Here is a 57,671-nt window from a genome sequence, read left to right as displayed (position 1 = left end):
GCTTCGCCTATCTGGAGGGGCAGGTCCGGCTCGCCGACGACGCGGGCCGGCGCTACATGATCGAGGCCGTCGCGCCGCACGACGGTAGCCGCCCGCCCGACGACGCGGCCCTCCTCGACGGACTCGCGCACGACCCCGCCGCCGTGGAGGCGGAGGACCTGGCCTACGGCGAGTTCGCCCATCGTGTGGACACCGACGAGGAGGTGCTGCGGGAGACGGGGGAGTGGCTGCATCCGCACCCCTGGCTGAATCTCCTTCTCCCGCACGACGGCGCCGAGTCCGTCGTCCGCGCCGTCGTCGCCGACCCGGGCTTCCGCGACCTGCGCGACCGAGGCCTCGTCCTGCTGTACCCGCTGCTGTCCAGCCGGCTGCGGGCGCCCCTGTTCAGCCGTCCGTCCGGTGAAGTCCTGTATCTGTTCGCCCTGTTGCGCACCGCTCCGCCCGGCCGCCCCGAGACGGTCGCGGCGATGGTGGCCGCCAACCGCGCCGCGTACCGGCTCGCCCGGTCCCGGGGCGCGGTCGCCTATCCCGTCAACGCGCTGCCCATGACGGACGCCGACTGGCGGGACCACTACGGCCGCCGCTGGGGCGCCTTCGCCGAGGCCAAACGGCGCCACGACCCGCATCTGGTGCTCGGCCGGGGACACGGGCTGCGGTTCTGAGGCCCGGGCCCGGCGGCTCTTGAGGTTTTCGGCTCCCGAAGGCTTGCCGTCCGCTTGCCTCACCACTTAAATCAAAACCTGAACTAAGCCCAGAGACCGGGTCGTTGGTCTCGTATTCCCCGGGAGCCGCCAGATGAGAAGCCGCACACGACCAGGACACCTGGGTGTCGCGCTGGCCGCCATGGCCGCGCTGATCACCCTGCCCCTCGCCCACACCCCGGCCGCAGCCGCAGCCGCCGCCCAGACCTGCGACACGGCCAACGCCGCCCAGGGCAGGCCCGCCACCGCGTCCTCCACGGAGAACGCCGGCACCCCTGCCTCCGCCGCCTTCGACGGCAACACCACCACCCGCTGGTCCAGCCAGTTCTCCGACCCCCAGTGGCTCCAGGTCGACCTCGGCGCGGTGAAGGACCTGTGCTCGATCGACCTGAACTGGGAGACCGCCTACGGCAGGGACTTCCAGCTGCAGTCCTCCACCGACGGACAGAACTGGACCACCCTCAGGACCGTCACCGGCGCGACCGGCGGCACGGCGTCCTACGGCGTCAGCGGCTCCGGCCGGTACGTCCGGATCTACGGCACCGCACGCGGCACCGGGTACGGGTACTCCCTGTGGGAGGCCGCCGTGCACACCACGGCCACCGGCGGCACCGGGCCCATCCAGGGCGGCGGTGACCTCGGCCCGAACGTCATCGTCGTCGACCCCTCCACCCCGAACCTCCAGCAGAAGTTCGACGACGTCTTCAAGCAGCAGGAATCGGCCCAGTTCGGCACCGGCCGCTACCAGTTCCTGCTCAAACCGGGCACCTACAACGGCATCAACGCCCAGATCGGCTTCTACACCTCCATCTCCGGCCTCGGCCTGAACCCCGACGACACGCAGATCAACGGGGACGTCACCGTCGACGCCGGCTGGTTCAACGGCAACGCCACGCAGAACTTCTGGCGCTCGGCGGAGAACCTCGCCGTCAAGCCCTCGGGCGGCACCGACCGCTGGGCCGTGGCGCAGGCCGCGCCCTTCCGCCGCATCCACGTCGAGGGCGGCCTCAACCTCGCCCCGAACGGCTACGGCTGGGCCTCCGGCGGCTACATCGCGGACTCGAAGATCGACGGCACGGTCGGCCCCTACTCCCAGCAGCAGTGGTACACCCGCGACAGCTCGGTCGGCGGCTGGACCAACGGCGTGTGGAACATGACGTTCTCCGGCGTCCAGGGCGCACCCGCGACCAACTTCGACAGCGGCCCGTACACCACCCTGGACACCACGCCGGTCTCCCGCGAGAAGCCGTTCCTGTACCTGGACGGCAGCGACTACAAGGTGTTCGTCCCCGGCAAGCGCACCAACGCCCGGGGCGTGTCCTGGCCGAACACCCCGGGCACCTCCCTCCCGCTCGACCGGTTCTACGTGGTCAAGCCCGGAGCGACCGCCGCCACCATCAACGCGGCCCTCGCCCAGGGCCTCAACCTCCTGTTCACCCCCGGCATCTACCACCTCGACCGGACGATCGAGGTGACCCGCCCCGACACCGTCGTCCTCGGCCTCGGCCTCGCCACCCTGGTCCCGGACAACGGCATCGACGCCATGCACGTCGCCGACGTGGACGGCGTCCGGCTCGCCGGGCTCCTCATCGACGCCGGACCGGTCAACTCCGACACGCTGCTGCGCATCGGCACGCCCGGCTCCACAGCCGACCACTCCGCCGACCCCACCACCGTGCAGGACGTGTTCTTCCGCATCGGCGGCGCCGGACCCGGCCTCGCCACCAACTCGCTCGTCGTGAACAGCAACAACACCGTCGTCGACCACACCTGGATCTGGCGCGCCGACCACGGCAGCGGCGTCGGCTGGGACACCAACCGCGCCGACTACGGTCTGAGGGTCAACGGCAACGACGTGCTCGCCACCGGCCTGTTCGTCGAACACTTCAACAAGTACGACGTCTACTGGAACGGCGAACGCGGCCGGACGATCTTCTTCCAGAACGAGAAGGCGTACGACGCCCCGAACGCCGCCGCCATCACCCACGACGGCATCGTCGGCTACGCGGCCTACAAGGTCGCCGACTCCGTCACCACCCACGAGGCCTGGGGGCTCGGCAGCTACTGCAACTACACCGCCGACCCGTCGATCGTCCAGACCCACGGCTTCCAGGTGCCGGTGACCAGCGGCGTCAAGATGCACGACCTGCTGGTGATCTCCCTCGGCGGCAACGGCCAGTACGCCCACGTCGTCAACAGCACCGGCGCGCCCACCTCGGGCACGAGCACCGTCCCGTCCAAGGTGACGTCGTTCCCGTGATCAGGCGCTGAACAGCGGCCCGCGGGGTTTCGACCGCGCGCCGGGTGCAACACGGAGGGTGCGGCCCGTGCGGACGGGGCCGCACCCTCCGCATGCCTGCGGGGACGGCACACGCAGCACCGGCGGAAGCCGGCGAACAAGCGGGAAGAAGAGGACACGCATGGATCACTCGCGCGCACCCGTACTCGAGGCCCTCCAGGAGTTCCGGCGCCGCGGCGACGTGGTGTTCGGACCGCCCGGTCACAAGCAGGGCCGCGGCGCCGACCCCCGGGTCGCCGACGTCCTCGGCATCGACGTCTTCCGCTCGGACGTGCTGACCCTCAACGGCCTGGACGACCGCCGGGAGTCCCAGGGGGTGCTGGAGCAGGCGCAGGAGCTGATGGCCGACGCGGTCGGCGCCGAGCACGCCTTCTTCTCGACCTGCGGCAGCTCCCTGTCCGTGAAGACCGCGATGCTCGCGGTCGCGGGCCCGGGGGAGAAGCTGCTGCTCTCCCGCAACGCGCACAAATCCGTCATCGCGGCGGTGATCATCAACGGGGTGGAGCCGATCTGGGTCCACCCGAAGTTCGACACCGAACGGCACATGGCCCATCCGCCGGAGCCCGACGACGTACGCGACCGGCTGCGCGAGCACCCCGACGCCAAGGGCATGCTGCTGATCACGCCCACCGACTGGGGCACCTGCGCCGACATCCGGGGCGTCGCCGAGGCCTGTCACGCCTACGACGTACCGCTCATCGTGGACGAGGCCTGGGGCGCCCATCTGCCCTTCCACCCGGCCCTGCCGACCTGGGGCATGGACGCCGGCGCCGACCTGGTCGTCACCAGCGTCCACAAGATGGGCGGTGCCATCGAGCAGAGCTCGGTCTTCCACCTCCAGCACGACCGGGTGGCCCCGGACGTGCTCAAGCAGCGCGAGGACCTGCTCGGCACCACCAGCGCCTCCTCCCTGGTGTACGGCGCCCTGGACGGCTGGCGGCGGCAGATGGCGGAGCAGGGCCACGAGCTGCTGGACAGGGCCTTCCACCGGGCCGAGCGCATCCGCGCCGAGCTGCGGGAACTGCCGGGGCTGCGGGTCATGGGCGGCGAGGTCGTCGAGGAGGGGCTGGCGGCCGAGTTCGACCCCCTGAAGATCGTCATCGACGTCCGGGACCTCGGCATCAGCGGCATGCAGGCGGCCGAGTGGCTGCGGACGCACCGGCACGTCGACGTGGGCGGCTCGGACAGCTGCCGGATCAGCGCCTCCATCACCCACGCGGACGACGACGAGACCGAGAAGGTCCTCCTCGACGCCCTGCGGTCCCTGGTGGAGAACGCCGGGTCGATCGAACGGCAGCCCCCGGTGCGGCTGCCCGAGCCCCGGGTGCTCGAACTGGAGCAGGCGGTCCTGCCGCGCGAGGCGTTCTTCGGGCCCGCCGAACAGGTGCCAGCCGAACGGGCCGTGGGCCGGATCTGCGCCGAGATGATCAGCCCCTATCCGCCCGGCGTGCCCGTCGTGGCACCGGGCGAGGTGATCACCGCGGAGGTGCTGGACTTCCTGCGCAGCGGAGTGGAGCACGGCTTCCTCATCTCCGACGCGGCGGACCCGACGCTGAAGACCCTGCGCGTCACCGCCCGCCCGTGACGGGACGCGACGAGTGACCGGGCCCGCCGCCGGGCTCCCGAACTGCGGGCGCCCGGCGCAGCGCCTAGGCTGACGGGTGTGGGCGGGCGTGCCTCGCCTGCCCGGGTCAAGAAGCCGGCCCGCCGACGAAGACACCCTCGGCAGGGGGCACTTGGCCCTGCGCGACGTCCCCGGGTCCGGACGGCACGTCCGGCGGGCCCTGCCGTCCCGGCAAGTCGATGGGAGACGGCCCGACTTCACCCCGACCGGGAATCCTCCTGATTCCCGGTTTCGGACGCCCCGGCCCGGGGACCTCGGAACGAGGGCCGCGTCGACCCCTTTCATCTGATCTGTTCGCACTTGTCGGCCGTATGCCCCGGGCGTGGCCACCGCGCGTCGGACGCCCCGCTTCGCCGGTGCCGGGCCCGCCCCCGTGACCAGCGATGGAAAGAGCAGCGATGAGCGAGAGCAATCCCCTCAAGCGAGCGGCGGACAAGGCGGTCGACTCCCTGCGTGGCGACGGCGCGGGTCCGGAGCAGGGCATCCCCGGCAAGCCCGGCCCCGAGGCGCCGTCGGCCGCCGAACCGACCGATCCCCATGAGCCGCTGCCGCCCAAGCCCGACCAGACCGGCCCGGAGACCGTCTCGCCCACCGGACAGCCCACCGGCGCCGACCAGGCGCGGATGGCGCAGAGCGGAAGCTATCTGACCAGCGCCCAGGGCACCCGGCTGTACGACACCGATCACTCGCTGAAGGCGGGACCGCGTGGCCCGGTGCTGCTGCAGGACCACCACCTGCGCGAAAAGGTCATGCACTTCGACCACGAACGCATCCCGGAGCGCGTGGTCCACGCCCGCGGCGCCGGCGCGCACGGGGTGTTCCGCAGCTACGGCACGGCCGCGAACGTGACCAAGGCGGCCTTCCTCGCCGAGGGCGTGGAGACGCCGGTGTTCGTCCGCTTCTCCACCGTGCTCGGCTCCCGGGGCTCCTCCGACACCGTCCGGGACACCCGCGGCTTCGCGACGAAGTTCTACACCAGCGAGGGCGTCTTCGACCTGGTCGGCAACAACATCCCGGTCTTCTTCATCCAGGACGCGATCAAGTTCCCGGACGTCGTGCACGCCGCCAAACCGCACCCGGACCGGGAGATCCCGCAGGCCCAGAGCGCCCACGACACCTTCTGGGACTTCGTCACCCTGCACACCGAGGCCACCCACCACACCCTGTGGAACATGTCCGACCGGGGCATCCCGCGCTCCTTCCGCACCATGGAGGGCTTCGGCGTCCACACCTTCCGGCTGGTCGACGCCGACGGCGGGACCACCCTGGTGAAGTTCCACTGGAAGCCGAAGCTGGGCGTGCACTCGCTGGTGTGGGAGGAGGCGCAGATCATCAACGGCGTCGACCCGGACTTCCACCGCCGGGACCTCGCCGACGCCATCGAGGCCGGCGCCTACCCCGAGTGGGAGTTCGGCATCCAGACCTTCCCCGACACCCCCGACCAGACGTTCGAGGGCATCGACCTGCTGGACCCGACGAACATCGTCCCCGAGGAACTGGCCCCCGTGCAGCCCATCGGACTGCTCACCCTCAACCGCAACCCGTCGAACTTCTTCGCCGAGACCGAGCAGGTCGCCTTCCACCCCGGCCACCTCGTCCCCGGCATCGACATCACCGACGACCCGCTGCTCGCCGGGCGCCTCTTCTCGTACCTGGACACCCAGATCACCCGGCTGGCCGGCCCCAACTTCGCGCAGATCCCCGTCAACCGGCCGCACGCGCCCGTCAACGACATGACGCGGGACGGCTTCCACCAGGACGCCGTGCACCGGGGCGTGGCCCCCTACCGCCCCAACTCCCTCGACGGCGGCTGCCCGTTCACGGCCGGCGCCGCCGACGGCGCGTACGTCGAGGCACCGGTACGGGTGCCGGAGGCGACGAAGGTCCGGGAGGCGCCAGCGTCGTTCGACGACCACTTCAGCCAGCCGCGCCGGTTCTGGCTCAGCATGAGCCCGGTGGAGCGCGAGCACATCATCGGCGCCTACACCTTCGAACTCGGCAAGTGCTACGAACAGGCCATCAAGGAACGGGGACTGCAGGTCCTGGCGAACATCGACCCGGAGCTGTGCGCGGGCGTCGCCGCCGGTCTCGGCCTGCCCGCCCCCGAACCCACCGTGCCCCTGGCCGACGTGCAGCCCAGCCCCGCCCTGTCCCAGGTGGGCCGTACCTGGCCCACCGACGGCCGGATCATCGGCATCGTCACCGGTCCCGACGGCGACCTCGACGGAGTGCGGGCGGCACGCCAGGAGGTGCTGGACGGCGGGATGGTCCCGCTCGTCGTGGCACCGACGGGCGGCACCCTGGGCTCCGGCTCGGACGCGCTCACCGTCCAGCGGACCTACGCCACGGCGCGGTCGGTCGAGTTCGACGCGCTGCTGGTGGCGGGCACCCCCGGGATCGGCGCCGACGCCTACGGCGCCCGGGACGCCAAGGCGGGACTGCCCGGCGACGGGAACGGCGCCCCCGACCCCCGGGTGGGGCTGCTGCTGGCGGAGGCGTACCGGCACGGGAAGGCCATCGGCGCCGCCAAGGGCGGACAGGACGCGCTGGAGGCGGCCGGCATCCCCCTCGACGCGCCCGGAGTGATCGCCGGCGACGGCGCCACCACGGTCCTTCAGCAGCTCACCCGGCTGCTCGGCTCCCACCGGGTCTGGGACCGCTTCCCCGCCACCGCCTGACGCGGGCGCCGGCAGGGGCCGATGGAGGGAATCTGCCGTACGCCGTTCGGTGCTGGTACCGGACGGCGTACGTGAAGAGGCGGACACCGCGCGGTACGGCTGTCATGAAAGACTCCCACCGTCAATCAGTGAGGCAGATCATGCGTCTTCGCAGTTTCGCCACAACGGCCGTGCTCGCGGGTGTCCTTGCCATGGGAGGCTCGGCGACCGCGTTCGCCGCCGACCCGAACCCGGTCGGTGCCGCCTACAACAGCCCCGGTGTCCTCTCCGGCAACGTCATTCAGGTACCGGTCAAGATTCCGGTGAACGCGTGCGGTGACTCCATCGACGTCCTCGGGCTGCTGAACCCGGCCACCGGCAACAGCTGCGTGAACTACTGACGACGCCCGTGCGCCGGCTCCCGCACCCGGATGCCGGCGCACGGCCGTGTCACCGGCCGTCCGGACGGCGGAACAGGGCGGTCCAGAGGAAGTCCTCCCCGAACAGCGGTGAGTCCGCCGGCTGCGGCCGCATGCCGCGCAGTTCGATCTCCTGAAGACCGGAGAAGATCCGGCGCAGCGACTCGGGGGTGTAGGCGAGGCCGCCGTGCAGGCCGGGCTCGCGGTAGAACGCCGCGTCGGGCAGTTCGGAGCCCATCCGGCCGGCGGCGAAGCAGGTCAGCGCGAAGTGCCCGCCCGGCGCCAGCACCCGCTCCAGCAGCGCCAGATGGCTGATGCGGCGGTGCGGCGGCAGATGATGGAAGCAGCCGGAGTCGTACACGAGGTCGTACGGGCCGCACAGCCCGGCCGTGCTCCCCGTGGTCAGGGCGAAGGCGTCACCGCAGTGGAACCGCACCGCACCCGGTGTGTCCCCGGCCTCCCCCGCGCGCTCCTCGGCCCAGGCGATGGCGGCCGGGGAGAGATCGACGGCGTCCACCTCGAAACCCCGCGCGGCCAGGTGCAGGGCGTTGCGGCCCGGCCCGCAGCCCAGATCGAGGGCCCGCCCCGGGCCGATCAGACCGCGGTCCAGATACGACACCAGGTTCTCGTCCGGCTTCCCCGCGAAGAACGGCACCGGTCTGTCCCGGTCCGCGTAGAAGCCGTCCCACCACTGCCCCGCGCCCGGTGTCCAGCGGTCGGCCTCCGGTGCGAACAGCCCGTCCAGGAGCCGCAGTACGTCCTCCACCGTGCGGATGTCCCGCTCCACCTCTGCCCCCTTCTCCCACTGCGCAGAACCTAGGGGCGGGAGCGGCGCAACGCCAGGCCGCGGGGCCGGGCCCGAGGCCACGGGTGGGCGGCGGAGAGGGCAACGAACGGGGCGCCGACTTCTCCCTCATCGGCCGGCCGGCAGGCCCTCCCGGTGCTCACAGCGCTCCGGCACGGGACCTTCCCGGCTCAAGCCGGAAGCACTTTTCCGTCCGGTTTCCCGGGCACGTCCGCAGGAGGCCGCGGCCGGCTCAGTCCCCGGCCGCGGCCGGTGCCTCCTGGCGGGCCTACGCCTGGTCCGGCTGCGTCGCCGGACGGCGGAGCGGGCGCAGCAGCAGGCGTCTCGCCGGGCGCTCCACCGCCTCGTACAGCAGCCAGGACAGGCCGAGCGCCACCGTGAACACGGTCGCGGTGACCGCGATCCCCGCCAGCGGCCCGAAGTGCGGCTTCGTCCCGAGCAGCGGCGCGGCGGACCGGATCACCAGCAGATGGACCATGTAGAAGGCGAACGACAGCTCCCCGAGCCGCACCAGCCGCCGGCGCCGCCACAGCGAGGGCAGACCGTTCAGGTCCGCCGTGGCCGCGGCCGGGATGAGCAGCGTGAACCCGGCGATGGTGCACATGGTCGCGGAGTAGCCGGGCGCGACCTGCGGGACGAGGAAGTAGCCGATGATCGCCAGGGCGAGCGAGGCCTCCAGACCCGGCCCCCGCCACCGGCCGAGCAGCACCAGCCGTGCGGTGACCGTGCCGAGGACGAACTCGGGCAGCCGCGCCGCCGGGAACGAGTACAGCGCGTACCTCCACCAGTGATGCGCGTCCGCGCGGGCCAGCACCAGGATCGCCGCCAGCGACAGCGCGCCGAGCACGAGCGCACCGCGCGCCCCGAGCCGGCGCAGCAGCAGGAACAGCAGCGGAAAGGCGGCGTAGAAGAACGCCTCGCAGGCGAGGGACCAGCTGACCGGGTTCAGCGTCTGCCACCAGGGGCGCCACCAGGAGTGCAGCAGCAGCGCGTTGGACAGCGCCTGCTTCGGCGTCGGCCTCGGCTGGTTCGCCAGCGTGTACGCCATCACCAGCGCGAGGACCAGGGTGACCAGGTGCACCGGGTAAATGCGCGCGATGCGCCGTCTCCAGAAGGCGAGCACGCGGTCACGGGGCCGCGCCGACCAGGTCAGGACGAAGCCGGACAGCACGAAGAAGAACGACACTCCGGTGGCGCCGGAGCCGAATCCCCAGGAGACGAGCCGGCCGCCGGTGCCTCCGAAGTAGCCGAAGTTGTTCACGTGGAGTCCGAACACCAGCAGCGCCGCCATCCACCGCAGTCCCGTCAGGGACGGCAGCGAGGGCCTGGCGGAGGCCGGTGAATCCCCGGCGGTCGTGTCGCCGGTGGGGGTGGGCGGCGTCCGGAACGTCCGGGGCGTCGCCGTGGTCATCGAATCACCTGCCGCAGAGGGTTGGCGTGGGGCATGAAGGGGTATCTTGCCCGTTCACCCCTGGTCCATCACGTCACATGGCAAACATCACACTCGCTGCCGAACGACAGACGTCTCCGTATGCCACGGAGGGCCGGACCGGGTGCACCCGTACGAGTGACGCCCCACACCCCTTGATCAGCCCGCGGCCGGCACCCGGCGTCCCGACGGGGCCGAGTGGGAACGGAAGCCGTCGCGCGAAAGGAGCGGGCCGCCGGCCCGAGTTCCGGCCGCCGAAGGTCAAGCCGCCTGGCCCGCAAGCGCCTTGACGAGCTGGTCCCGCGTCATCTTCGACCGGCCCGCCACACCTGCGGCGCTCGCCCGCTTCTGCAGCTCCGCCTTCGACAGGGACGCCAGGTCCTCGGACGCCTTGCGGCCCGCGGACTTCTTCTTGCCGGCGGGTTCCTTCTTGGCTGCGGGTTCCTTCTTGGCGGAAGCGGGCCGGGACTTGCCGGAGCTCGTCCGCTTCGTGCCGGCGGCGGCCCGGGTCCGGCCGGCGGCCCCTTTCCCGCCGCCGCCCTTGCGACCCTTGGACCGGCTCTGCTCCACGCTGCGGCTGAGCGCCTCCATGAGGTCGATGACGTTGGTCGCCTCCGGCGGCTCCGCTTCGCCGACGACCTCCTCGCCCTTCCGCTTCGCGGCGACGAGCTTCATGACGCGTTCCTCGTAGGTGTCGTGGTACTCGTCGGGGTTCCACTCGATGGTCAGCGCGTCGATCAGCTGCTCGGCCGTCCGCAGCTCCCTGCTGTCGCTGCCGGGGCGCCGCTCCGGCAGGTCCGGCACCACGGAGGCGGGATCGCGCACCTCGTCGGCCCAGTGCAGGGTGTGCAGCACGAGGACGCGCGGCTGGGCCCGCAGCGCGGTCAGGTACTCCTTGCCCCGCATGGTGAGCGTGGCGATCCCGGCCTTGTCCGCGCGGTCCAGCGCCGCCCGCATCAGCTCGTACACCTTCACGTACTCCTTGCCGCGCGGGCCGACGTAGTACGTGTGGTCGAAGTACACGGGCTCGACCTCGCGCAGGTCGACGAACCCGGCGAGGTCGATCACCTTCGACCGCCCCGGTGCGATCTCCTCCAGCTCCTCCGGCTCCACGACGACGTACTCGCCCTCGTCGATCTCGTAGCCCTTGACGATCCGGTCGCCGCCGACCTCCTTGCCGGTGCGCTCGTTGACCCGCTTGTTGCGGATCCGGTCCGAGGTGCCGCGCTGGAGCTGGTGGAAGTGCACGGTGTGGTCCTCGGTGGCGGTGTACAGCCCCACGGGCAGGGTGACCAGCCCGAAGGTCAGCACCCCGGTCCAGATCGGTCTCGCCATGGCTCCTCGCCTCCCGTCCCGAGGCCGGCTCCGGCGCGCGGGATCCCGGCATGCGCGGTGGCCGGCCGGCCGCTCCGGGGAGTGCGCCGGGCGTGGGACGCGGCCGCCAGTGCCAGTCTCCCGGCAGCGCGGTCCTCCGGCCAGCCGGACGTGCGCCGGGGGGCGACCGTTGATGCGGCGGGGGACGACCCTGACGCTCGGCGTTCGCCGCGTACGGGAGCGCCGGCGGCCACCAGGCGTGCCGCCGTCCTGTTCACGGAGCGGCTGTCACACGGTCGGCCGGGGTGTCCTCCGCGGCGACCGTGGGCCGCGAGGTGCGCGAGCGGGGGTGGATGGTCACGGCGTGGACGAGGGTCGCGACGGCGGCGCAGACGACCGTGAGTGAGGAGAGGGGGTTCTCCAGCGCCGTCCGGACGCCGCGGGAACTCCGCCGTCTTCGACACAACCGTGTTCCGCGGCGGGCAGGGAGTTTCTGTGCAGGGGTGGACCGGCAGTGCATGCCCGGCGACGGCGACGGCGACGGCGACGGCGACGGCGAGCGCGCCGTGCGGTCGGTCAGGAAGTCCGGGAGGACGGACTGCGCCTGCTCGCTTCCCTGGCGGCCGCCGGAGCCACCGGCCCGGCCCCGCAGTACCGCACGGCCCGACACCGCCGCGGCATCGCCACGGACGTCTCCGCAGAGCGGGCCGGGCACCGGCCCGGCCGTCGGCGCCAGGGGGACACCGCGCCGCGCGCCCCCGTCACCTGCCGCGCGACCCCGGGCCGGCGGCCAGCCGGTCCGCCTCGGCTGCCGTCGTATGGGCGCGGCGCCGGGCCTCCCGTACGGCACGGTCGGCCTGCCGGGCCTGGTCCCGGGCCGTTTGCTCGTCGGCGCGGGCCCGCCGCTGTTCCTCCTCGGCGTCATGCAGCTCCGCGCGCAGCGCACGCACGCGCTCGTCCGCCTCGGCCACCCGGTCGCGGGCCCGCTCCGCCTCCCGCCCGGCCGCCTCGGCCTCCTTCTCGCGGGCGCGCAGATCCCGCTCGGCGGCGCGGGCGGCTTCACGGGCCTCGTTGAGACGGCGCCGGTGCGCCAGCTCGTCGACGCGCTGCCGTGCCGCGCCGCGCTTCTTCGCCGCCCTCCGTCCGCCGGTGGACTCCGCGGCCTCGCCGCGCGTCGTCGCTTCCGTCACCACCGGGCGGCGTTCGAGGAGGGTCTCGTCCGCCTCGGGAAACCCGAACGTGGAGCTGAGCGGCTTCACCAGCCGCCCCGCCGCCCACTCCCGGCCGGCCTCCGGGACGGCGAGGACGGCGTGCAGCGTCTCCTCGACCTCCCGCTGGACGCCCTCACCCACCGGCCGCCCGGCCTGAGCCGCCAGCCGGCGCGCCTGCCGTCCGAGCGCGGCGATCACCTCGCTCTGCTTGCGGGCGAGCTTGCGCAGCTGCGGGCCGTCCAGTTCGCGATGGGCCCGGCGCAGTTCCTCGCCGAGTTCCAGCAGCGGCCGGACCTCCTCCGGCCGGCGGCGTACGAGCAGATTGCTGACCCAGGCGGCCAGACTCGGCCGGCGCAACGCGCCGATCTCCTTGGCGAGCGCCTGATCACCGGCCTTGCGGGCCTCCAGGGCACGTCGGTCACGGGCGGCGACGAACTCCTCCGGCCGCAGCCCGTACAACTCGTCCGCGACGGCGTCCAGGTCCACCAGCGTCCCTCTCGACGGCCACCTCGGCCACGGACTCCGAGTGTCCCACCGCCCGACGTCCCTGCGCCTGTCCGTACGGCGGGCCTGCGGCCGCTGCGCCCAGGCCGTCCGCCCCACCCGCATACACCAGGCCGTGTGCCCCACCCGCATACAGGCGGGCGCGGTCCTGACCGCGGCGTGGTCGCCACACCTGTCCCTCCGCCTCCCCGGCTCACCCGTTGGGACGACCGTCCGGCTCGCCGTACCGCTGTCGCGTGTCCCGGGCCGCATGATGCGGGCATGTCCCGGACCCACCCGCCGGCCGGCCTCGCGGGTGGCGGGGCGGTGGACGGGGGGTGACGCGACGCCGAGAAAAATTGCATCGTTCGTTTTCTTGAATCTCTCGTGTTTAGGACGGTAGGTTCGTCCCCATGACCGCCTCCCCGACCCCGACCACCGCCGAAGAGCTCCGCGGTGCCGGCCTGCGCGTGACGGCAGCCCGCGTCGCGCTGCTGGAGACCGTCCGGGCGGGCGACCACCTCGGCGTCGAGGCGATCGCCTCCGGGGTCCGTGCCCGCGTGGGCCACATCTCCCTGCAAGCCGTCTACGAAGCCCTGCACGCCCTCACCGCGGCGGGACTCCTCCGCCGTATCGAGCCGGCCGGCCACCCGGCCCGGTACGAGGGACGCGTCGGCGACAACCACCACCACATCGTGTGCCGGTCCTGCGGGACCGTCGCCGACGTCGACTGCGCGGTCGGCGAGGCGCCCTGCCTGACCGCCTCCGACGACCGCGGCTTCGCCATCGACGAGGCCGAGGTCGTGTACTGGGGCCTGTGCCCCGACTGTTCCACCGGCCGCAGTTCCTGAGCACCGAGTTCCGCACAGTTCGGAAGGATTGCCATGACCGAGAACCACGACGCGATCGTCACGGACGCGAAGGCCGAAGGGGCGAGCGGCGGCTGCCCCGTCGCGCACGACCGGGCCCTGCACCCCACCCAGGGCGGTGACAACCGCCAGTGGTGGCCGGAGCGGCTCAACCTGAAGATCCTCGCCAAGAACCCGCCTGCGACGAACCCGCTCGGTGAGGAGTTCGACTACGCCGAGGCGTTCAAGAGCGTCGACCTTCCGGCCCTGAAGCGGGACATCGCCGAGGTGCTCACCACGTCGCAGGACTGGTGGCCGGCCGACTTCGGCAACTACGGCCCGCTGATCATCCGCATGGCCTGGCACAGCGCCGGCACCTACCGCATCAGCGACGGCCGCGGCGGCGCCGGCGCCGGCCAGCAGCGGTTCGCCCCGCTGAACAGCTGGCCGGACAACGTCAACCTGGACAAGGCCCGCCGCCTGCTGTGGCCGGTGAAGAAGAAGTACGGCCAGAAGATCTCCTGGGCCGACCTGATGATCCTCGCCGGCAACGTGGCGCTGGAGTCGATGGGCTTCAAGACCTTCGGCTTCGGCGGCGGCCGCGAGGACGTCTGGGAGCCGGAGGAGGACGTCTACTGGGGCCCGGAGACCCAGTGGCTGGACGACAAGCGCTACTCCGGAAACCGCGAGCTGGAGAACCCGCTCGGCGCCGTCCAGATGGGCCTCATCTACGTCAACCCCGAGGGCCCCAACGGCAACCCGGACCCGCTGGCCGCGGCCCGCGACATCCGTGAGACGTTCCGCCGCATGGCGATGAACGACGAGGAGACCGTCGCGCTGATCGCCGGCGGCCACACCTTCGGCAAGACCCACGGCGCCGGCCCCGCCGACCACGTCGGTCCCGACCCCGAGGCCGCCGGCCTGGAGGAGCAGGGCCTCGGCTGGAAGAGCACCTACGGCACCGGCAAGGGCGCGGACGCCATCGGCTCCGGCCTCGAGGTCACCTGGACCGCCACGCCGACCCAGTGGAGCAACGGCTTCTTCAAGAACCTCTTCGAGTACGAGTACGAGCTCACCCAGAGCCCGGCCGGCGCCCACCAGTGGGTGGCCAAGGACGCCCCGGAGATCATCCCCGACGCGCACGACCCGTCGAAGAAGCACCGCCCGACGATGCTCACCACCGACCTGGCGCTGCGCTTCGACCCGATCTACGAGCCGATCTCCCGCCGCTTCTACGAGAACCCGGACGAGTTCGCGGACGCCTTCGCCCGCGCCTGGTACAAGCTCACCCACCGTGACATGGGCCCGAAGTCCCTGTACCTCGGCCCGGAGGTCCCGGAGGAGACCCTGATCTGGCAGGACCCGCTGCCGGAGCGCGAGGGCGAGCTGATCGACGACGCCGACATCGCGGCCCTCAAGACCAAGCTGCTCGACTCGGGCCTCAGCGTGTCCCAGCTGGTCACCACCGCCTGGGCGTCCGCCTCCACCTTCCGCTCCAGCGACAAGCGCGGCGGCGCCAACGGCGCCCGCATCCGCCTCGCCCCGCAGAACGGCTGGGAGGTCAACGACCCCGACCAGCTCGCCCAGGTGCTGCGCACCCTGGAGGGCATCCAGCGGGACTTCAACGCCTCCTCCGGCGCCAAGAAGGTGTCCCTGGCCGACCTGATCGTCCTCGGCGGTGTCGCCGCGGTCGAGAAGGCCGCCAAGGAGGGCGGCTTCGCGGTGGAGGTGCCGTTCACGCCGGGCCGCGTGGACGCCGGCGAGGAGCACACCGACGCCGAGTCCTTCGAGGCGCTGGAGCCGACCGCGGACGGCTTCCGCAACTACCTCGGCAAGGGCAACCGCCTGCAGGCCGAGTACCTGCTGGTCGACAAGGCGAACCTGCTGAGCCTGAGCGCCCCCGAGATGACGGTGCTCGTCGGCGGTCTGCGCGTCCTCGGCGCCAACCACCAGCAGTCGCAGCTCGGCGTCTTCACCAAGACGCCCGGCGTCCTCACCAACGACTTCTTCGTCAACCTGCTCGACATGGGCACCACGTGGAAGTCGACCTCCGAGGACCAGACCACGTTCGAGGGCCGGGACGCCGTCACCGGCGAGCTGAAGTGGGCCGGCAGCCGCGCCGACCTCGTCTTCGGCTCCAACTCCGAGCTGCGCGCCCTCGCCGAGGTGTACGCCAGCGACGACGCGAAGGAGAAGTTCGTGAAGGACTTCGTCGCCGCGTGGGACAAGGTCATGAACCTGGACCGGTTCGACCTGGTCTGAGCACGGCACCAAGGGCGTCCGCCCCGACCCGCACGGGCCGGGGCGGACGCCCTCGTCGTACCGGCGCCGCACCGGCACGAAGAGGGATGCGCCACGGGCAGCCGCCCGGCGCCGGCGCCGCGCGGCGGTCCGCACGGGTGAGCGCGGCCATGGCCACCCGATCGTACGGACCACGGAGGGGACCCCGGGCATGCTGGACGTCATCCGGAAGGAGGCGTTCGGCAGGTGAGGCGCGTCGCCTACTCGGGCCATCCGCCGTAGGGGACGGTGATCAGTTCCATGGCGTGGCCCACCGGATCCAGGAAGTAGACGCCGCGGCCGCCGTCGTTGTGGTTGATCGTGCCGGGCTGCTTCTGGTGCGGGTCGGCCCAGTGGGCGATGCCGCGGTCGACGATTTTCGCGTACGCGGCGTCGAACACCTCCTCGGAGACCAGGAAGGCGTAGTGCTGCGGGGTGATCCGGTCCTCGGGGACGGCGGCGAAGTCCAGCGTGACCCCGTTGGCGAGGGCCACCGCGACGAACGGGCCCCACTCCCCGGTGATCTCCAGGCCGAGCAGTTCGGAGAGGAACTCGGCGGACTCCCGGTTGTCCCGGGCGTGGACGATGGTGTGGTTCAACTCGACGGACAAAGGAATGCCTCCAGGGCATGTCCCGGCACCTCCATGCCTCACCCGGCCGGTGACCGGCACGCGATGCCGCGAACGATCGTAGATGCGGACGGGGCGGAGTGTCGACGAGTATCCCGCCCCGCCCAGCCGACCGGGCGGTACACGGCCGCGGCGTGTTGCGCGTCCCGGCCTGCGGCGCACGCCTCCCGGGCTGCCGCTGACGGGCCCTCACACGTCCCGGTGCACCACGTGCCCCCCGGTGACCGTCAGCCGTACCGGGGACTCGGCGAGTTCGTCGGCGGGTGCCCGCAGCGGGTCCAGGGCCAGGGCGGTGAGGTCGGCCCGGCAGCCCGGGGCGATACGGCCGGCGACGGCGGACTCGCCGGCGGCGGCCGCCGCGTGGCTGGTGCAGCCCTCCAGCGCCTGCAACGGCGTCAGTCCCGGCCGGTGCGCCGCGGCGCCCTTCGGCCGGCGGGCCGTCGCCAGCACGGCGCGGACGTCGTAGGGGGCGATGGGCCAGTCCGAGCCGAGGGCGAGCGTGGCGCCGGCCTCCCGCAGATCGCGCAGCCGCCAGGCGCGGGCGGCCCGGTCGCCGCCGAGCCTGCGGGACCACTCGTCGCTGCCGTCGGCGCGCGTGTACCCGGTGTGCGGCGGCTGCAACGAGGCCGCGACCCCCAACTCGGCGAAGCGCGGCAGGAGTTCGTCGGGCGCCGTCTCGATGTGCTCGATCCGGTGGGCGCCGTGTCCGCTCGGTCCCAGAGAGGCCACGGTGTCCAGCGCGTGCCGGACGGCCGCGTCCCCGATGGCGTGCGTGGCGGTGCGTACACCGGCCCGGTTCAGGGTGCGGACGGCCTCCGCATAGGCGTGCGGGTCCGGCCAGAACGCGGCGGTGCCCTGACCGTGGCAGTCGGGATGCTCCAGCCAGGCGGTGCCGCCCTCGACGGTGCCGTCCATGAAGAACTTGACCCCGCCGACCAGCCAGTGCCGCCCGCCCCTGCCCTGCGCCTCGATCAGCTCGCGCAGCGCGTCGTCGTCGGCGCCCGGCATGCACCAGGGCGCGAACCGCAGCCGCACCGGCAGGACCGTCTCCTCGGCCACCGCCGCGACCAGACCGAGATCGCCGCCGTCCATCACATGCGCCCCGGTGAGCCCGGTCGCGGCCATCGCGGACAGCAACTCCAGCAGCCGCGCCCGCTGTTCGGCGTACGACGGCCGGGGCACGACGGCGGTCACCAGGTCCATCGCGGCGTGCTCGACCAGATGACCGGTGGGGCGGCCCGAGGTGTCGCAGACCACCTCCGCGTGCTGGGCGAAGACCCGCGGGCCGGTCACCCCGGCGGCGGCCAGCGCGGCGGCACTGGCGAGGGCGGAGTGGCCGTCGTACAGGCGCAGGAAGGCCGGGGCGCCGCCGAGCACGTCCGCGATCAGGCCGTGGTGGACCGGGCGGCCCCCGAACGCGTTGTGGTCCAGGCCGTAGCCGACGACCCAGCCGTCGATCCGCTCCGCGCCGGCGAGCGCCGCGCGCAGTCCGGCCAGGTCGGTCACGCCCGACAGATCCGTGCCCGTCGCCATGTTCAGCCCCCACACCGGATGGCTGTGCGCGTCGACGAGTCCGGGCACGAGGTGGGCGCCGCACAGGTCGACGACCTCGGTGCCAGGGCCGCGCCAGTCCCGTACGTCGTCCGCCTCGCCGACCGCGGTGATCGCGCCGTCGTGCACGGCGACGGCGGAGGCGGTGGGGCGGCCGGGGTCGAGGGTGCGGACCTGGGCGCCGGTGAGGACGAGATCGGCAGCGGGCATCGGGGCGGCTCCTGTGGGACGAGGGATGGCGCAGTCACTCGGCGGGCGCGGTGACCGTGGCCGGGGCGGTGGTGCGGTCGGGACCGGGGGCGCCGGCGGCGCCGCCCGGCTCGGTGGCGAACCGGGCGTAGACGGCCGGGCGGGAGCGGCGCAGCCACCAGGCCAGCGGCAGGCCGAGCAGGAAGACGGCCGGTGCCACCACGACCAGTAGGACGTTCACGGTCGACGACGCGCCGGTGAACAGGTCGATGTGGGTCACGACCAGCGCGATCGCGGCCGCCAGCAGCACGGTGGCGAGGACCGGCGCCACCACCGTGCGGATCCGGCCCTCCTGGTGGCGCACCCGCCGGAAGTAGCACGGTACGGCGACCGCGGCGAGCAGCTGCAGCAGCAACAGGCCGATCATGCCCGGGGTGTTCACCCACAGCAGCAGCTGCTGGTACGGGTCGGCGTGCGCGGCCCGGAACGCGAGCACGACCACGGCGCCGAGGACGGTCTGGGCGACACCGGCGAGGTACGGCGAGCGGTGGCGCGGGTGGATCCGGCCGAGCCGGCGCGGCAGCACGCCCTCCTCGGCCAGGGCGAGGACATAGCGGTTGATGGCGTTGTGGAAGGCGAGGAGGGAGGCGATGACGCTGGTGACGATGAAGACGTGCATCAGATCGGCGGCCCAGCCGCCCACGAAGGCGCTGATCGCGGTGAAGAACAGGCCGGCCGGGTCCTTGCCGGCCGCGCCCACCACCCGGTCGTCGCCGAAGGCCTGGACGGCGATCCAGACGGTGAACGCGTAGAACAGGCCGAGGAATCCGACGGCCAGATAGGTGGCGCGCGGGACCGTGCGGCCGGGGTCGCGGGCCTCGCGGCGGTAGATGACGGTCGACTCGAAGCCGGTGAACGCGGCGAACGCGAACGCGAGGACGGCCGCCATGCCCGGCACGAGCACATGGCCCGGGGCGAGCGAGGCCGCGGACAGCCCGTGGGCGCCGCCCTTCAGCAGCACCCCGCCGGCGAGCAGCACGAGTATGCCCGTCTCGCAGACGAGCAGCACACCGAGGACCTTGGCGCCGAAGTCGATCGAGCGGTAGCCGCCGTACCCGATCAGCAGCAGACCGAGCAGGGACACCGGCAGCCAGGGCACGTCGACGCCGGCGAGGGTGTGCAGGGTGTCGCGGGCGGTGGTGGCGAGCAGGCCGTAGACGCCGATCTCCATGCCGTTGTAGCCGACCAGCGCCAGCAGGGCCGCGCCGACCGCGCCTTCGAGGTCGGCCTGACCGCCTTCATGACCCACGCGCGCGCCCTCCGCGGGGCCGGCGGCGACCAGCCGCCCACCGGGGTCCTGTCGGAGTCCGGGCGCGCGGGTTTCCCGCTACCGCCAGTAATGTGATCACCTTTTCTCCGGGTGTACCAGTCAGTCAACTTGGCGCGTCCCAGGACGCGCCGTGCCCGGAGAATGCCGATGTCCTCTGTCAACGACGCGCTGGAGAACGCGCGCCTCACCTATGAGCAGCACATGCGCACGTGCCGCCAGTGCCACGCCGACGGCGCCGCCTGTGCCGTGGCCAAGCACCTGCTGCGGGTCTACAACAACGCCCGCAGGGAGCACCTGCGGTCGCGAGGACGGCCCGCGGGGTCGGACTGAACAGGCTTTTCGGCCCGTGTGATCCGGGAACCCGGTCGCCGTCCCGTCCCCCCGAGACACAGGAGGCCGCCGTGACGGACCAGCACGGTGACCGGCCGAACCCGGTCACGCAGCACCCGCGCCCCGAGTTCCCGTCCCAGGACCAGCCGCACCCGGGCTGGACCGGCCCGATGGACCCACCGCCCGACCACGGCGAGGACTCCTACCGCGGCGCGGGCCGGCTGGACGGCCGCAAGACCGTGATCACCGGCGGTGACTCCGGGATCGGGCGGGCGGTGGCGCTGGCCTTCGCCCGCGAGGGCGCCGACGTGCTGTTCACCCACCTCGCCGACGAGGAGGAGGACGCCCGCGAGACGTCCCGGCTCGTGGAGGACGCCGGGCGCAAGGCGGTCGCCGTCTCCTGCGACATCCGCGAGGAGGACAACTGCCGGGCGCTGATCGAGCGGGCGGTGGCCGAGTTCGGCCGCATCGACGTCCTCGTGAACAACGCCGCCTACCAGATGTCCCAGCCGGACGGCATCGAGGCGATCAGCACCGAGCAGTTCGACCGGGTCGTCCGGACGAACCTGTACGGCATGTTCTGGCTCACCAAGTTCGCCCTGCCGCACATCCCGGCCGGCGGCTGCATCATCAACTCCACGTCCGTGCAGGCGTACAAGCCCAGTCCGCATCTGCTGGACTACGCGACGACCAAGGGCGCCATCGTCACCTTCACGCAGGGACTCGCGCAGATGCTCGCCGAGCGCGGCATCCGGGTCAACGCGGTGGCGCCGGGACCGGTGTGGACGCCGCTGATCCCCTCGACGCTGCCGGACACGCAGGAGTTCGGGAAGCAGGCGCCGCTCGGCCGCCCGGCCCAGCCCGCCGAACTGGCGCCCGCCTACGTCTACTTGGCGTCCCCGCAGGCGAGCTACATCACCGCCGAGATCCTCAACGCGACCGGCGGCACCCCGCTGCCCTGACCTCAGGCGCCGTACACCTCGCGGACGTTGGCGCGCGGCGGCGGAGCGTGCCGCACCGCGGGACCGCGCGCGAACGTCCGCAGCAGGTTCTCCGTGGTGCGGGTGACGAAGGCGCGGGTGCGGGCGTCCATGCGGTGGTCGCGCCCGAACATGCCCGTGCCGGCCACCAGCGCCTCCACCCAGCGCATGGTGCCGGTCGCGAACACCCCGGCGCCGCTCGGGACCGTGTAGTACGCCGAGTCGCTGTGGCCGGCCCGCCCGCCGCACACCAGCGGCGAGTGCGCGACGATCTCCAGCTCGCCGGGCGTGGGGGCGCCGGGCGTGATCCGGTCGTACTCCACGCCGACGAGATGCGCGAAGGAGTCGCCGGAGCGTGCGCCGGTGCCCTCGTACAGCCAGTGGCCGGCGGCCCGGACCACATAGGGCGCGTCCACCGGATAGCCCTCGTAGAGCACGCCGGTCAGGGACGACTCGGGATCCGGGGCGGGCGGCAGCCGGTAGTCGGTGGTGACCAGGGCCGGGTGCGTGCCGTAGCAGGGGTCGGCGCGGTAGTCGGTCTTGTAGCAGACCACCGTACGGTCGTCCGCGGCGTCCCCGGCCTCCAGCCGGACCCGGCGGAAACAGGTGTTGGCGCCGAGGAACGCGATGTTCGTGCCCGCGTCCCGGGCGGCCGTCACGTGGGCCCGCTGCTGCGGCGTCCAGTACTCGTCGTGCCCCAGGCACACGACGGCGTGCGCGCCGCGCAGCACCCCGGGGTCGCGGTGCACGTCCATGCCGGTCGTGTAGGCCAGCGGGATGCCGAGGCGCTCGGCCAGCACCACCAGCGCCCACTCGTACACCTGGAACTTCCCGGCGCCCTCGCCGTCGTAGGGACGGTCGAAGCTCACCGCGAGGGAGCGGGTCGCGTACGCCCCGGACGCGCCGTTGTAGAGGCTGCTGCCGCCCCAGCGGTTGTACGCCTGCCAGGTGGCGGGGGCGTGCATGAGGACCGTACGGCCCGTGCCGTCGGTGGAGCGGACGATCAGCGGAACGTACCGCTGGTGGCCGGTGTCCGCCTCGAGACGCAGCAGATAGGCGCCCTCCGGCCAGCCCGAGGTGTCGACCGGCAGCGTCTCGGGCCAGTCGGCTCGCACGGTGCGGGTGGCGGGCAGCACGCGCGGGGCCGGCTGGGCGCGGCCGGGTATGCGCTCGGACGTCCAGACGCGGCGGGCCTGTGCGCCGCCGTACCAGCCGACCCGGAACGCGGACACCCGGAACGACGCGGCGGTGGTCGACACATGCAGTCCGAACCGCTCGCCCGGGGTGACGCTCACCCGGTCCGCGTACCCGGCCACCGCGTCCGGCGGGCCGGTGGACAGCAGACGCCAGTCGGCGGTGCCGGGGGCGTCGCGCTCGGCCTCGGGCCTGAGCCGCCCGCGGGGGTCCGTCGTGGCGTGCGGGTGCGGCGGTGCCGCCGTGCAGGCGGCCGTGCCGAGGCAGACACCCGCGCACAGGGTGAGGAAACACCGGCGGCCGAGGCCGGCCGGAGGCGTGGTGCCGTGTGCCGTGGCCACTTCACCTCCCGGGTCCGTTTCAGCCCCCAGGTTCCCGGCCCTCGCTCGCCCCGCGCAACCCGCACGGCACGGCGGGCACCGGCCGTGAGGCCGCGCCGGCACGGCCCTCCCGGGACGGCGGCGGACTGGGCCGAACGGGTGATGGGCGCGCGCCCTCAGGTGCGGAACCCGACGTGCACGTGGTCGTGGTGGGTGGCGTCGCTGAAGAACTGTCCTGTGCCGCCGCCCGACATCTGTACCGGGCCGCCCACGTTGTACGACCCCGCGGCCGCCGCGTCCCGCATGAACCGCTCGATCAGACCGCGCGGCGTCGCCGGGTCGACGACCGCGTGACCGTCGATCCGCCACACGTCGAAGGCCCGGCCGCGCGGATGGTCGCTGGGCCTGCTGGTGCCGAACACGTCCAGCGGGTGCCCGGAGCGGACGACGCTCACGTCCAGCCGGTACCTCCGCGCCAGCGCCAGCATCGCCTTCGCCACGCTGGTGTGCACCTGCCCGCTGCGCAGATCCGCCAGGGCGGCGGGCGGCAGCGCGATCCGGTCGTCGGACAGCACGCTGCGGACGTCCGGCGCGAGCGACCGGGCGGCCGGGCCGGGGTGCGCCGGACGCAGGGCGTCGACCGTCCAGCCGGACCCCGACCGGGACAGCCGTACGTCGACCGTCGTCCCGCCGGCGCCGACCCTGCCGCCGTGCCGGGTCCACTGCCGGCACACCACCAGCACGCTGGCCGACCGGGACAGGATCCCGCCGTACTGCGCGTCCACGACCTGCAGCGCCGCCTGATCCGCCGCCGGCAGCAGCGGCCCGGCCTGCCCGACGAGCCCCGCCGGCTGCCCCAGCGCGGCGACTCTCGCCCGCGCCGCCGCCGTGCCGCCGCGCCCCTCGGGCCAGGCGCCGATCGCCTCCACCACCTGAACGGCCCGCAGTTTCGCCGCCGGCTGCACCTCGGCGGACGTGGGCCGCCAGGGCGTGGTGCGGGGCAGCGCGGGGGACGGCGACGGCGACCCGGTGGGAGACGCGGCACCTCGGGACGGCCGTGCGTCCGGACCCGTGCCGCCGGAACAGCCCGCCGCACCGAGCGCGACACCGGCAAGGCCGGCCAGGACGGCGCGGCGGCCGGGCGGGGGAGCGGACGGCGCGCGGGTGCGAGTCATACCGCCCAGTGTCCGCCGTACGGCACAGGGCGGGCGGCCGCCGCGCGCAGGGCGCCTTCGGTACGGCAGTACGGCCCGGGGGCCTCAGAACGGCGGGCCGTCGAGGATCTCCAGCAGGGACGCGGCGCTCTGCTCGGCGCCCGGGCTGGTGCCCGACGCGTCCGGGAACGTGCGGCCCCAGGACGCGGCGCGGCCGAGGACGCTCAGACGCCAGGCGAGTCGCGCACCGCGCCGCAGCTCCGCAGGCGTGCGCCCGTCGCCCGTCCACGGCTCCAGGTAGGCGTCGAGGAGGCGGGCGAGGACCTGCGGGCCGTACCGGGCGCATGCCTTGCCGGCGGGGATGCGCAGGCTGCAGAACGGGTGCGACACCGCCGCGTCGCCCCAGTCGAAGAAGACGAACCGGTCCGGCGCCGGATGGAACAGCTGGCCGTCGTGCAGGTCGGCGTGGTCGAGGGTGTCCTCCACGCCGAGCGAGGCGAGTTCGGCGCACCAGTCGGCGAGGCGGGGCCGCAGCGCCTCCAGCCGGGCGCGTGCCTCCGGGGGCAGCGCGCCGCCTGTCGCGAGCAGCCGGTCGAAGGCCTCGGGCAGGTCCGGGGTCCGGGCGGCGGGCACCCCCAGCCCCTCGATCTCGCGCGCACGCGGAGTCAGGGCCCGCTGCATGCCCGCGTACCGGCGCAGCAGCTCCTCCCAGGTCCGCGGCTCGACCGGCGCCCGGGCGAGCACGTCCCGGAACAGCTCTCCTCCGTCGGGCAGCAGCACCCACGCACGCTCGGCGTCGACGGCCAGCGGCCGCAGCACGTGCTCCGGCACCCAGCGGGCCAGCGCCGCGGTGAGCGGGCCCTCGAAGGCGCTGGCCGGCGGATTCGCCTTGAACCAGACGGCGCCCCGCCCCGCCACGGGCACCCGCACCAGCACCGACCACGGCCGCAGCCGCACCCTCAACTCCCCGCCCGCCCGCAGCCCGTGGGAGGCGAGCCGCTCCCTCACCCACTCCAGGGCCGAGGCCCGCCACGCCTCCTGCTCCCACGGAGTCGGGGCGTACTGGTAATTGCTCCGGTCCACGACGATGGAGAACTCCTGTTGCACGGTGCCATCCCATCATCCCGGCGCAGAGCCGGTCACCCCGATTTCCCCGCAGGTCACGCCCCGGAAGCGCCGTGCGGGCGGACGAACGCGCCCCCGGTCGACGACCGGGGGCGCGCCAGTGGGTGTGCGACCGCGGGATCAGGCCTGCTGCTTGCGGCGCAGGGTCAGGTACGTGCCGGTCGCGCCCGCCGCCAGCAGGGCGCCCACGCCGAGGCCGACCGGCAGGGTGGGGAAGCCGGAGGCGTCCGTCGCCGCGGCCGTGGTCTGCATCGCCGGGCCCGGGGCGATGCTGGTGGAGACCGGGGCGACGTGCCGGATCGGGCCGACGTGCCGGACGGAGCCGTCGGCGTTCAGCAGCACCTGCTTGCCGTTCGGGTGCCGGAAGTCGAACATGCCCGCAAGGGAACCGGCGGTGGCGTCGAAGGAGTGGTCGCCGATGCGGCCGGTCCTCCAGTTGTCCTCGATGAACCGGGTGATGGACGCCTGGTCCGTCAGGGTGTGGTCGACCTTGTTGACCTTGCTGTACGGCGAGATGACCAGCAGCGGCTGGCGGGTGCCGGGGCCGCAGCGGTCGGCGTAACCACCGGCCGCCTTCGGGCCCTTCTGGCAGGCCGGGCTGTCGGTGGGCTTGCCGTTGGAGCCGAGGGAGGTGTCCGTCGAGCCGTTCCTCGGGGCGACGTAGGCGTGGTCGTACCAGCCGTCGGAGTCGTCGTAGGCGACCACGATCGCGGTGGACTTCCACTGCGGCGAGCTCTGGATCGCGTTGATCTCGTTCACCAGGAAGTGCTGCTCGTCGACCGGGTCGGAGTAGCCGGCGTGGCCGTCCTGGTACTCACCGGCCTTCAGGAAGCTGACCGCCGGCAGCTTGCCCGCCTTCAGCGCGGCGGAGAAGTCGGTCAGGTCGTAGTTGTGGTTGGCCCGGCCGTTGTGGCCGATCTCCGAGACGCTCTTCGGCGCCAGGTGGTGCGGGTTCGCCGTCGACTTGTAGTACGCGAACGGGTTGTGGTGCGGGCTGTAGTCCACCACGGACGCGCCGCCCAGGTTGGTGTGCGCGGTGTCGCACTTGGCGTAGGAGCCGGACGTGCCGTTCCACGCGGCCGAGGGACGGAAGCCGCCCTGGAACCAGCCCCACGTCACCTTCCTGGCGTTGAGCAGGTCACCGATGTTCCTGCCCTGCATCGCGGCGAGCGCGTTGCTGCTGGTGTGGTCCTTGTTCGAGCAGTCGTCGAAGGCGGGGTCCGGGTCGTTGATGACCGTGCCCACGCCCTTGGCGTCCGGGGACTTGACCGCGTAGGCGTCCGGGGTGGACGTCTGCTTGGGGTTCTCCGTGCCGGTGGACGGGTCCACGGAGATCACGCCGTGCGTGTTGCCGGAGACCAGGTTCAGCGCGCCCGGCGTCGAGGGGCCGTAGACCGAGCTGAAGGAGCGGTCGGACAGGGAGTAGTGCTGGGCGTAGTTCCACAGCGCGGTGACGGTGTTGCCGTCGTAGTAGTCCATCACCAGGCCGGGCTCGCCGAACAGGCCGCCGCTGCACTTGTCGACCTCGGTGTTCTGCACGAACTGGTCGGCCTTGCCGCCGTCGTAGGCGTACTGCTCCGGGCCGTAGGAGTGGTTCTGGTCGCAGGTCATCGCCTGGGACGGGGACAGCCGCTTCGGCGCGTACTGGTTCGGGTTCTTCTTCAGCAGCCCGGCGTGCGCGAGGGTGTCGATGTCCTTCGGGGTGTTCTTCGACGCGGTGAACTTCGTGCCGTCGGTGTTGGCGGCCTTCGGGTACGTGGCGAAGTAGTGGTCGAAGGAGATGTTCTCGTCGAAGAGCACGACGACGTGCTTGATCGGTGTCGCGGTCGAGGAGTGCCCGCCCTGTGCCGCGGCCGGCGCCGCCGCCCAGCCGGGCGCGTTGCTGCCGAGCACGGTGAGCGCCGCGGCTCCCGCGAGCGCTCCCAGGCTCCGCATAGCGGCTCGTCTTCCTCTGCTGGCCATGGTGGTTACCCCTCCGGACAGAACGTCTGTGCGTCGTACGAGCAGGGATGCTGCGCCCGTTGCTGGGCGTGCCGGCGGAGCCATCATGGCGTGCGGGTGAACACCGAGTCAGGGATACCAGGGCAAAACTTGACTGTGTGTTGACCCGTTCGGCGGCCGAGTTGTCCGGACAGGTTCAGCCGAACAGGGCGCGCCCGTACCAGTCGTGAGCGTCCCGCACGCCGGGCAGCGCGAAGAAGTAGCCGCCGCCGAACGGGCTGATGTAGTCCGTCAGCGGCTCACCCTTCAGCCGGTGCTGCACGGCCTCGAACTGCCGCTTCACGTCCTGCTGGTAGCAGCAGAACAGCAGGCCCATGTCGAGGTTGCCGTTGGCGTCCATGCCCCGGTCGTAGTTGTAGGCGCGGCGCAGCAGGCGCTGGTCGTCGGTGGCGGGGGTGCGGGGGTTGGCGAGCCGGATGTGCGCGTCCAGCGGGATGACGTCACCCTTGGGGTCGTCGGCGTACTTCGGCGTGTCGTACTCGTGGTCGCCGTCCAGGGGAGCGCCGGAGGAGCGGGCGCGGCCGAACATCCGCTCCTGCTCGCTGAGCGAGACCCGGTCCCAGAACTCCACCAGCATCCGGATCAGCCGTACGACCTGGTAGCTGCCGCCGGCCGCCCACTCCGGCTCGCCCATGCCCCTGCCCACCCACACCAGGCGGTTCATCTCGCGGGCGCTGCCGGTGTCCGGGTTCGCGGTGCCGTCCTTGAACCCCATCAGATTGCGCGGGGTCCCGGACGGCCGGGGCGGGCTGGAGAATCCGTCCATCCGCCAGCGGACCTGCGCTGCGCCCCGGGTGTGCCGGGCGATGTCACGCAGCGCGTGCAGAGTGGTGTCCGGTTCGTCCGCGTGCAGTTGGAGGCTGAGGTCGCCGTGGCACCAGTCGGGCTTCAGGTCGTCGTCGGGGAACTCGGGCATCGCGGTCAGCCGCCGCGGCCGGAGCGGGGCCAGCCCGAACCGGTCGTCGAACAACGAGGCGCCCACGCCGACGGTGACGGCCAGTTGGCCGGACGGCAGCCGGTCGCCGAGGACGCCCGAGTCGGCGGGCGGACCGGTGATGCCGACCGGCGAAGGCGTCCCGCCCGAGGTGAGGAAGCGGGCCCGGTCGGTGAGCGTGCGCAGCAGGCCGGCCAGTTCGGCGCGGCTCCCGGCGGTCACGTCGAGCGCGACGAACACGCAGCTGCGGCGGGGTGCGGCGATCGCGGAGGCCTGATGGACACCGTGGAAGGGGGCGATCGGGGCAGCGGCGTCCACCGTACTGCTGCCCGGGGCCGCGGCGCTCGTGGCGAGGCCCGCCCCCGCCAGCGCGGCCCCGCGCAGGAAGCCACGCCGCGCCAGCCCGCCGGCCCGCTCGAGAGCGAGGCGGCCCCGCCCATCGGGACGACCGGCGCCGGGCCGGTCGGGTGCGGGTGCTTGTGCGCGGTCGGTGCCGGGCCTGTTCGGTGTCTCGGGGCGGTCGGTGCTGGGCCTGCTGGGTGCCTCGGGGCGGTGGGGTGCCTGGTGCCGGTCGGTGCCGGGCCTTTCCGGTGTCTCGGGACGGCCGGTGCCGGGCCGGTGGGGTGCCTCGTGCCGGTGGGGTGCCTGGTGCCGGTCGGTGCCGGGCCTTTCCGGTGCCTCTGGGCGGACCGTGCCGGTCCTGTCCAGTCCTTCGTGCGGGTCGGTGCCGGGCCTGCGGGGTGCCTGGGGACGGCCCGTGCCGGGTCCGTCCGTCGTCTCGGCTCGGTCGATGCCGCTCACACGGTCCTCCGCGGGTCGCACAGGGTCGCCACCGACGCCAGCCGCTCCACCAGGTCGCCGAACACGGCGTTCACGTCCTCCCGCTGTGCGCGGCCGAGACGGTCCAGCGGGGTCCAGGACCCTTGGTGGCGGAACCCGTCGAGGGTGTGCTGGGCGCGGTCGAGCTCCCGGCGGAGTCCGGGCAGGCCGGCGTAACGGGTTTTCAGCAGCGGCTCGATCCGGGACAGCACCTCGCGGGTGCCGTCCAGATTGGCGCGGGCGGTGGCGAGGTTGCTGCCGCTGCCGTAGTCGGTGCGGCCGGTCAGCTCGAACTGCACGGTGTTCTCCAGGATCTCGTGCGCGCGCAGCCCCAGCTGGGCGGGGTCCATGCGGGCCTGCGACCAGGTGCCGCGCAGCCCGGTCAGGGCCTTCACCAGCGCCGCCGCCGGGGCGCGCAGCCCGGCGGCCGACTCACCGTGCCACAGCCCGTACTCGACGCGGTGGAAGCCGGCGAAGTCCTTGTCGTGCACCCCGCCGGGCAGGCCGGCGTCGGTGCCGTTGATCGCCGCGTCGGCGTCGCCGAAGGCGTCGTACGCCGCGCCCAGCCGCTCGTACTCCAGGTGCGCGGGCAGCCAGGCCGACCGGGCGGCGGCCAGATCGCCCCGGTCGATCGCGTCCCGGAGTCTCGTCGTCAGCCGGACGGCCTCGTCGAGTCCCCCGCCGACCCACTTCTGGTAGGCGAGGGCGGGCGGGATCAGATCGTGCTCCGAGACCGGCGCGGCGCCCGGTCCGCGCTGCCCGCCGGCGATGTGCACGGTCGGCCCGGTGACGGCGTCGGCGTCGTCCGGCACGCACTCGAAGGCGTACGCGCCCTCGCCGAGGCGTACCGTCAACTGGCGTGTCGTACCCGGGCCGACGCCCTCCACCTCGCCGTACACCGTCTGGCTGCCGGGATCCTCCAGGTACACCTCGGCGGCGGCGTCGGAGGTGTTGTGCAGGTCGAAGGTGTGCACCCCGGGCGCGGACCGGGTCCAGCCGCGGCCGCAGCGGCTCTCCGACACGTCGACGACGATGTGCCCGGAGGAGTGCCCGGCGGCCCGTCCGGGCCGTGTCCCGCCGAGGGAGAACGCCAGCAGCGTGCCCGCGAGGGTCACGGCGAGGACGACGAACACGGCGGGGGCCGTCCGGAGACGAACGGACCGCGTGCCGAGGCGAGGCAACGGCATGGCGAGCCTTTCCGGGACGACGTCGTACGCAGCGGCCTTATGGTAGGCATCCCTCCGGATCCGAACAGTCGTTCCGGGACTTCGGTGACCAAGATTTCCCCCGGGGTTCACCGGCTCGTGGCCGGACACCGCCGGGCCGCGGCGAAGAAGACGGCTCGCGGACCGGTGCGCCGCTGTGGCCCCGCGCGGCCGAAGACCCCCTTGGCCGGGCCGTTCAGCGCACCGGGAAGCCGAACGCGTACCCCTGCTGCTTCAGCCACGGCAGCAGGGTGCGCAGCGCGGAGACGGTCTGCGAGCGGTCGCCACCCGCGTCGTGGAACAGTACGGTCGGCCCGTTGGCCAGCTCGGTCTTGACGGTGCCGACGATGGCGGCGGCGCCCGGCCGCTCGAAGTCCTTGGAGTCCACGTTCCAGCCGAGCGGGCGCATCCCGTGGGAGGCCGCCAGGTGCCGGCTGTACGGGGTGAACGCGCCGCCCGGCGCACGGTAGTACATCGGTCGTACGCCACCCGACGCCTGCGTGATCTGGCGCTCCGCCTGAAGGATCTCCTGCGACTGGTAGGCCTCGGGCTTCTTGTCCATCGTGGTGTCGTGCGACACCGTGTGGTCGCACAGCCGGTGCCCGGCGGCCACCACCTGGCGGACCAGTTCCGGATGCGCCGCGGCCTGCGGGCCGATCATGCAGAACGTCGCCTTCACGCCGTTCTCCCGCAGCACTTGGAGCACCTGCGGGGTCCACACCGGGTCCGGGCCGTCGTCGATGGTGATGTTGACCGCGTGCGCGCCGCCGTCCGAGGCGTGGACGATCTCGGCGGACACCGGCGCCGCCGCCGGCGCGGTGTGCCGGGCCGCGGCGCCCGGCCGGGACGTGCCGCCGCCCGGCTGGCCCGCCTGCGCCGTCCACACCGAGGTGGCGGCCGCCACCGCGGTGACCCCGACCGCCGCCGCGACCATCCTGCCGTACCAGCCCCGTCCCGTGTGACGCGCCATGCCCCGCCCCGTTTCCTGCCGTGTCCCTGTGCTGTTGTGCACCCGTTCCGTGCACCTGTCAGGACGGCCGGGGTTGATCGCGGGATCCGGCTGTTACCGATCACGGACAATTCCGGGGCGTCCTCGCGACAGATGCCGTGGAGCCCAACGGCGCGCAGGGGGCGGAGGACACCGCGGAGAACGGGGGACCCCGTGTCGTACGACCGACGGACCGGCCAGCCCCGAGGACGGGGTGCTCCCGATGCCGCCCACCGGCGGTGTCCTGCTCACCGCCGCGCAGCTGCAGTGGGTGCCCGCGGCGCAGAACCGGCCGGTGATGCTGTTCGTCCTGGTGTTCGTCGTGCCCCTGGAGCTGGTCTCCGGCCTGCTGGCGTTCCTGGCCCGCGACGGCGGCGCCGCTGCGCCCTGTCCGTGCTGGGCTGCGCGTGGACCGGCAACGCCCTCCGCATGGGCTTCGCCCGCACGGTCACGCACTACTGGGGCAACGGAGTTGGTGATCGTGGACGACACCGGCCACACCACCGGGGCGCCCGGGATGGCGCAGGCGCTGGTCGCCGCCACCGACCGGTACGCGGCACGCCGCTGACCCCTGAAGGGAACCTCCGGCGCCGGGCCGCAGGGTGAAAAACGGGACGCGCCTCGCGGGGCGGCTGTGGCAGGCTGCGCGTCGGCAGCAGTCCGCCCCGGACCGGCGGCCGGTACCTCCAGCCAGGAGCCCTCGATGACGACGACACCGCCCCGGCTCCGCCCCCTGCTGGACCAGTTCGACTTCGCCTCGGAACGGCTCCTTCGCCGGCTGGCCGGGCCCTTCATGGACAGCGGCGACGGCGCGGACACCAAGGTGGAGCCCCTCACCGACGACGAGTACCTCTGGGAACCGGTGCCCGGGTGCTGGACGGTCAGGCCCCGCGCCGACGGGCCGGGACCGCGGGCGGCCTTCCTGGCCGGCGCGGGCCCGTGGGGGCGGGACGCGGCGCCGTATCCGCACCCCTGGCCGCCGCCGGTCACGACCCTCGCCTGGCGGCTGAGCCACCTCACCGAGATGGTCGCCATGCGCGCCGGCCACACCGCCGGCAGCCGCTCGGCGACCCGGGAGAACCACCCCGTCAGCGGGGACGCCGCCGCGGCGCCGCTTTCGAGCACGGCGCCGCCGCCTGGCGGCGGGCACTGCTGAGCGCCGACGACTCCGCGCTCGACACGGTCGGGTACTGCACCTACCCCTACGGCAGCGACGCGGAGGAGCCCTTCCTCGGCATCGTGTGGTGGGTGAACGAGGAAGTGCTGCACCACGGAGCGGAGATCGCCCTGCTCCGCGACCTGTACCGGGCGCGGCGGCGGGCCTGACGGCCACCGCGGTTCAGGCCCCGGCCAGCGCCGCCCGTACGATCGCCGCGGCCGCCGTACCCGCCGCCCGCACCGGTTCGGCGCTGCGCGCGGCCCGGCCCAGCATGAAGGCGCCCTCCAGCAGGGCGATGACCGAACTCGCCGTCTCCCGGGCGGCGGGTCCGGGGATGCCGCCGTCGGCGTAATAGGCGGCGAGGCGGCCGATCCAGCTGTCGAACACCTCCGAAGTGGCCTGCCGCAGCGTCTCGTTGGTGCTCGCCACCTCCATGGCGACCGTCGCGATGGGACAGGGGTCGGCGAAGTCCAGCTCGGCGAGTGTGCCGGCCGCGGCGGCGAAGGCGTCGGCGGTGGCCGCCACCCGGTCCTCGTACGGCGCCATCAGCGTGGTGATCAGGTCCAGGTAGCCGGCCCCGGAGGTACGGATCACCTCCTCGCCCAGCTGGGCCTTGCCGCCGGGAAAGAAGTGGTAGATCGAGCCGAACGGCGCACCCGCGGCCTCGGCGATCTGCTTCATCCCGGTGCCCGTGTAGCCCGAGCGCCGGAACAACTCGGTCCCGGCCTGCAGGATCCGCCGCCGGGTCTCGTGGGTGCTGACAGTCCTGCCGTCGCTCACGGTGGCACCTCCGGTAAGCCGCTGTCGCCCGAGCGTGTCGGCGCCTATTCTGTCACTAGAACGATCTATCAAGAGACGCGAGGCGGCCGACCGGAGCGGAGGCGCGGGCATGCCGGAGATCGAGCTGAGCGCGGGAACCATCGACTACCAGGACACCGGAGGCGACGGCCCCGCCGTGGTGCTCGTCCACGGCCTCGGCTTCGACGAGTCGGTGTGGACCGACGTCCTCACCGCCCTGCGTCCCGGCTTCCGCGTCCTGGTCCCCGTCCTGCCCCTCGGCAGCCACCGGCGCCCCATGCGTCCCGACGCGGACCTCTCCCCGCACGGCGTCGCCCGCCTGCTGGCCGAGTTCATGGAACGCCTGGACCTGCGCGACGTCACCCTCGTCCAGAACGACACCGGAACGGCCCAACTCCTCGTCGGCGTACGGGACGAACGCATCGCCCGGCTCGTCCTGACCTCCTGCGAGGCCCTGGACAACTACCCGCCCGGCATCCAGGGCCGGATCCTGTACGCGGCCTGCAAGGTCCCCGGCGGCATCTTCCTCCTCCTGCAGTCCTTCCGCTTCCCCTTCCTCGCCCGTATGCGGACCTCGCTCGGCGGCATGGCGAAGAAGCGGCTCCCGAAGGACCTCATCGCCCGCTGGTACGACCCGCTCCTGACGGACCGTCTCGTCCGCCGTGACTTCGTGAAGTTCCTGCGCGCGACCCGGAAGGACTGCTACCTGGAAGCGGCCCGCAAGCTGCCGGGGTTCACCCGGCCCGCCCTGGTCGCCTGGGGCGCCGAGGACCGCATGATGCCGCCCGAGACGGGCCGCCGCCTGGCCGGACTGCTGCCGAACGCCCGCTACGTGGAGATCCCCGGCGCCCGCACCCTGGTCCAGCTGGACAACCCGGCGGCGCTCACGGAGGAGATCCGCCGGTTCGTGAAGGACAACCCCCTGCCCGGAGAGGGCTGACCCCCACGTGGGCCGGGGCACGAGCTCTTCACGCGGAAGGCGCAGGTTTGTCCCGGCGGTGTGTCGAAGCGCGCGCGTCCCGTTCGACGCTTGGACGGAGGCACGACCGGTGCCGCAAGGACGAACGTGAACGGGAGCCGACCATGAAGATCCGAACCCGCCTGGCCGTGAGCGTCGACGGCTATGTCACCACGCCGACCGGGTGGCCCGCCCATACGGCCGACCCCGCTTTCGTCTCCGGTGAGAGTCACGGGATCCGGGAGTTCCTCGCCGGCTGCGAGGCGGCGGTCATGGGCCGGACCACGTTCGAGCCCGCGCTGACGAACGACCGCTGGCCCTGGCCGGACCTCGACGTGTTCGTGCTCGCCTCGCGTCGCCCGGCCGGTACCCCCGACCACGTCGTCACCGACAGCGATCCGGAGCGGCTGCTGGAGAAGATCCGCGCCGCCAATCGGGGAGGCGACGTGCACCTCGTCGGAGGACCGCGCACCGTCCAGGCCTTCCACGCCCTCGGCGCCCTGGACACGCTGGAACTGGTCGTCGTGCCGCTGCTGTTCGGCGGCGGCATGCGGCTGACGCCCGCGATCGACCCGTCCCTCGGGCTCGCCTTCGCCGGCGAGCGCGCCCTGCCCGGCGGAGCCGTGGAGATCGTCTACGCGTGCCGGGGCAGCCGGCCCCCGCTGCCCGCGAGCCCCGCGAGCCAGCGCTGAGCAGGGTCCGACGGCGCGGGGGCGGCGGGAGCGGGCGGGGCACCGTCCGGCGGCGGCGCCTCAGCGGCTCTCGCGCTGCGCGGCCACGATCGTGTCCATGGCGGGCTCGACCCGCGCCAGTCGCTGCACGCGCTCGGCGAACCCCGGGAACTGCGACGCGACCTTCGTGAGGAACCGCAGCTCCGGCGGGGCCACGTTGACCTCGGCGAGATCGCGCTCGATCGCCCGGGTCACGCCCTTGCACACCTGCTGCGGTGAGACGGTGCGGACCCCGCCGGGGGTCGACGAGCCGGTCTTCGCGAACATGCCCAGGTCGCGCACGAAACCGGGCTGGACGATCGAGACGCCGACGCCCGTGCCGTGCAGATCCTGGCGGAAGGCCAGGGAGAAGCCGCGCAGCCCGAACTTCGTCGCGTTGTACAGGGCCGACGACCTGGTGGCGGCGATACCGGACAGCGATCCGACGAAGCAGACGTGCCCGCGCCCGGCGGCCACCATGCCGGGAGCGAGCAGCCGGGCGAGCACGGCCGGGGCCCGCAGGTTCACCGCCAGCGCCCGGTCCATCTGCTCCGGCGTGTAGTCGAGCACGTCGCCGCTGGAGGGCAGGGCCGCGTTGGCGATCAGGATGTCCGTGCCGGCCGCCTCCTCGGCCAGCCGCCGCACGTCGTCGGGGTCGGCCAGATCGGCGGGGATCGCACGGGCGCCGTAGCGCTCGGCGAGGGGGCCGAGCGCGTCGGCCCGCCGGCCGGTGAGCACGAGACGGGCGCCACGAGCGGACAGCTCGGCGGCGAGGGCGCCACCGATGCCGCCGGTGACGCCGGTGAGCAGAACGGTCGATCCGGCAATGCGCACGACTACCTCCAGTAACTGTTCGTTCGAACGAACGATAGAGAGGGGCGAGCTGCCCTGTCCACCGGCCGCAGCCCCGGGTGATGGAAGAATGCACGCATGCCGCACGCCGCCCACGCCGCCCCGACGCGCCAGCGCATCATCACCGCCGTCCTGCGGATCATCGGCGAGGACGGCGTCGCCGCGGTCACGAACCGGCGCATCGCCAAGGAGGCGGGCGTGTCCCTCGGCTCGGTCACCTACCACTTCGAGACCCAGCACGACCTGCTGCGGGAGAGCCTGCTGCACTTCGTCCGCGAGGAGGCACGGCACTTCACCGAACTGGCCGAGCAGTGCCAGACGGAGGGTCTGGCCGTCGAGGACGCGGCGTCCCTGGCCGGCCAGGTGGCCTGCGGCACGGCGCTGGACAGCGCACACCTGGCGCCCTTCGAGCTGTACCTCCACGCCGGGCGCGACGCGCGGCTGCGGGAGGCGGCGGCCGAGGCGTTCCGGGCCTACGACCTGCTCGCCGCCCGCATCCTCGGCGCGCTCGGCGTCCCGGACGCCGAGCGCCTGGCCGCCACCACGGTCGCCCTCGTGATGGGCCTGCAGCTGCGGCGGCTGGCCACGGGCAGCCCCGCCGAGGACCTGGCCGACGCCCTCCTGCTGCTGGTCAGCGGGGCCGCCGGCCGCCCGCCCGCGACCCCCTCAGGGGAGCCGGCGGCACAGTAGGGCGGCGGGACCCGGCCGGCTGCCCACCCGCGTGGTGAAGGCGATCCCGGCGGCGTACTCGTCGTCGGCGCACTGCCCCTTGTAGTCGCCGTACGCGAAGTCGCCGCCCGCCGCGCCGGCGGGACGCCTGTCGGACCGGTCGAACCACACCGTACGGCCCGCTCCCGCCAGCGGGTTGCGGGCGGGCACGCACAGGGCCGCCGACACCCGCTCCCCGCGCAGGCTGTACCCCATGAGGAAACCGCCCTCGGGGCACTGCAGTTTGGTGTACCCGGACGCCCAGTCGCCGCCTGCCGGGACATAACGCTCGTCGGTGACGACCGTCTGGCCGCCGGAGGCCGCCCGCAGATCGTCCGGACCGGCGGCGGTGCTGTCGGTGCACAGTCCGCGGCCGCTGGTGTGACCGAGACCGGCGAGCCGCAGCCCGTCCGGGCAGGCGGCCTTGTACGCGCCGGGATCCCAGTCGCCCGCGGCCCGCACGCGCACCGACTCCACGGCGTCCCCGTGGTCGACGGACAGCATCCGCCACAGGGGGACGGCCGCCACCGGCCCGGTCGCGCTCGGCGCCGTCGTCAGGTGCTGCCACGCCGGCCCGCGCCAGTCGCCGCCGTCGAGGATGCCGGATCGCCGCCCCGACGCGTCGTACTGGAGCAGCGCCCAGTCGTCGTGGCCCGCGAATCCGACCAGCGGCCAGAAGGCGAAGTCGACGTCGCGGTCGGCGAAGTAGTCGGTGATGTTCCCGAACCAGGCGCGGGCGGCCGGGCCCGTCTCGCCGGCGCCCACGCCGAACTCGCTCACCCAGACCGGCGCGGTGTAGTGCCGGCCCGTCTCCTCGACGAAGAAGGCCTCGTCCTGGAGCGCCGCGTACAGGTCGTCGCGGCCGAGGTCCTGGTAGCGGGGGTCGTGGGTCTCCCCGATGCCGGTCGCGCCGCTGTGGTGAGGGCCCGTGTAGCCGTAGAAGTGCGCCGAGTAGACCAGCTTGCGGGCGTCGACGAGGGCGTGGGACAGGGTGCGGGCGGGGGTGAGCACGGGCCGGCCGTGGGGGAGTCCGTCCACGGGGACGCCGGTCCAGTTGATGCCTTCGATGACGATGAGCAGCCGCGGGTCGGCCTCGGTGAGGATGCGGTCGGCGGCGAGCCGGGCCGCCGCGTACCAGTCGTGGTCGTCCCCCGTGCCCCAGCCGGGGTCGTTCCACACGTCGCGCCTGACCTCGTTGTAGAGGTCGGCTCCGACGACTCCGGGCACGTCCGCGTAGCGGCGGGCCATGAACACCCAGTCGTCGGCCCACTGCCGGGCCGACTGCGAGCTGTTCCAGCGCTCGTTGCCGTCGATGCCGCAGCACCAGCGGGAGGTGTTGGTGTGGTTGTTGAGGATCACGGCGAACCCGCTGTCGCTGAGCGCCTCCACGACGGCGTCGTAGACCTCCAGAGGTGTCCTGCCCCTGAGTTGGGGATTGGCGGCGACGGCGCCGTCCGGGACCGGCGTCGTCGAGTGGACCATCTCGTTGGAGAACGGCAGCCGGACGGTGTTGATCCCCAACTGGTGGAAGTCGTCCATCAACCGGCCCAGCGGGACGCGGTCCAGGCCGAGCGGTATGCCGTGCGAGTCCTGGCCGGCGTGGTGCTCGGCCGGGTCGTCGGCGCTGCCGCTGCCCGTCCAAGAGCCCTGTGCGCCGTCCCAGTTGGCGCCCTTCAGCCGGAAACGCCTGCCCTGGCTGTCGACGATGTAGCGGCCCCGGGTCGACAGGGGAGGCGACCAGGAGGCCGTGCTCGCGGTCTCGGCGCGCGCAGCGGCCAAGGGAGCCGGCTGCCGCGGAACCGCGGCGGTCGCGGTGGTCGTACCGGCGGCGAGCAGGAAGGCCGCGACCGCGACGGCCGGGCGCAGGAAGGCAGGGGCTGTCGGCATCGGGGGAGCCCTCGGCTGTAGGGGGTCGGGGGTGGCCAGGGCGACGGTGTCGGCCCGGTGGGGCGGAGTGAACACCATGTGACACGGTTCAGGGAAGGGGCGGACCGGCCAACCGGGCGCGGCCTACAGAGCCCGCGCGACGAGCAGCGCCACGTCGTCGTGGTCGTCGGGATGGCGCAGGCCGTGGAGCAGCATGTCGCAGGTCTCCTCCAGCGGCCGCTGCGGCTCGTCGAGCAGATCCAGCAGCGTGTTCAGCCGGTCGTCGATGGCGTGCTGACGGGTCTCCACGAGGCCGTCGGTGTAGAGGACCAGCACGTCACCGGGGCGCAGTCCGACCGTCGTGGTCTCGAACCGGACGCCGCCGACGCCGAGCGGCGCCGCGGCCGGCAGCTCCAGGAGCGCCGGCGCCTCACCGGGCCGTGCGAGGGCCGGCGGCATGTGTCCGGCGTTGGCGACGCAGGCCTGCCCGGTGGCGGGGTCGTACACCGCGTACAGGCAGGTGACGATGTAGTGCTCCAGATCGCACGTGATCCGGTCCAGGTGCTGGAGCACCGCGCCGGGGGCGAGGTCGAGGTCGGCGTAGGCGCAGGTCGCGGTGCGCAGCCGGCCCATGGTGGCGGCCGCGTCGATGCCGTTGCCCATGACGTCGCCCACCACCAGGGCCGTCTTCTCCTGGTCCAGCGGAATGACGTCGTACCAGTCGCCGCCGACCTCGCTCGTGGCCTGCGCCGGCTGGTAGCGGGAGGCGAGCTCCAGGCCCGTGTGGTGCGGGGAGTGGTCGGGCAGCAGACTGCGCTGCAGGGTCAGGGCGGTGTTGCGCACGCTCTGGAACCAGCGGGCGTTGTCGATGGCCACCGCGGCCCGGCCGGCGAGTTCGGTGGCGAGGACCACGTCGTCCTCGTCGAACGGCTCCGGATTGCGGGTCCGTTTCAGGTCGAGCGCGCCCAGTACCTCGCCGTGGGCGCTCAGCGGCACGGCGAGGTACGAGTGGACACCGGCCTCGGCGAGCAGGGCGCCGGCCTCGGCGTCCCGGGCGATGCGCGGCAGATCGTGCGGCCCGACATGCTGGAGCAGAACCGGCCGCCCGGTGTGGACGCACAGCGTCACCAGCCGGTCGCCCTCGTAGCGGGCGACGTCGCCGGGGGAGTCGGCGGCGCGCACGGCCACCGTGGGGTGGGCCGCCTTCAGGGCGAGGGCGCGGAAGATCTCGGGGCCGTTGTCCAGCCGGCGCACAGGGCGGCAGGACAGGGCCGAGTCGAGGACGTCCACGGCGACCACGTCGGCCAGCGCGGGCGCCGCGATCTCCGCCAGTTCACGGGCGGTCTGCTCCACGTCCAGCGCGGTGCCCACCCGCGCGGAGGCGTCCGCGATGAGCGCCAGGCGCCGCCGCGCCCGGTCGGCCTCGGCGGCCGCCCGGTGCCGCTCGGTGACGTCGACGACCGAGACGGCCGCGCCCAGGACGCGGCCGCCGGGATCCTCCAGCCGGTAGAAGGACAGCGACCAGGCGCGCTCACGGCCGGGATCGACCGGAGGACGGCCCACGTGGAACTGGTCCAGCAGCGGCGTGCCCGTGGTGATCACCTGGCGCAGGGCCGCCTCGACGGTGTCGACGTCCGGGAAGGGCAGGGTCTCCCTGAGCCGGCGGCCGATGTGGTCCTCGGCGCGCAGTCCGTCGATCCGCTCCAGCGCCGGATTGACCAGGAGATACCGCAGATCGGGATCGAGCAGGGCCAGACCGATGGGGGACTGGTTGATCAGCCGCTCGCACAGGGCGAGGTCGGTCTCGACCCGCTGCAGCAGGGTGTGGTCGGCCGCGATCCCCAGCGCGTAGACGTCCCCCTGGTCGTCCAGCAGCCGCATGGTCCGGAACTCCGTCAGCCGGCAGCTGCCGTCCTTGTGCCGCACGGGGAACGCTCCGGCCCAGCCCCGGCCGGTCTCCAGGACCTCGGCGAACAGGCTCATCACGGCCTGCAGATGCTCCGGGTGCACGAGCAGCGGCGCCGCGGGCCTGCCGAGGGCCTCCTGCGAGGAGTAGCCGAAGAGCTCCTCGGCCTGCGGGGTCCAGAAGACGATGCGCCCGCGGGTGTCCAGGGCGACCGCGGCCACGCTCAGCACGTCCAGCAGCCCGGTCGGCGGGGGCAGCCCCTCCCCCCGCTCCTCGTTGCCGGCTTCAAAGGAGTCCACAGCCATGCCGGTGCTCACCTCCAGCGGGCGGACGGCGCGCGGGCGCCGACGACCGGTGTTTCCATGGTCCCCCTGGCACCCGCCCGGCCCAACCGGAGGGCGAGGAGCCCGGGCTCACCGGTCCCCGCCCTCGCATCCTTGCACATCGACGAACAAACAGGCCCATAGTGGTGTATGGGTGGATCTGATGGACAGTGCGCGTGAGAACTCCGGCGCGGCCACGCCCCGGGGGCCGGACGACGCCTTCGACGCGTCCGGCGACGCGGCCGCGGTGATATCGGAACGCGGCATCGTGGTCGGCTGGACCCGTGGCGCCGAGGCGTTGCTGGGCCACGCGGCACAGGACGTCGTCGGCGTCTCCGCTGCGCGTCTGCTCGTCACGGCCGAGGACCCGGTGCGGCTCGCCGGCATCGTGGAGCGGTGCCGTGCCGGGAACGGCTGGAGCGGGCAGATCGCCGTACGGCACCGGGACGGCCACGGCGCCGACGTCCAGCTGCGGGTCTCGGCGCCGTTCCGCATCGGCGACACCGAGTGCTTCCTGGTCTTCGCCCGTGGACAGGCGCAGCGGTGGACGATGGACCAGTCCGTCCTGAACGGCTTCCTGACCCGGGCTCCGGTCGGCATGGCGGTCGTGGACACCGAGCTGCGCTGTGTCTGGGTGAACGACACCCTCGAACGTCTCGGCGGGGTCCCCAGGGCCGAGCGGTACGGGCGGCGGCTCAGCGAGCTGCTGCCCGGGCTGCAGGCGGAGGCCCTGGAGAGCCTGATGCGCAAGGTGCTCGCCACGGGCGTCCCGGTGACCGACTACGAGTACGTCGGCTGGAGCTGGGCGGACCCCCACCGCCGGCACGCCTACTCGACCTCGTTCTTCCCCCTGACCGGCGCCGGCGACGCCATCACGGGCGTCTGCTACATGGTCCAGGACGTCACCGAACGCTGGAACGCCCGGCAGCTGCTCACCATGGTCAACGAGGCCGGCACCAGCATCGGCAGAACGCTCGACGTGATGCGGACCGCCCAGGAACTCGCCGACTTCGCCGTTCCCCGCTTCGCCGACTTCGTCGTCGTCGACCTGCTGGAATCCGTGCTCAGCACCGAGGGCCACGGGACCTGGCTGACCGACGCGGGACCGGCGCCCGCCTGGCCCGTGATGCGCCGGGCGGCCGTGCGCTCGGTGCGGCAGGGCAGCCCCGAGGCCGTCGTCCAGGTCGGCGAGCGGGTCGACTTCCTTCCGGTGCCCCGGGACGCACGGCTGGTCATCGACGGCGATCCGCTGCTCATCCCGGTCCTCGACCCCTCCGACAAGCTGTGGGCCACCCGGGAGAGCGAGCGCGCGGAACGTATCCGCGCCCACGGCCTGCACTCGCTCATCGCCGTACCGATGCGCGCCCGGGACACCGTCCTCGGCCTCGCCACGTTCGCCCGCTCGCTCAACCCCGTCTCCTTCGGCTCCGACGACGTCCTGCTGGCCCGGGAACTGGTGGCCCGCGCGGCGGTGTGCGTCGACAACGCCCGCCGCTACACCCGGGAGCACACGGCGGCCGTCACCCTGCAGCGCAGCCTGCTGCCCCCCGCCCTGACCGGCGGCACCGCCCTCGACGTGGCCTCCTCCTATCTGCCCGCCGACCCCACCGGAGGCGTCGGCGGCGACTGGTTCGACCTGGTCCCGCTGTCCGGCGCCCGGGTCGGCCTGGTCATCGGCGACGTCGTGGGCCACGGCATCAGCGCGGCGGCGAGCATGGGCCGGCTGCGCACCGCGGTGCAGACCCTCGCCGCCATGGAGATGCCCCCCGACGAACTGCTCGCCCACCTCGACGACCTGGTGTTCCGGCTGAGCGACGAGGAGGCGGCCGCCGGCACCGGCGCCCGCAGCACCTTCATCGGCGCGACCTGCCTCTACGCCGTCTACGACCCGGTGACCAGGCGGTGCGCGATGGCCCGGGCCGGACACCCGCCCCCCGTGGTCGTCACCCCCGACGGGCACGCCGGTTTCCCCGAGATCCCCGCCGGACCCCCGCTCGGGCTGGGCGGCATGGCCTTCGAGGCCACCGAGATCGAACTGGCCGAGAACAGCCTCTTCGGCCTGTACACCAACGGACTCATCGAGGGCCGCGACCACGACGTGGAGCGCGGCATGCGCCGGCTCGGGGAGGTCCTCGTCCGCACCGGCGAGGACCTGGACACCCTGTGCGGCTCCGCGGTGCGGCGGCTCGTGCCCGGGCCGCAGCACGACGACATCGCCCTGCTCCTGGCCCGCACCCGCACCCTCGGAGCCGACCGGGTCGCCTCCTGGGACGTGCCCCCGGACCCGGCCGCCGTCGCCACCCTGCGCGCCCTCGCCACCCGCCAGGTCGAGGACTGGGGCCTCGGCGAGGAACTGGCCATGACCACGGAACTCGTCGTCAGCGAACTCGTCACCAACGCCATCCGCTACGCCGCCCTGCCCATACGGCTGCGGCTGCTCCGCGACACCCGGCTGACCTGCGAGGTCATCGACGGCAGCAGCACGGCCCCGCGCCTGAGACACGCCAGGAGCACGGACGAGGGCGGCCGCGGACTGTTCCTGGTGTCCCAGCTCGCCCACCGGTGGGGCGTCCGGTACACCGAGGACGGGAAGATCATCTGGGCCGAGCAGCCGGTCCGCTGAGCCCGGACTTGCCTTCGAGCGCACTCCAGCACCCAGACTGTCCCCCGACAAGATCCGTGCCGAGCACAGAACAGGACGGCGGCAGCCATGACAGCGACGGACCGGGCGGGGCATCCACTGCCGTACGACACCTACCGCGAGGCCGTGGCCCGCGAGACCCTCCGCTTCGCCGAGGTGACCGAGGGCGCCGACCCCGCCACCGCCGTGCCCTCCTGCCCCGGCTGGACCCTGGCCGACCTCACCCGGCACGTGGGAGCGCTGCAGCGCTGGTTCAGCACCCTGCTGACCGGTCTGGTGCAGGAGCCGCCCCGCAGCCGCGACGTGGAGCTGGGCCTTCCGGACGATGCGCGGGAGCAGCCCGCCTGGGTGGCGGCGGGGGTGCCCGCCGTGCAGGCCGTCCTGCGGGACGTGGACCCCGAGGCGCCGATGTGGGCGTGGGGCGCGGACCGGCACGCGCGCTTCTGGGCCCGCCGGATGCTGTTCGAGACGCTGGTGCACCGGGTCGACGCGGAACACGCCGTCGGCCTGGCCTCCGCCGTCGACCCCGTGCTCGCGGCGGACGGCGTGGACGAGTTCCTGGTCAACCTGCCCTACGCCGGTCTGTTCGCGCCCGGCGTGACGAAGCTGCGCGGCGACGGCGAGATCCTCGCGTTCCGGTGCACGGATGCCGACGGCCGCCCCGGTGAGGAGTGGCGGATGCGGCTGGACCCGGACGGCTTCCGCCCGGTGGACCAGGAGACGGAGGAGCCCGCGCCGGTCACGGCGTCGGTGCGCGGCCCCGCCGCGGACCTGCTGCTCCTGCTGTACGGACGGCGCTCCTGTGAGGACCCCGCCTTCGAGGTCGCGGGACGGACCGCGGTCCTCGACAACTGGTTCGCCCACACCGCCTTCTGACCCGGGCCCTGGTCACGCGTCCGGCGGCTCCTCGGGCAGCAGACAGACCGCGAGCGCCGCGGTGTCGTCCCCGAGACCGCCGTGACTGTGGGCCAGCAGGTCGTCGTGGATCCGGTCGAGCAGCTCCTCCGGCGGAAGGGGACCCCAGGAGCGGAGGCGGTCGAGCAGCGGGTAGAAGGCGCCGGACGCGTCCCGTGTCTCCGTGACGCCGTCCGTGTACAGCAGCAGCTGATCGCCGGGCCGGAACGGATACGTGTCGACGTGGTACGGCTCCTCGACCAGCATGCCGAGATTCAGCGGCGGCGCCGGCCGCCCGCTGTCCAGTTCCCGTACCTCGCCGTCCCGCAACCGGATCGGCGGCGGATGACCGCAGTTGACGATGCGGACGACGTCGCCCTCCGCGGGGATCTCGGCGAACACGGCGGTGACGAACCGCTCGGCCGTCTCGGCCCCGCCGAGCCAGGCGGCCCTGCGGTGCATGCTCGCGTCCGCCCGGGCGACCACCTCGAGCAGTCCGGGTTCGTCGTAGGCCACCTCACGGAACGCTCCGAGCAGCGCGGCGGCGGTCTCGACCGCGAGCAGTCCCTTGCCGCGTACGTCGCCGATGAGCAGACGGACCCCGTGAGGGGTGGGGACGGCCTCGTAGAGGTCGCCGCCGATACGAGCGTGGGCGGCGGCGGAGAGGTAGAGGCTCTCCAGGCGGAGCCTGCCGATCCGGTGCGGCAGCGGGCGCAGCAGGACCCGTTGCGCGGTCTCGGCCACGTACCGCACGTCGGCGAGCGTCCGCTCCCGCCGGATGCGGTGGGCGGCCAGGATCGTGCCGAGGGCGCCCACCAGGGCCGTACAGACGTAGGAGGCGACGTAGTGCCGGTCCAGCAGATAGCCCACGGGCCGGCCCGCGCAGCACGGCGTGCCGGCCAGCACGCCTTCCATGACGAGGGCGAACACCGTGGCGGCGGAGACCACGACCGGCCCGTGCGCGAACGCGGCCACCAGGGGCACGGCGACCAGCACGAAGCTCACCGGCCAGTCCACCGGTGTGACCGGCTCCAGCAGCAGGACGGCCGCGACATACAGCACCGGCAGCCAGCGCAGCCACGCGGGAGGCTCCGGCAACCTCGGTTGCAGGGCCGTGCTGCCGTTGTCCGGCATCCGGCCGGTCCGTCCGTGCGTCACCCGGCCAGCCTGGTGCGCAGGGCCCTCGGACGGCGCGGATTGCTCCACTCAACGGCATGTTCCGGGTGCGATGGGCGGCGTTTCGGTGATTGCGGCCACGGCCGGTGATCGTCACCCTGGGCGGGTGATCCTGGTTCCTGGCCGGCTGTGGCGGCAGAGCCCGGTGTGCCGGGCGCTGGGCACCGGGCTGCCCGCCGGTGTGTTCTTCGCCGCCTTCGTGCTGGTGGAGTCGGGCTCGTGGCCGGGCGCCGCCGTCGTCTTCCTGGTCCTGAGCCCGCTGCACGGGATCAGGTCGGCGCGGCGCATGGGCCGGGCCTGGCCCGGCGCCGCGGACCTGGACGCCGCGGGCCGCGCGGCGGTGGTGCGGGCCACCCGCCGGGGCGAGGCCGTCGGCGACCCCGCGCTGGCTCCCGCGGTCGTCGAGTACGCCGACGGCCTGCACCGGATCGCCGAGGAGGACCGGCTGCGCCGCCCGCTGGTCCTCCTCGTCACCGTCCTCGCGGTCGCCCTCGCCGGGTACGACACCGTGACGGCGCCGACCGGCGTGCTCATCACGTCCTGGCTGGTGGCCGCCCTGCTTCTGGCCGACCTCGCCTGGTGGCCCCGCAGACGCGCCCGCCTGCTGGAGCGGGCGGCCCGGGCCCGGCAGCCGGCCCGCTCCGCCCCGGACGCGGACCGTCCGGGGTCCGGCTGACGCACAGCCGCCCGCGTCGCCGGCCGGGGCGGTCACTTGTGCATCGCGGAGCCCGGGGCCCCGCCGCCGAAACCGATCGCGAACACGTGCAGGCCTCCGGAGGCGACGTCGGACGGCAGGCGCACGCTGCCGACCGTCCTGCCCGGACTCAGGGCCACCGGCGCCGTGGCGAACACATACGTCGTGGTGGAGTCGGACGCGGTGCCCGCGTGATTGCGGTAGGGCATGGTCACCGCGGCCGTGTTGCCGGGCAGCGGTGACGCGGCGCCCGCGCTCAGCGTCCAGTCGGACAGGCCGAGGGGAACGGACTGGGTGGTGCCGTCCGTGTAGGTGACGGTCGCGGTGCCGGACACCGGGCCGTTGTTGGCCGCTCCCAGGAAGGCGATGCTTCCGGAGCCGGACACCCGTACCGTCTGGCCGTTCGCCTCGTAGTTGTCCGGCGCTCCGGGCGCCACGTCGGGCCAGGTGAACGTGACCCCGTTCGCGGTGACCTTCGAGCCCGGCCTCACCCCGGCGGCGGCCAGGGCGTGCGCCGAGTAGCTGTAGCCGGCGCCGTCGAAGTTCGCCGAGGCCGCGGCGGTGTCACCGGACGTTCCCACGTCGGTGTAGCCGGGCGCGCCCGGGTAGGACCGCGGGGCGGCGGAGGGATCCGACGCCCAGGACGTGTCGGGGGAGGTGCCGAGTACGTAGGTGAGGGTGCCGCCGCCGGTGAGGGCGCCGGCGGGCGCGTGCGCCGCGTTCCACGCCGTGCCGTTCCAGGTGGCCGACTGGACGTACGGGGCGTCGTCCGCCGCGCCGGTGCCGTTGACCGTGAGGGTGTGCCCGGACGGCAGGGTGATCACCGCCTGCGGGAAGAGCGGGCTGCCCAGGGCCAGGTCGGCGGTGCCGGGGGTCTCGGGATACATGCCGAGGGCGGACCAGACGTACCACGAACTCATCTCGCCCAGATCGTCGTTGCCCGCGAGTCCGGACGGGCTGTCGGTCCAGATCTGGTCCTGGACCTGCCTCACCACCTTCTGCGTCTGGTACGGGCGGCCGATGTAGTCGTACTCCCAGGGGATGTTCAGGCTCGGTTCGTTGCCGAGGTCGGTGTGTCCGCCGGCGCCGGTCAGCGAGGACAGGTCCGTGTCCAGATACGTGGCCATGGCCGCGTCGCCGCCCATGGCGGTGGCCAGCCCGTGCACGTTGAACGGCACCATCGGCGTGTACTGCCAGGAGTCGCCCTCGACGAAGTTCTTGCCCGAGGTCGGCGAGAACCCGGCCGTCCAGGTGCCCGAGGCGTCACGCGGCCGGACGAATCCGCTGCCGAAGTCGAACAGGTTCTGCCAGTCCTGCGCCCGGTCCGCGAAGCGCCGCTGATCGGCGGTGTCCCCGAGGGCGCCGGCGAGGGCGGAGACCGCGAAGTCCGCCGAGTCGTACTCGAGCGTGGTGGAGGCCGCTCCGTAGAAGTTGCAGCAGCCGTACTTGCCGTTGCTGGGCAGCCGGCCCAGCTGCTCCAGATAGGCGAGCCCGGGGCGGTTGTCGTTGGGGACGGTGGCCTCCGCGACCATGCCCCTGAGCGCGGCCGCGGTGTCGAAGTCGCGGGCCCCGAAGGCGTAGTAGTCGGCGATGATCGCATCCGCCGGGTCGCCGACCATGACGTACGTCTCCCCGTTGTTCTCCGACCACTTGGGGAACAGGCCGGTCTGGCGGTAGTCGTCGACCATCGACTGGGCGGTGTCGGAGGCGGTCCGCGGCGCGAGCAGCGCCTCGAGCTGGGCCTGGGAGCGGTAGACGTCCCAGCCCGAGAAGTTGGCGTAGGCGGCGGCGTGCCCCTTGTCCACGGTGTGGACCCTGCCGTCGAAGCCGGGATAGCGGCGGTTGCTGTCACTGATCACGTTCGGGTGCAGCAGCGCGTGATAGAGCGCGGTGTAGAAGACGGTCCGCTGGGCGGGTGTCCCGCCGGCGATCCGCACCCGGCCGAGCAGGGCCTTCCAGGAGCCGTACGCCGCGCCGCGCACCTTGGCCAGGTCCCAGCCGGGGTTCTCCGCCTGCCGGTTGCCCGCGGCGTCCGCGGCCGACACATAGGAGATGCCGACCTTGGCCTGGACGGCCCGGTGGGCGGTGGTGTCGAACGTGACATAGCCGTCGGAGCCGCTCGCGCGGGGAGCGAAGGCGTGCGGCGTACGGGGCACGGTGCCGTGCAGCGTCGGCTTGTTCGGCGCCTCGGGGGCGTCGGGGGAGGCGTTGCTCCGCGGGGTGGTGGGGGTGGCGGCGGCGAGCGCCGTACCGCTGTGCCGGAACGGCCGGTCGAAGACCATGTCGTAGTAGACGGTGTAGGAGTTGCCCTCGCCGCAGAAGTTGCCGCTGGTGACCTTGCCTCTGACTTCTCTGCCGTTCACCACGTCGAACTCGGCGGCGGTGACGCCGTTCTCGCTGTCCGTGAGCTTGAAGACGAGGTTCGCCCGGCTGGTGGCGGGGAAGGTGAAGCGGGCCATGCCGCTGCGGGTGGTGGCGGTCAGCTCCGTCTTCACACCGTTGTCCAGGGTCACCGTGTACGAGCCGGGCGCGGCGGACTCGCGGGTGTGCGAGAAGCCGTCGGTGGCGCGGGTGTCGACCGCGCCCAGGGTCGGCAGCACCGGGATGTCGCCCGCGGCCCGGCAGCCCGGGCCCGCGATGTGGGTCAGCCCGAATCCGGTGATGGCCGAGTCGGCGTACTCGTAGCCGCCGCCGTCCGGCCGGTGCGGGCTGGTGTCGGGACTCCACTGGACCATGCCGAACGGGGTGTCGGCGCCGGGGAAGTCGTCGGCGGCGTGCGAGGTCCCGATGAACGGATCGACGTACGAGGCCGGATCGGCGACCGGCGCGAGCGAGGCGGGAGCGGCGGGCGCGGGGGCGGAGGCGGCGCCCACGAGCAGGGCGCCGGTGGCCAGCACGGACAGAAGGCGGAACGGCACCATCGTGACCCTGTCCCTTCGGCAACGTTGTCCCGAAGCTCGCCCCTTCAGCCCCTGCTGTCAAGGACGCGCGGTACAGAACCGGCCGTTCGCCTGACGTGACGTCACACCAGCCAAGAATCCCTCAGGTTGACCCACATCCAAAACTTTTCATAAGGCCAAAGCAACAAATCTTGACGACAACCATCAGCGTGCGTACGTTCCGCAACGGCCGCCCGCCGCTCCAACTCAGCCGTCGCCAGACGTAATTGACCTCCCATTGAGGAGCCAGCATGCGCGGAAGCCCCAGACCCCTCGCGTCCCTCCTGGCCGTCGTCGGCCTCGTCCTGGGCGCGTTGCTCGGCCTGTCCCATCCCGCACCCGCCGCGGGTTCACTGCCCTGTGACATCTACGGCGCCGCCGGGACCCCCTGCGTCGCCGCGCACAGCACCGTGCGCGCGCTCATCTCCTCCTATGACGGCCCGCTGTACCGGGTCACCCGCGCCTCCGACGGCGCCGGCGCCGACATCGGCCTGCTGTCCCCGGGCGGTTACGCCGACGCCGGACAGCAGGACCGGTTCTGCGCGGACACCACCTGCGCGATCACGAGGATCTACGACCAGACCTCCCGCCACAACGACCTCACCCCCGGCCCCGCGGGCACCTCCGGCATGGGCGCCGACCGGGGCGCCGACGCCTCCGAGATCGCCGTCACCGCCGGCGGCCACAAGGTGTACGGCGTGTGGATCTCCCCCGGTGTCGGCTACCGCTACACGGGCGTCGCGTCCGGTGTCGCCGTGAACGGGCAACCGGAGGGCGTCTACATGGTGGCCAGCGGCACCCACGTGGGCTCCGCCTGCTGCTTCGACTACGGCAACGCCGAGAGCACACCGGCCGACACCGGCAACGGCCACATGGACGCGGTCAGCCTCGCCACCACCTGCTATTTCGCGCCGTGCACCGGTTCCGGGCCGTGGGTCGAGGCCGACCTGGAGAACGGCATGTTCCAGGGGGACAACGGCTCCAACACCGCCAACCGGGGCAACAACAGCACCTTCGTCACGGCCGTACTGAAGAACAACGGGCAGACCCGGTACGCCCTCAAGGGCGGCAACGCGCAGGCGGGCGCGCTCACCACCTGGTGGGACGGCGCCCTGCCCACCCGCGGCGGCTATCAGCCCATGCACCAGGAGGGCGGCATCATCCTCGGCACCGGCGGCGACAACAGCAACTGGAACATGGGCACGTTCTTCGAGGGCGTGATGGTCGCCGGCTATCCGACCGACGCGGCCGAGAACGCGGTCCAGGAGAACATCGTCTCCGTCGGCTACTCCGGTGAGACGAACGTCCCCAACGGCCCCCAGGGCACCGTCACCGGCCCCGGCGGTAAGTGCGTGGACGTGGCGGCCGACGACACCGGCGCCGACGGGGCGGCCGTACAGCTGTGGGACTGCCAGTCGTACGCCGAGGACCAGCACTGGACGCACTTCGCCGACGGCTCGCTGCGCACGTTGGGCCGGTGTCTGGACATCAACGGCAACGGGACGGCGAACGGCACGAAGGCCGAGTTGTGGGACTGCAACGGTGTGGGCGGGCAGAAGTGGGTGCAGCAGAGTGACGGGTCGCTGCTGAACCCGCAGTCCGGGCGGTGCCTCGACTCGCCCAGCGGGGCCACGGCCAACGGAACGCGGCTGCAGATCTGGGACTGCAACGGCTCGGCGGCCCAGAAGTTCTCGGTCGACGGCGGCGCGCCGATCGCGGCGCCCGGCGGTAAGTGCGTGGATGTGGCGGCCGACGACACCGGCGCCGACGGCTCCGCCGTACAACTGTGGGACTGCCAGTCCTGGGCGGTCGACCAGCACTGGTACCACGGCGCCGACGGTTCGCTGCGCACGTTGGGCCGGTGTCTGGACATCAACGGCAACGGGACGGCGAACGGCACGAAGGCCGAGTTGTGGGACTGCAACGGTGTCGGTGGGCAGAAGTGGGTGCAGCAGAGCGACGGGTCGCTGCTGAACCCGCAGTCCGGGCGGTGCCTCGACTCGCCCAGCGGGGCCACGGCCAACGGAACGCGGCTGCAGATCTGGGACTGCAACGGCTCGGCGGCCCAGAAGTTCCGGCTCGGCTGAGACGGGACCGGCCGGGCCGCCGGTGTGTCCCGGGGGACTTCAGGCGATCTCCTCTCCCTCCGGGACGACGACCTTGTCGATCATCCCCTGGATCTGTTCGCTCGGCAGAGCCACCGCCATCGCCCAGTAGTAGATGACGAGGCTGAAGGCGGCGGTGACACCGATGTCCCACCACAGCGGGAACCAGGGGTGCTTGAGCGGCCCGAAGTCGCTGAGGTAGACGATGAGCCCCATGCCCACCAGGTAGACCGGCAGCCATTGGGCGGCGCGCAGGTCGAGCTGAGGGGTGATGGGGTTCATCTTGAACACCCGGTTGGCCACCAGCACGACGTAGCCGATCAGGATGGCGACGCCGAGCTTCCAGTCGGTGGTCCAGCCCGACCACAGGATCAGCAGGTTGGCGACGATGAAGGCGAGCGGCGACAGCCAGCTGCCGCCGGGCAGCCGGTAGGGGCGGTGCGCGTCGGGCAGCCGGTTGCGGAACACCCCGAACGACAGCGGGGCCCCGGCGTACATCAGCACGCTGGCGCTGGTGATCAGGCCGACCAGGGAACGCCAGCTGGGGAACGGCAGGAAGCAGATGCAGCCGATCACGAACGCGGTGATCAGGCCGACCCAGGGAACCCCGCGCCGGTTGGTGTTCTCGAAGACGGCGGGCACGTAGCCGTTGCGGCTCAGGCCGTAGGAGACCCGGGAGGAGCCGGTGATGTAGATCAGGCCGGTGCCGCCCGGGGACACCACGGCGTCGAGATAGAGGACCGTGGCCAGCCAGCCCAGACTGATGAGCGTGGCGACCTGGGCGAACGGCCCGCTCAGCGTGGTGTACGCCGAGGTGGCCCAGTGACCGCCGATCTGGGAGGCGGGCAGCGCCGCGAGGAAGACGACCTGCAGCAGGATGTAGATGAGGATGCCGAGGACGATCGACCCGATCACCGCCCGCGGGATGTCCCGCTTGGGGTTGGCGCTCTCACCGGCGAGCTGGTCGGCCTGCTCGAAACCCAGCAGCGCGAAGATGATGCCGCTGGTGGACACGGCGGACAGGATGCCCTTGGCCCCGTACGGGTTGAAGCCGTCGGCCGCGGTGAAGTTCGCGGTGTGGAACTGGGCGATCGCGAACACGAAGATCGTGAGCAGCGGGATGCCGACCTTCCACCAGGTCGCCGCGCTGTTCGTGCGGGCCAGCAGCCGGATGCTCAGGAAGTTGACGGCCGTGATGACGGCCATCAGCCCGACCGCGACGGCGATGCCGGGCGGGGTCAGGACGTGCTCCCCGCTCTTGACCTTCTCCCAGCCGCTCGCCCAGGAGTAGTGCTGGCCGTAGGTGATCATCGCCAGCACCTCGATGGGCGCCACCGTGGCCGCCTGCAGCCAGGAGAACCAGCCGAACGACGCGCCGGCCGCGCCGCCGAAGGCGTAGTGCGGGAAACGCGCCGTGCCGCCCGAGACCGGGTACATGCCGCCGAGCTCCGCGTGCACCAGAGCCAGTATCAGGATCGCGACACCGCCGATGGCCCAGGAGATGATCGCCGCCGGTCCGGCGGCCGCCAGGGCGCCCTGGGCGCCGAAGAGCCACCCGGACCCGATGATCGAGCCCTCCGAGGCCCAGATGAGGCCGACGAAACCGATCTCTCGCCGAAGCCCGGGTTTCTGGGTCTTCCGGCCGGGTTGCGTCTCTGACACGGCCATGGTCCACACCCCCTCGTAGGGGACCCATCACCCTCGGTAGGGTGATATTCGTCACTAAATCGTGCCACGGTGACGCGGTCATGGCGCTTTGCGTGAAGACACGGTTTACCGACCTTTTGACACGGTCGCGTCCCGCGGTCCGCTCAGCTTGGGCCAAGCTGCGGTCCGGCCGGCGGGGCGCCCGTGACCGCTGCGCGGTACAGGGCCCGGGTGGCGGTGCCGAAGTAGGCGCTGTAGGAGACCTGCGGCGTGTCGCCGCCGGTGTGGTAGCCGCCGATCACACCGATGACCGCCCATCCGCCGGGCCAGGGCAGGAGCATGGGGCCGCCGCTGGTGCCGCCGACGAAGCCGTCGCAGGCGATACGCGGGAACGTGCCGGGGTCGGCCGGGTCGTCGCTCTCCCATCTGGTGGTCCAGCTCCAGCACTCCAGCGGCCGCTCCGCCCCCGCCGGGTAGCCGATCATCCGCACCGGCGCGTGGTGGTAGCCGGTCCCGGTGAGCAGCCGTGCCCCTGCGCCCACCGCGTCCTCCAGGCGGGTTCCGTCCTGGTTGGGCTCGGTGACCGCGAACGCGAAGTCGTAGCCGGCGCCCGCGTGTTCGCCCAGGTCGTAGTACTGCTGCGGGACGTAGACGCCGTTGGTGCGGACCGGGAAGATCCCGAACGGCTTGAGGCTGTCGTGGTACTGCGGGACGAAGGCGAGGTGCCGCTTGGGCGAGGTGCCCGCATATCCCCTCAGACAGTGTCCGGCGCTCAGCACCAGGTCATGACCGGGGCTGTGTACGACGGAGCCGCTGCAGGTGCGGCCGGTGCCCGTGGTGTCCGTCCAGAAGAACGTGCCGGCCTGGGGGATGCCGTCGAAGCTCCTGCTGGGCGGGATGTACTCGCCCGGCCGTGGGCCGTCCACCGCGGGCGCCACGGGGGACGCCGTGGTCCCGGCCTCGGCGCCCTTTTGGACGTCGGCAGGCAGCGCGGCCTCCATGCGGGCCGGCGTCCAGTAGTCGTCGAGCCGGTCGGCGAGCGGGCTGGGGTCGGCCGGGGTGTCCCCGGCGGACGCCGACGCCCCCGCGGTGAGGCCGGCACAGAGCAGTAGGGCTGCCGCGCAGACGGCGGCGTATCGCGCGATGCGGGTCCAGGCCTCCATGAGTTCCCCTCAGAGCGGACGCGAATGACGGCTCACCTTAAGCCCGCGACTGCGGACGGCACAGCGGCCACGGCGGTACCGGACGGACGGTGAGTTCGGCCAACTCGCCTAGCTGGGCGCATGTCTGTTGCTGCGTCAGGTCGTGGCAGCGGCACGGCGGTACGGGCGGCTCCGCGGCGGTGGTCGGGGGTGGTCACATTCGGCGGTGGGCAGTGGGCCGTGAGGGCGGGGGCCGTTTGGGTGAGCAGTGGGCTGTGAGCGGTGGGCCGTGAGGGGTGAGCGGTGCGCCGCGAGGGGTGAGCGGTGGGCCGTGAGCGGTGGGCCGTGGCCCGTCGGCTGCGAGCCGCAGGCTGTGAGTGGTGGGCTGCGGTCGGTGATCGTGCCGGCTGCCCCCGGCGCGGCCGGGTTGACCTGGCGCTTCCGCCGGCGCGCCCGGCGAGGCCCGACCGCCTCCCCGGCCCTGGATCGGGGAGGAGTGATGTGTGACTCGCGGGGTAGATGCCCGTCCTGCCAAGGAACCGCATGGGCTCCACCGGAAGGAGAAGGCCATGAAGAAGCTGATACGGAACGTGGGTGCGGCCGGAGCCGCCGCCGCGATGGTCACGGGTGCTCTTCTCGCCGCCGGCAGTCCCGCGGCGGCGGCAGCTCCCGGGGCGACCGGACACGGTGCGACCGGCGCCACGGCGTCCGCAGGCACCACGGCGCCCGCCGGTACCACTCCGCACCGCCATCACGGCCTCGCGTGCATGGATCCGTGGGTCGCCGGGCAGCTCGCGTCGTTCGACCCCGCGGCCCGGCACCGCCTGGCCGTGTTCGATCCGTGGGTCAAGGACCAGCTGACGCGCTTCGCCGCTCCCTCCTGTTAGCCGTGCGGTGCTCCGGCGCTCTTTTCGACGGCGCCGCGATCACTTCACGAACACCATGTCCGGATACGTCGGGGACGGCCCCTCCAGCAGACGCCCGCTGCGGCCTCGCAGCCAGTGGTCGAAGTATGCGGAGACATAGGCCTCGGTCGTGCGTATCGCGGTGGCCGGGTCGATGGTGCCGATGTCGTCGGTCCGCTCGGCGGGCCGCAGACGCAGCTGCGGAATCAGCGCCTCGGCGTCGGTGAAGGAGGCGTGCTCCGAGCCGAGCAGGGTCAGCTGGCGGTTCCACCCGGGCGTGTGGGCGCGGAACGCCTGCCAGCCGGGGCCGGTGTCCGTGTCGCCGTCCTTGCCGAGGAGCAGGAAGGGCCGGTCGAGACCGTGCCGGGCCACCGGCATGAGCGAGCCGTCGAGATAGGTCAGGTTGCCGTCCATGTCGAGGCCCGCGGCGATCCGGTGGTCGGCGTCCATCGACAGCGCGGCCGCGGTGCCGCCCATGGAATGGCCGAACATGCCCACCTCATGGAGATTCAGCGCGCCCGCCAGGCGGTCCGGCAGCGGCCGCCGCTGCGCATCGGGGTCCTGCCCGCTGTTCAGCGCCTTGAGCCGGTCCAGGACGAAGCCGGTGTCGGCGACGCGGACGGCCAGTGCCTTGCGCAGGAAGGCGTCGGGATCGGACGGCGGGACCATGGTGGCGAGCGAGCCGTCCGGGAACTGGACCTCCGGTGACTCGTAGGTGTGGTCCACGGTGACGACGGCGTAGCCATGGCCGGCCAGGTCGGCCGCCAGCGTCGTGCCCCAGGTGCGGGGCTCGCCCAGGCCTGGCGAGTAGAGCACCACCGGAAGCCGCCCGCGGGGCCCGGCGGCCACGGGGGCGCCCTGCGTGACATGGGTGACGGTGCGCGCCCAGTCGGCGCGGCCTGGCGGAACGTGCAGACCGAGGTAGTCGTTCGCTGTGACCTCGTCGAAGTGGGCGGCCGCGGCGGGCAGCATGTACGGGGCCGGCGGGCGGCCGGTCGTGTGCGTCGCGGGGTAGTAGACGCTGACCATCAGCTCACGCGGGCCCGCTCCGGAGTGCCAGGGGTCCGGCCGTGCGTGGTCCACGAGGTGGAGGTCCACCTCCCCGACCGGATACCGGCCGTTCGGGGCGGGCAGGGAGAGGGGGCGGGCGGACGACGGCGTCGGTGCGGAGGCTGTGGTGGCGCGCTGCGCCGCTGCGGCGGGCAGAGCAGCGGTCAGAGCGGCGGTCAGCCCCAGCATTGCGGAGACGGCGCAGGCGGTGAGCGCTCGTCGCCGAGTGGTCCTGCGGCCGTCGCGCGGGAGTTGATTCGTCATGGCTCAAGCCTGACGGGTCGTCGGTTCCCGTACATCGGGGGACGTCCCCCATTTCCTCCTCGGGGTAGCCGTAGGGGCTCCCCGTCGCCCTTGCTCCTCTCTTCGCCCGGCAGGGTCTGCGTCAGTCGCCGGCGTGCTCCGCCCTCAGACCGCTGATCAGGAGTGTCACCAGCCGCCGTGCGTCATACCGGGGATCGTTCTCGGCGCCGATGCAGAGGTTGCCGACGCCGCGCAGGAGTTCGTAGGCCTCCAGGCTGGAGCGGATCTCGCCGGCGGCGGCAGCGGCGCCGAGCAGCTCGGCGCAGACGGGCAGCAGCCGGTCGAGGAAGTAGGCGTGCAACGCGTCGAAGCCGGTGCTGTCGGCCTTCAGCACGGCGGCCAGGCCGTGCTTGGTCACCAGGAAATCGACGAACAGGTCGATCCACCGGCCCAGGGCGGCATAAGGGCCGGCGCTGGTCTTCAGCAGGTCGGGACCTGCCTGGGCCAGGCTCTCCACCTGGTGCCGGTAGACCGCGATGATGAGGTCCGCGCGCGTCGGGAAGTGGCGGTAGATCGTGCCGACCCCCACCCCGGCCCGGGCGGCGATGTCACGCACCGGCGCCTCCACGCCCGACTCGACGAAGGCCGCCGCGGCCGCGTCGAGCAGCATCTCCTTGTTGCGCCGGGCATCGCTGCGCCTGGCCCGGGCCGCGCGCCCCGCGCTCTCGCCGCCGTCGTCCACCGTGCCGCCTCCTCCATCGCCGTGCTGGTCCACCGGCGTGCCTCCACTGCCACTCTTGCTAAACGGAACAGCGTTCCGTATCGTCCTAGGCGGAACATCGTTCCGGTTAAGCCGATCGTTACCGGAACGCCGTTCCGCTTACCCATGGTGTCAGAGCGGCGGCCGGGCGGCCAAGCAGGCCACACCCACGTCCCACGCGCCACTCTCCACCCCCTCCATCCCTCCACCTCCAGTGAGGAGAAGCGGTCATGCAGTACCGCACCTTGGGCCGCACCGGCGTGCAGGTCAGCACCCTCGCGCTCGGCGCGATGAACTTCGGCAGGATCGGACGCACCACCCAGGACGAGGCCACCGCGCTCGTCGACACCGCTCTCGAGGCCGGGATCAACCTCATCGACACCGCCGACATGTACGCGGACGGCGAGTCCGAGGAGATGGTCGGCAAGGCCGTCGCGGGCCGCCGCGACGACATCGTCCTGGCGACGAAGGCGGCCATGCCGATGGGCGACGAGCGCAACCACCGGGGCGGTTCGCGCCGCTGGCTGGTCACCGCGCTGGACGACAGCCTGCGCCGCCTCGGCGTCGACCACGTCGACCTCTACCAGATCCACCGCTGGGATCCGCACACCAGCGACGAGGAGACGCTCTCCGCGCTGACCGACCTGCAGCGGGCCGGAAAGATCCGCTACTTCGGCTCCTCGACCTTCCCGGCATACCGCATCGTCCAGGCGCAGTGGGCCGCCCGCGATCACCACCTGGGCCGGTACGTCACCGAACAGCCCAGCTACTCCATCCTCCAGCGCGGCGTCGAGAGCCATGTGCTGCCCGTGACCGAGGAGTACGGGCTCGGCGTGCTCGTGTGGAGCCCGCTGGCCTCGGGCTGGCTGTCCGGCGCGATCCGCGCGGGCCGGGACATCGCCACCCACCGCTCGGCGTTCCTGCCGGACCGCTTCGACCTCACCGTCCCCGCCAACCGGGCCCGGCTCGAAGCCGTCGAGCGACTGGCCCGTGTCGCCGACGAGGCCGGTCTGACGATGATCCAGCTCGCGCTCGGCTTCGTCACCGCCCATCCCGCGGTGACCAGCGCCCTCATCGGTCCGCGCACACTGGACCACCTGCACTCCCAACTCGCCGCCGCCGACACCGTGTTGTCGGCCGACGTGCTCGACGCCATCGACGCGATCGTGGCCCCCGGCGTCGATCTGGCCCCCGAGGAGAAGCACGACACCCCGCCCGCGCTGCTCGACGCGTCACTGCGGCGCCGGCGCACGCCGCAGCGGCTGCAGTCCATCGGCTGAACCCACGTCTGCGCACCGAAAGGACCACCAGCCCATGCCGCACACCTCTGCGCCCCGGTTCGGAATCATGACCGCCCCCTCCCAGGTCGGCTACCC

At 72.9% G+C, this 57,671-nt stretch carries 44 protein-coding genes and 1 pseudogene (2 of these 45 only partly in view); 21 read left to right on the top strand and 24 right to left on the bottom strand.

Annotated features, from left to right (window positions below; translation table 11 throughout):
• The 5 genes from OG956_RS02405 to OG956_RS02385 form a co-directional block, all read left to right on the top strand.
• A protein-coding gene (locus tag OG956_RS02405; RefSeq protein WP_330336243.1) for an FAD-binding protein crosses the window boundary here: on the top strand, positions 1 to 662 show its 3' portion. The gene continues 694 nt to the left of window position 1, outside the view; 662 of the gene's 1,356 nt are visible here — the last part of the coding sequence; the start codon falls outside the window, past its left edge; it ends in the stop codon at positions 660 to 662.
• 133 nt (positions 663 to 795) lie between these two features.
• The gene (locus tag OG956_RS02400) at positions 796 to 2,961 is read left to right on the top strand and encodes a discoidin domain-containing protein (protein ID WP_330336242.1); all 2,166 of its coding nucleotides are present in this window, start codon (positions 796 to 798) and stop codon (positions 2,959 to 2,961) included.
• Positions 2,962 to 3,121: 160 nt separating this feature from the next.
• The gene (locus OG956_RS02395) at positions 3,122 to 4,585 is read left to right on the top strand and encodes an aminotransferase class I/II-fold pyridoxal phosphate-dependent enzyme (RefSeq protein WP_330336241.1); all 1,464 of its coding nucleotides are present in this window, start codon (positions 3,122 to 3,124) and stop codon (positions 4,583 to 4,585) included.
• Positions 4,586 to 5,022: 437 nt separating this feature from the next.
• A complete protein-coding gene (locus tag OG956_RS02390) occupies positions 5,023 to 7,302 on the top strand; it encodes a catalase (RefSeq protein WP_330336240.1) in 2,280 nt (759 codons plus the stop codon).
• A gap of 140 nt (positions 7,303 to 7,442) precedes the next feature.
• On the top strand, positions 7,443 to 7,682 hold the full coding sequence (locus tag OG956_RS02385; RefSeq protein WP_330336239.1) for a chaplin: 240 nt from the start codon (positions 7,443 to 7,445) through the stop codon (positions 7,680 to 7,682).
• Positions 7,683 to 7,731: 49 nt separating this feature from the next.
• On the opposite strand, the gene OG956_RS02380 is transcribed toward OG956_RS02385, so the two are convergent.
• The 4 genes from OG956_RS02380 to OG956_RS02365 form a co-directional block, all read right to left on the bottom strand.
• Positions 7,732 to 8,487: a class I SAM-dependent methyltransferase gene (locus OG956_RS02380; RefSeq protein WP_330336238.1), complete on the bottom strand. Its 756-nt coding sequence runs from the start codon at positions 8,485 to 8,487 to the stop codon at positions 7,732 to 7,734.
• Positions 8,488 to 8,773: 286 nt separating this feature from the next.
• Complete coding sequence (locus OG956_RS02375; RefSeq protein ID WP_330336237.1) at positions 8,774 to 9,916, bottom strand: acyltransferase family protein; 1,143 nt, start codon at positions 9,914 to 9,916, stop codon at positions 8,774 to 8,776.
• Positions 9,917 to 10,195: 279 nt separating this feature from the next.
• Positions 10,196 to 11,269: a non-homologous end joining protein Ku gene (gene ku / locus OG956_RS02370; RefSeq protein WP_330336236.1), complete on the bottom strand. Its 1,074-nt coding sequence runs from the start codon at positions 11,267 to 11,269 to the stop codon at positions 10,196 to 10,198.
• A 740-nt stretch (positions 11,270 to 12,009) separates the two neighbouring features.
• Entirely contained in the window at positions 12,010 to 12,945 is a 936-nt protein-coding gene (locus OG956_RS02365; protein ID WP_330336235.1) for a hypothetical protein, read from the bottom strand.
• A 410-nt stretch (positions 12,946 to 13,355) separates the two neighbouring features.
• Between OG956_RS02365 and OG956_RS02360 the strand changes: the two genes are divergently transcribed.
• On the top strand, positions 13,356 to 13,793 hold the full coding sequence (locus OG956_RS02360; protein ID WP_330336234.1) for a Fur family transcriptional regulator: 438 nt from the start codon (positions 13,356 to 13,358) through the stop codon (positions 13,791 to 13,793).
• A gap of 33 nt (positions 13,794 to 13,826) precedes the next feature.
• Entirely contained in the window at positions 13,827 to 16,052 is a 2,226-nt protein-coding gene (gene katG, locus OG956_RS02355) for a catalase/peroxidase HPI (protein ID WP_330336233.1), read from the top strand.
• A gap of 239 nt (positions 16,053 to 16,291) precedes the next feature.
• On the opposite strand, the gene OG956_RS02350 is transcribed toward katG, so the two are convergent.
• The 3 genes from OG956_RS02350 to OG956_RS02340 all read right to left on the bottom strand — a co-directional run bounded on the left by OG956_RS02350 (position 16,292) and on the right by OG956_RS02340 (position 19,748).
• Positions 16,292 to 16,681 (bottom strand): VOC family protein, encoded by a 390-nt coding sequence (locus tag OG956_RS02350; protein ID WP_330336232.1) that lies wholly within the window; start codon positions 16,679 to 16,681, stop codon positions 16,292 to 16,294.
• 207 nt (positions 16,682 to 16,888) lie between these two features.
• Positions 16,889 to 18,460 carry an amidohydrolase gene (locus tag OG956_RS02345; RefSeq protein WP_330336231.1) on the bottom strand — a complete coding sequence of 524 codons (1,572 nt, stop codon included), beginning with the start codon at positions 18,458 to 18,460 and terminating at the stop codon, positions 16,889 to 16,891.
• Between the two features lie 34 nt (positions 18,461 to 18,494).
• Entirely contained in the window at positions 18,495 to 19,748 is a 1,254-nt protein-coding gene (locus tag OG956_RS02340; protein WP_330336230.1) for an APC family permease, read from the bottom strand.
• 168 nt (positions 19,749 to 19,916) lie between these two features.
• Between OG956_RS02340 and OG956_RS02335 the strand changes: the two genes are divergently transcribed.
• Together OG956_RS02335 and OG956_RS02330 are read left to right on the top strand one after the other, a co-directional pair.
• Positions 19,917 to 20,099: a hypothetical protein gene (locus OG956_RS02335; protein ID WP_330336229.1), complete on the top strand. Its 183-nt coding sequence runs from the start codon at positions 19,917 to 19,919 to the stop codon at positions 20,097 to 20,099.
• A 71-nt stretch (positions 20,100 to 20,170) separates the two neighbouring features.
• Positions 20,171 to 21,061, top strand: coding sequence for an SDR family oxidoreductase (locus OG956_RS02330; RefSeq protein WP_330336228.1), 891 nt, complete (start codon positions 20,171 to 20,173; stop codon positions 21,059 to 21,061).
• Positions 21,062 to 21,063: 2 nt separating this feature from the next.
• Here OG956_RS02330 and OG956_RS02325 read toward each other — a convergent pair whose 3' ends face one another.
• The 7 genes from OG956_RS02325 to OG956_RS02295 all read right to left on the bottom strand — a co-directional run bounded on the left by OG956_RS02325 (position 21,064) and on the right by OG956_RS02295 (position 30,801).
• Positions 21,064 to 22,614 carry a N,N-dimethylformamidase beta subunit family domain-containing protein gene (locus OG956_RS02325; protein WP_443065518.1) on the bottom strand — a complete coding sequence of 517 codons (1,551 nt, stop codon included), beginning with the start codon at positions 22,612 to 22,614 and terminating at the stop codon, positions 21,064 to 21,066.
• Between the two features lie 155 nt (positions 22,615 to 22,769).
• Complete coding sequence (locus OG956_RS02320) at positions 22,770 to 23,768, bottom strand: hypothetical protein (RefSeq protein WP_330336227.1); 999 nt, start codon at positions 23,766 to 23,768, stop codon at positions 22,770 to 22,772.
• A gap of 84 nt (positions 23,769 to 23,852) precedes the next feature.
• On the bottom strand, positions 23,853 to 24,854 hold the full coding sequence (locus OG956_RS02315; RefSeq protein ID WP_330336226.1) for an aminoglycoside phosphotransferase family protein: 1,002 nt from the start codon (positions 24,852 to 24,854) through the stop codon (positions 23,853 to 23,855).
• Between the two features lie 138 nt (positions 24,855 to 24,992).
• The gene (locus OG956_RS02310; RefSeq protein WP_330336225.1) at positions 24,993 to 26,807 is read right to left on the bottom strand and encodes a phospholipase C; all 1,815 of its coding nucleotides are present in this window, start codon (positions 26,805 to 26,807) and stop codon (positions 24,993 to 24,995) included.
• A 202-nt stretch (positions 26,808 to 27,009) separates the two neighbouring features.
• On the bottom strand, positions 27,010 to 28,209 hold the full coding sequence (efeB, locus tag OG956_RS02305) for an iron uptake transporter deferrochelatase/peroxidase subunit (RefSeq protein ID WP_330342709.1): 1,200 nt from the start codon (positions 28,207 to 28,209) through the stop codon (positions 27,010 to 27,012).
• Between the two features lie 395 nt (positions 28,210 to 28,604).
• Positions 28,605 to 29,813, bottom strand: a complete 1,209-nt coding sequence (locus tag OG956_RS02300) for an EfeM/EfeO family lipoprotein (RefSeq protein ID WP_330336224.1) — start codon at positions 29,811 to 29,813, stop codon at positions 28,605 to 28,607.
• Between the two features lie 214 nt (positions 29,814 to 30,027).
• A complete protein-coding gene (locus tag OG956_RS02295; RefSeq protein WP_330336223.1) occupies positions 30,028 to 30,801 on the bottom strand; it encodes a polysaccharide deacetylase family protein in 774 nt (257 codons plus the stop codon).
• 241 nt (positions 30,802 to 31,042) lie between these two features.
• On the opposite strand from OG956_RS02295, the gene OG956_RS02290 reads away from it, so the two are divergent.
• Complete coding sequence (locus tag OG956_RS02290; RefSeq protein WP_330336222.1) at positions 31,043 to 31,387, top strand: hypothetical protein; 345 nt, start codon at positions 31,043 to 31,045, stop codon at positions 31,385 to 31,387.
• A gap of 135 nt (positions 31,388 to 31,522) precedes the next feature.
• Positions 31,523 to 32,145 (top strand): annotated as a pseudogene (locus tag OG956_RS02285) (DinB family protein).
• Positions 32,146 to 32,158: 13 nt separating this feature from the next.
• Here the strand turns inward: OG956_RS02285 and OG956_RS02280 are convergent.
• The gene (locus tag OG956_RS02280) at positions 32,159 to 32,758 is read right to left on the bottom strand and encodes a TetR/AcrR family transcriptional regulator (protein ID WP_330336221.1); all 600 of its coding nucleotides are present in this window, start codon (positions 32,756 to 32,758) and stop codon (positions 32,159 to 32,161) included.
• A gap of 109 nt (positions 32,759 to 32,867) precedes the next feature.
• On the opposite strand from OG956_RS02280, the gene OG956_RS02275 reads away from it, so the two are divergent.
• Together OG956_RS02275 and OG956_RS02270 are read left to right on the top strand one after the other, a co-directional pair.
• On the top strand, positions 32,868 to 33,716 hold the full coding sequence (locus tag OG956_RS02275; RefSeq protein ID WP_330336220.1) for an alpha/beta fold hydrolase: 849 nt from the start codon (positions 32,868 to 32,870) through the stop codon (positions 33,714 to 33,716).
• A 143-nt stretch (positions 33,717 to 33,859) separates the two neighbouring features.
• The gene (locus OG956_RS02270; protein ID WP_330336219.1) at positions 33,860 to 34,426 is read left to right on the top strand and encodes a dihydrofolate reductase family protein; all 567 of its coding nucleotides are present in this window, start codon (positions 33,860 to 33,862) and stop codon (positions 34,424 to 34,426) included.
• 60 nt (positions 34,427 to 34,486) lie between these two features.
• Here the strand turns inward: OG956_RS02270 and OG956_RS02265 are convergent, their stop codons facing one another.
• Positions 34,487 to 35,278 (bottom strand): SDR family NAD(P)-dependent oxidoreductase, encoded by a 792-nt coding sequence (locus OG956_RS02265; protein ID WP_330336218.1) that lies wholly within the window; start codon positions 35,276 to 35,278, stop codon positions 34,487 to 34,489.
• A 96-nt stretch (positions 35,279 to 35,374) separates the two neighbouring features.
• Here OG956_RS02265 and OG956_RS02260 point away from each other — a divergent pair, with 96 nt between their 5' ends.
• Complete coding sequence (locus tag OG956_RS02260; RefSeq protein ID WP_330336217.1) at positions 35,375 to 35,986, top strand: TetR/AcrR family transcriptional regulator; 612 nt, start codon at positions 35,375 to 35,377, stop codon at positions 35,984 to 35,986.
• Here OG956_RS02260 and OG956_RS02255 read toward each other — a convergent pair.
• Together OG956_RS02255 and OG956_RS02250 are read right to left on the bottom strand one after the other, a co-directional pair.
• A complete protein-coding gene (locus OG956_RS02255) occupies positions 35,963 to 37,891 on the bottom strand; it encodes a glycoside hydrolase family 5 protein (RefSeq protein WP_330336216.1) in 1,929 nt (642 codons plus the stop codon). The two genes, OG956_RS02260 and OG956_RS02255, sit on opposite strands and share 24 nt — an antisense overlap.
• A 123-nt stretch (positions 37,892 to 38,014) precedes the next feature.
• A complete protein-coding gene (locus tag OG956_RS02250) occupies positions 38,015 to 40,081 on the bottom strand; it encodes a SpoIIE family protein phosphatase (protein ID WP_330336215.1) in 2,067 nt (688 codons plus the stop codon).
• A 181-nt stretch (positions 40,082 to 40,262) separates the two neighbouring features.
• Between OG956_RS02250 and OG956_RS02245 the strand changes: the two genes are divergently transcribed.
• Positions 40,263 to 42,722 carry a SpoIIE family protein phosphatase gene (locus OG956_RS02245; RefSeq protein ID WP_330336214.1) on the top strand — a complete coding sequence of 820 codons (2,460 nt, stop codon included), beginning with the start codon at positions 40,263 to 40,265 and terminating at the stop codon, positions 42,720 to 42,722.
• A gap of 87 nt (positions 42,723 to 42,809) precedes the next feature.
• Positions 42,810 to 43,616 (top strand): maleylpyruvate isomerase family mycothiol-dependent enzyme, encoded by an 807-nt coding sequence (locus OG956_RS02240; protein WP_330336213.1) that lies wholly within the window; start codon positions 42,810 to 42,812, stop codon positions 43,614 to 43,616.
• Between the two features lie 12 nt (positions 43,617 to 43,628).
• On the opposite strand, the gene OG956_RS02235 is transcribed toward OG956_RS02240, so the two are convergent.
• Entirely contained in the window at positions 43,629 to 44,792 is a 1,164-nt protein-coding gene (locus OG956_RS02235) for a PP2C family protein-serine/threonine phosphatase (protein WP_330336212.1), read from the bottom strand.
• Between the two features lie 124 nt (positions 44,793 to 44,916).
• Between OG956_RS02235 and OG956_RS02230 the strand changes: the two genes are divergently transcribed.
• A complete protein-coding gene (locus OG956_RS02230) occupies positions 44,917 to 45,486 on the top strand; it encodes a hypothetical protein (protein ID WP_330336211.1) in 570 nt (189 codons plus the stop codon).
• A gap of 32 nt (positions 45,487 to 45,518) precedes the next feature.
• Here the strand turns inward: OG956_RS02230 and OG956_RS02225 are convergent, their stop codons facing one another.
• A complete protein-coding gene (locus OG956_RS02225; protein WP_330336210.1) occupies positions 45,519 to 48,425 on the bottom strand; it encodes a lectin in 2,907 nt (968 codons plus the stop codon).
• Between the two features lie 269 nt (positions 48,426 to 48,694).
• Here OG956_RS02225 and OG956_RS02220 point away from each other — a divergent pair, with 269 nt between their 5' ends.
• The gene (locus OG956_RS02220) at positions 48,695 to 50,530 is read left to right on the top strand and encodes an arabinofuranosidase catalytic domain-containing protein (RefSeq protein WP_330336209.1); all 1,836 of its coding nucleotides are present in this window, start codon (positions 48,695 to 48,697) and stop codon (positions 50,528 to 50,530) included.
• A 39-nt stretch (positions 50,531 to 50,569) separates the two neighbouring features.
• Here the strand turns inward: OG956_RS02220 and OG956_RS02215 are convergent, their stop codons facing one another.
• Positions 50,570 to 52,216, bottom strand: a complete 1,647-nt coding sequence (locus OG956_RS02215) for an APC family permease (protein ID WP_330336208.1) — start codon at positions 52,214 to 52,216, stop codon at positions 50,570 to 50,572.
• 143 nt (positions 52,217 to 52,359) lie between these two features.
• Positions 52,360 to 53,358, bottom strand: coding sequence for a trypsin-like serine peptidase (locus OG956_RS02210; RefSeq protein WP_330336207.1), 999 nt, complete (start codon positions 53,356 to 53,358; stop codon positions 52,360 to 52,362).
• A gap of 548 nt (positions 53,359 to 53,906) precedes the next feature.
• Here OG956_RS02210 and OG956_RS02205 point away from each other — a divergent pair.
• On the top strand, positions 53,907 to 54,224 hold the full coding sequence (locus OG956_RS02205) for a hypothetical protein (protein ID WP_330336206.1): 318 nt from the start codon (positions 53,907 to 53,909) through the stop codon (positions 54,222 to 54,224).
• Between the two features lie 39 nt (positions 54,225 to 54,263).
• On the opposite strand, the gene OG956_RS02200 is transcribed toward OG956_RS02205, so the two are convergent.
• Both OG956_RS02200 and OG956_RS02195 read right to left on the bottom strand, forming a co-directional pair.
• The gene (locus OG956_RS02200; RefSeq protein ID WP_330336205.1) at positions 54,264 to 55,556 is read right to left on the bottom strand and encodes an alpha/beta hydrolase family protein; all 1,293 of its coding nucleotides are present in this window, start codon (positions 55,554 to 55,556) and stop codon (positions 54,264 to 54,266) included.
• 121 nt (positions 55,557 to 55,677) lie between these two features.
• Positions 55,678 to 56,205, bottom strand: coding sequence for a TetR/AcrR family transcriptional regulator (locus tag OG956_RS02195; RefSeq protein ID WP_443065661.1), 528 nt, complete (start codon positions 56,203 to 56,205; stop codon positions 55,678 to 55,680).
• 320 nt (positions 56,206 to 56,525) lie between these two features.
• Between OG956_RS02195 and OG956_RS02190 the strand changes: the two genes are divergently transcribed.
• Both OG956_RS02190 and OG956_RS02185 read left to right on the top strand, forming a co-directional pair.
• Positions 56,526 to 57,575: an aldo/keto reductase gene (locus OG956_RS02190; protein ID WP_330336204.1), complete on the top strand. Its 1,050-nt coding sequence runs from the start codon at positions 56,526 to 56,528 to the stop codon at positions 57,573 to 57,575.
• A 34-nt stretch (positions 57,576 to 57,609) separates the two neighbouring features.
• Positions 57,610 to 57,671, top strand: partial view of an LLM class flavin-dependent oxidoreductase gene (locus OG956_RS02185; RefSeq protein ID WP_330336203.1) — the 5' end (the start) only. It continues 817 nt past the right edge of the window; the window shows 62 of its 879 coding nt (coding positions 1–62); its start codon is at positions 57,610 to 57,612; its stop codon lies beyond the right edge, outside the window.

It is taken from the genome of Streptomyces sp. NBC_00557 (assembly GCF_036345995.1).
In the GTDB taxonomy this organism is placed as follows: domain Bacteria; phylum Actinomycetota; class Actinomycetes; order Streptomycetales; family Streptomycetaceae; genus Streptomyces.
This window is presented reverse-complemented; position numbering and strand designations above follow the sequence as displayed.

Coding starts and splice junctions, on each gene's coding strand:
- OG956_RS02400 (WP_330336242.1), top strand. CDS start 796: ATGAGAAGCCGCACACGACCAGGACACCTGGGTGTCGCGCTGGCCGCC.
- OG956_RS02395 (WP_330336241.1), top strand. CDS start 3,122: ATGGATCACTCGCGCGCACCCGTACTCGAGGCCCTCCAGGAGTTCCGG.
- OG956_RS02390 (WP_330336240.1), top strand. CDS start 5,023: ATGAGCGAGAGCAATCCCCTCAAGCGAGCGGCGGACAAGGCGGTCGAC.
- OG956_RS02385 (WP_330336239.1), top strand. CDS start 7,443: ATGCGTCTTCGCAGTTTCGCCACAACGGCCGTGCTCGCGGGTGTCCTT.
- OG956_RS02375 (WP_330336237.1), bottom strand. CDS start 9,916: ATGACCACGGCGACGCCCCGGACGTTCCGGACGCCGCCCACCCCCACC.
- ku (WP_330336236.1), bottom strand. CDS start 11,269: ATGGCGAGACCGATCTGGACCGGGGTGCTGACCTTCGGGCTGGTCACC.
- OG956_RS02360 (WP_330336234.1), top strand. CDS start 13,356: ATGACCGCCTCCCCGACCCCGACCACCGCCGAAGAGCTCCGCGGTGCC.
- katG (WP_330336233.1), top strand. CDS start 13,827: ATGACCGAGAACCACGACGCGATCGTCACGGACGCGAAGGCCGAAGGG.
- OG956_RS02345 (WP_330336231.1), bottom strand. CDS start 18,460: ATGCCCGCTGCCGATCTCGTCCTCACCGGCGCCCAGGTCCGCACCCTC.
- OG956_RS02335 (WP_330336229.1), top strand. CDS start 19,917: ATGTCCTCTGTCAACGACGCGCTGGAGAACGCGCGCCTCACCTATGAG.
- OG956_RS02320 (WP_330336227.1), bottom strand. CDS start 23,768: ATGACTCGCACCCGCGCGCCGTCCGCTCCCCCGCCCGGCCGCCGCGCC.
- OG956_RS02310 (WP_330336225.1), bottom strand. CDS start 26,807: ATGCGGAGCCTGGGAGCGCTCGCGGGAGCCGCGGCGCTCACCGTGCTC.
- OG956_RS02300 (WP_330336224.1), bottom strand. CDS start 29,813: ATGCCGTTGCCTCGCCTCGGCACGCGGTCCGTTCGTCTCCGGACGGCC.
- OG956_RS02295 (WP_330336223.1), bottom strand. CDS start 30,801: ATGGCGCGTCACACGGGACGGGGCTGGTACGGCAGGATGGTCGCGGCG.
- OG956_RS02290 (WP_330336222.1), top strand. CDS start 31,043: ATGCCGCCCACCGGCGGTGTCCTGCTCACCGCCGCGCAGCTGCAGTGG.
- OG956_RS02275 (WP_330336220.1), top strand. CDS start 32,868: ATGCCGGAGATCGAGCTGAGCGCGGGAACCATCGACTACCAGGACACC.
- OG956_RS02270 (WP_330336219.1), top strand. CDS start 33,860: ATGAAGATCCGAACCCGCCTGGCCGTGAGCGTCGACGGCTATGTCACC.
- OG956_RS02260 (WP_330336217.1), top strand. CDS start 35,375: ATGCCGCACGCCGCCCACGCCGCCCCGACGCGCCAGCGCATCATCACC.
- OG956_RS02255 (WP_330336216.1), bottom strand. CDS start 37,891: ATGCCGACAGCCCCTGCCTTCCTGCGCCCGGCCGTCGCGGTCGCGGCC.
- OG956_RS02250 (WP_330336215.1), bottom strand. CDS start 40,081: ATGGCTGTGGACTCCTTTGAAGCCGGCAACGAGGAGCGGGGGGAGGGG.
- OG956_RS02245 (WP_330336214.1), top strand. CDS start 40,263: ATGGACAGTGCGCGTGAGAACTCCGGCGCGGCCACGCCCCGGGGGCCG.
- OG956_RS02240 (WP_330336213.1), top strand. CDS start 42,810: ATGACAGCGACGGACCGGGCGGGGCATCCACTGCCGTACGACACCTAC.
- OG956_RS02225 (WP_330336210.1), bottom strand. CDS start 48,425: ATGGTGCCGTTCCGCCTTCTGTCCGTGCTGGCCACCGGCGCCCTGCTC.
- OG956_RS02220 (WP_330336209.1), top strand. CDS start 48,695: ATGCGCGGAAGCCCCAGACCCCTCGCGTCCCTCCTGGCCGTCGTCGGC.
- OG956_RS02215 (WP_330336208.1), bottom strand. CDS start 52,216: ATGGCCGTGTCAGAGACGCAACCCGGCCGGAAGACCCAGAAACCCGGG.
- OG956_RS02210 (WP_330336207.1), bottom strand. CDS start 53,358: ATGGAGGCCTGGACCCGCATCGCGCGATACGCCGCCGTCTGCGCGGCA.
- OG956_RS02205 (WP_330336206.1), top strand. CDS start 53,907: ATGAAGAAGCTGATACGGAACGTGGGTGCGGCCGGAGCCGCCGCCGCG.
- OG956_RS02200 (WP_330336205.1), bottom strand. CDS start 55,556: ATGACGAATCAACTCCCGCGCGACGGCCGCAGGACCACTCGGCGACGA.
- OG956_RS02195 (WP_443065661.1), bottom strand. CDS start 56,205: ATGCTGCTCGACGCGGCCGCGGCGGCCTTCGTCGAGTCGGGCGTGGAG.
- OG956_RS02190 (WP_330336204.1), top strand. CDS start 56,526: ATGCAGTACCGCACCTTGGGCCGCACCGGCGTGCAGGTCAGCACCCTC.